Source organism: Brevundimonas sp., from assembly GCF_046299535.1.
Lineage (GTDB): Bacteria > Pseudomonadota > Alphaproteobacteria > Caulobacterales > Caulobacteraceae > Brevundimonas.
Window position 1 is genome coordinate 1 of sequence record NZ_JBKBIB010000016.1, and the last position, 56,363, is coordinate 56,363.

The 56,363-nt window shown below is 67.1% G+C and carries 53 protein-coding genes and 1 tRNA gene (1 of these 54 running past the window's edge); 22 read left to right on the plus strand and 32 right to left on the minus strand.

The window, feature by feature from the left end; translation table 11 throughout:
• Nucleotides 1–432: 432 nt before the first annotated feature.
• Nucleotides 433–1,251 (minus strand): trypsin-like serine peptidase, encoded by an 819-nt coding sequence (locus ACK4FB_RS12870; protein ID WP_409752932.1) that lies wholly within the window; start codon nucleotides 1,249–1,251, stop codon nucleotides 433–435.
• A 97-nt stretch (nucleotides 1,252–1,348) separates the two neighbouring features.
• Here ACK4FB_RS12870 and ACK4FB_RS12875 point away from each other — a divergent pair, with 97 nt between their 5' ends.
• The 4 genes from ACK4FB_RS12875 (at nucleotide 1,349) to ACK4FB_RS12890 (ending at nucleotide 5,865) form a co-directional block, all read left to right on the plus strand.
• On the plus strand, nucleotides 1,349–3,529 hold the full coding sequence (locus ACK4FB_RS12875) for a S9 family peptidase (RefSeq protein ID WP_409752935.1): 2,181 nt from the start codon (nucleotides 1,349–1,351) through the stop codon (nucleotides 3,527–3,529).
• Entirely contained in the window at nucleotides 3,514–4,071 is a 558-nt protein-coding gene (locus tag ACK4FB_RS12880) for an N-acetyltransferase family protein (protein WP_409752938.1), read from the plus strand. Before ACK4FB_RS12875 ends, ACK4FB_RS12880 begins: the two co-directional genes overlap by 16 nt.
• A 42-nt stretch (nucleotides 4,072–4,113) precedes the next feature.
• The gene (locus ACK4FB_RS12885; protein WP_409752941.1) at nucleotides 4,114–4,422 is read left to right on the plus strand and encodes a hypothetical protein; all 309 of its coding nucleotides are present in this window, start codon (nucleotides 4,114–4,116) and stop codon (nucleotides 4,420–4,422) included.
• 69 nt (nucleotides 4,423–4,491) lie between these two features.
• On the plus strand, nucleotides 4,492–5,865 hold the full coding sequence (locus tag ACK4FB_RS12890; RefSeq protein WP_409752944.1) for a hypothetical protein: 1,374 nt from the start codon (nucleotides 4,492–4,494) through the stop codon (nucleotides 5,863–5,865).
• 15 nt (nucleotides 5,866–5,880) lie between these two features.
• On the opposite strand, the gene ACK4FB_RS12895 is transcribed toward ACK4FB_RS12890, so the two are convergent.
• Nucleotides 5,881–7,071, minus strand: coding sequence for an aspartyl/asparaginyl beta-hydroxylase domain-containing protein (locus tag ACK4FB_RS12895; RefSeq protein ID WP_409753126.1), 1,191 nt, complete (start codon nucleotides 7,069–7,071; stop codon nucleotides 5,881–5,883).
• 150 nt (nucleotides 7,072–7,221) lie between these two features.
• Here ACK4FB_RS12895 and ACK4FB_RS12900 point away from each other — a divergent pair, with 150 nt between their 5' ends.
• The gene (locus ACK4FB_RS12900) at nucleotides 7,222–7,773 is read left to right on the plus strand and encodes an RcnB family protein (RefSeq protein ID WP_409752947.1); all 552 of its coding nucleotides are present in this window, start codon (nucleotides 7,222–7,224) and stop codon (nucleotides 7,771–7,773) included.
• 111 nt (nucleotides 7,774–7,884) lie between these two features.
• A complete protein-coding gene (locus tag ACK4FB_RS12905) occupies nucleotides 7,885–8,721 on the plus strand; it encodes a Ku protein (RefSeq protein WP_409752950.1) in 837 nt (278 codons plus the stop codon).
• 4 nt (nucleotides 8,722–8,725) lie between these two features.
• On the opposite strand, the gene ACK4FB_RS12910 is transcribed toward ACK4FB_RS12905, so the two are convergent.
• From ACK4FB_RS12910 to ACK4FB_RS12920, 3 genes are read right to left on the minus strand one after another with little or no spacing between them, the layout of a single operon-like run.
• Nucleotides 8,726–9,889, minus strand: a complete 1,164-nt coding sequence (locus tag ACK4FB_RS12910; protein ID WP_409752953.1) for a cystathionine gamma-synthase — start codon at nucleotides 9,887–9,889, stop codon at nucleotides 8,726–8,728.
• Nucleotides 9,890–9,902: 13 nt separating this feature from the next.
• On the minus strand, nucleotides 9,903–10,340 hold the full coding sequence (locus ACK4FB_RS12915; protein ID WP_409752956.1) for a hypothetical protein: 438 nt from the start codon (nucleotides 10,338–10,340) through the stop codon (nucleotides 9,903–9,905).
• Nucleotide 10,341: 1 nt separating this feature from the next.
• Nucleotides 10,342–11,745 (minus strand): pyridoxal-phosphate dependent enzyme, encoded by a 1,404-nt coding sequence (locus ACK4FB_RS12920; RefSeq protein WP_409752959.1) that lies wholly within the window; start codon nucleotides 11,743–11,745, stop codon nucleotides 10,342–10,344.
• 128 nt (nucleotides 11,746–11,873) lie between these two features.
• Here ACK4FB_RS12920 and ACK4FB_RS12925 point away from each other — a divergent pair, with 128 nt between their 5' ends.
• From ACK4FB_RS12925 to ACK4FB_RS12950, 6 genes are all read left to right on the plus strand, one after another.
• The gene (locus ACK4FB_RS12925) at nucleotides 11,874–12,137 is read left to right on the plus strand and encodes a type II toxin-antitoxin system Phd/YefM family antitoxin (protein ID WP_409752962.1); all 264 of its coding nucleotides are present in this window, start codon (nucleotides 11,874–11,876) and stop codon (nucleotides 12,135–12,137) included.
• Nucleotides 12,134–12,562, plus strand: coding sequence for a type II toxin-antitoxin system VapC family toxin (locus ACK4FB_RS12930; RefSeq protein ID WP_409752965.1), 429 nt, complete (start codon nucleotides 12,134–12,136; stop codon nucleotides 12,560–12,562). Before ACK4FB_RS12925 ends, ACK4FB_RS12930 begins: the two co-directional genes overlap by 4 nt.
• Nucleotides 12,563–12,585: 23 nt before the next feature.
• Nucleotides 12,586–14,901 carry a ribonuclease R gene (gene rnr, locus ACK4FB_RS12935; RefSeq protein WP_409752968.1) on the plus strand — a complete coding sequence of 772 codons (2,316 nt, stop codon included), beginning with the start codon at nucleotides 12,586–12,588 and terminating at the stop codon, nucleotides 14,899–14,901.
• A 154-nt stretch (nucleotides 14,902–15,055) separates the two neighbouring features.
• Nucleotides 15,056–15,763: an NUDIX hydrolase gene (locus tag ACK4FB_RS12940; RefSeq protein WP_409752971.1), complete on the plus strand. Its 708-nt coding sequence runs from the start codon at nucleotides 15,056–15,058 to the stop codon at nucleotides 15,761–15,763.
• Between the two features lie 51 nt (nucleotides 15,764–15,814).
• Nucleotides 15,815–16,240 (plus strand): hypothetical protein, encoded by a 426-nt coding sequence (locus tag ACK4FB_RS12945; RefSeq protein WP_409752974.1) that lies wholly within the window; start codon nucleotides 15,815–15,817, stop codon nucleotides 16,238–16,240.
• A gap of 26 nt (nucleotides 16,241–16,266) precedes the next feature.
• Nucleotides 16,267–16,794: a hypothetical protein gene (locus ACK4FB_RS12950; RefSeq protein ID WP_409752977.1), complete on the plus strand. Its 528-nt coding sequence runs from the start codon at nucleotides 16,267–16,269 to the stop codon at nucleotides 16,792–16,794.
• Between the two features lie 9 nt (nucleotides 16,795–16,803).
• On the opposite strand, the gene recN is transcribed toward ACK4FB_RS12950, so the two are convergent.
• Complete coding sequence (gene recN, locus ACK4FB_RS12955; RefSeq protein WP_409752980.1) at nucleotides 16,804–18,504, minus strand: DNA repair protein RecN; 1,701 nt, start codon at nucleotides 18,502–18,504, stop codon at nucleotides 16,804–16,806.
• Between the two features lie 94 nt (nucleotides 18,505–18,598).
• The gene (locus tag ACK4FB_RS12960) at nucleotides 18,599–19,432 is read right to left on the minus strand and encodes an outer membrane protein assembly factor BamD (protein WP_409752983.1); all 834 of its coding nucleotides are present in this window, start codon (nucleotides 19,430–19,432) and stop codon (nucleotides 18,599–18,601) included.
• Between the two features lie 203 nt (nucleotides 19,433–19,635).
• On the opposite strand from ACK4FB_RS12960, the gene ACK4FB_RS12965 reads away from it, so the two are divergent.
• From ACK4FB_RS12965 to pth, 4 genes are all read left to right on the plus strand, one after another.
• Complete coding sequence (locus tag ACK4FB_RS12965) at nucleotides 19,636–20,571, plus strand: ribose-phosphate pyrophosphokinase (RefSeq protein ID WP_409752986.1); 936 nt, start codon at nucleotides 19,636–19,638, stop codon at nucleotides 20,569–20,571.
• Between the two features lie 94 nt (nucleotides 20,572–20,665).
• The gene (locus tag ACK4FB_RS12970) at nucleotides 20,666–21,736 is read left to right on the plus strand and encodes a hypothetical protein (protein WP_409752989.1); all 1,071 of its coding nucleotides are present in this window, start codon (nucleotides 20,666–20,668) and stop codon (nucleotides 21,734–21,736) included.
• Between the two features lie 151 nt (nucleotides 21,737–21,887).
• Nucleotides 21,888–22,559 (plus strand): 50S ribosomal protein L25/general stress protein Ctc, encoded by a 672-nt coding sequence (locus tag ACK4FB_RS12975; RefSeq protein WP_409752992.1) that lies wholly within the window; start codon nucleotides 21,888–21,890, stop codon nucleotides 22,557–22,559.
• Between the two features lie 83 nt (nucleotides 22,560–22,642).
• On the plus strand, nucleotides 22,643–23,260 hold the full coding sequence (gene pth / locus ACK4FB_RS12980) for an aminoacyl-tRNA hydrolase (protein ID WP_409752995.1): 618 nt from the start codon (nucleotides 22,643–22,645) through the stop codon (nucleotides 23,258–23,260).
• On the opposite strand, the gene ACK4FB_RS12985 is transcribed toward pth, so the two are convergent.
• Nucleotides 23,257–23,967 (minus strand): RlmE family RNA methyltransferase, encoded by a 711-nt coding sequence (locus ACK4FB_RS12985; RefSeq protein WP_409752998.1) that lies wholly within the window; start codon nucleotides 23,965–23,967, stop codon nucleotides 23,257–23,259. The two genes, pth and ACK4FB_RS12985, sit on opposite strands and share 4 nt — an antisense overlap.
• Before the next feature lie 68 nt (nucleotides 23,968–24,035).
• Between ACK4FB_RS12985 and ACK4FB_RS12990 the strand changes: the two genes are divergently transcribed.
• The gene (locus tag ACK4FB_RS12990; protein ID WP_409753001.1) at nucleotides 24,036–24,494 is read left to right on the plus strand and encodes a peptidylprolyl isomerase; all 459 of its coding nucleotides are present in this window, start codon (nucleotides 24,036–24,038) and stop codon (nucleotides 24,492–24,494) included.
• Here the strand turns inward: ACK4FB_RS12990 and ACK4FB_RS12995 are convergent.
• Both ACK4FB_RS12995 and ACK4FB_RS13000 read right to left on the minus strand, forming a co-directional pair.
• Complete coding sequence (locus ACK4FB_RS12995; RefSeq protein WP_409753003.1) at nucleotides 24,491–25,078, minus strand: hypothetical protein; 588 nt, start codon at nucleotides 25,076–25,078, stop codon at nucleotides 24,491–24,493. The genes ACK4FB_RS12990 and ACK4FB_RS12995 overlap by 4 nt on opposite strands.
• 53 nt (nucleotides 25,079–25,131) lie before the next feature.
• Nucleotides 25,132–26,091, minus strand: a complete 960-nt coding sequence (locus tag ACK4FB_RS13000) for a M28 family peptidase (RefSeq protein WP_409753006.1) — start codon at nucleotides 26,089–26,091, stop codon at nucleotides 25,132–25,134.
• Nucleotides 26,092–26,225: 134 nt separating this feature from the next.
• On the opposite strand from ACK4FB_RS13000, the gene ligA reads away from it, so the two are divergent.
• Nucleotides 26,226–28,544 (plus strand): NAD-dependent DNA ligase LigA, encoded by a 2,319-nt coding sequence (gene ligA / locus ACK4FB_RS13005; RefSeq protein WP_409753009.1) that lies wholly within the window; start codon nucleotides 26,226–26,228, stop codon nucleotides 28,542–28,544.
• A gap of 35 nt (nucleotides 28,545–28,579) precedes the next feature.
• Here ligA and ACK4FB_RS13010 read toward each other — a convergent pair.
• From ACK4FB_RS13010 to fabG, 9 genes are all read right to left on the minus strand, one after another.
• Nucleotides 28,580–28,655: transfer RNA gene (locus ACK4FB_RS13010), tRNA-Val, on the minus strand.
• Nucleotides 28,656–28,715: 60 nt separating this feature from the next.
• A complete protein-coding gene (locus tag ACK4FB_RS13015; RefSeq protein ID WP_409753012.1) occupies nucleotides 28,716–28,991 on the minus strand; it encodes an HU family DNA-binding protein in 276 nt (91 codons plus the stop codon).
• 169 nt (nucleotides 28,992–29,160) lie between these two features.
• Nucleotides 29,161–31,557 (minus strand): endopeptidase La, encoded by a 2,397-nt coding sequence (gene lon, locus ACK4FB_RS13020; RefSeq protein ID WP_409753014.1) that lies wholly within the window; start codon nucleotides 31,555–31,557, stop codon nucleotides 29,161–29,163.
• A 164-nt stretch (nucleotides 31,558–31,721) separates the two neighbouring features.
• Nucleotides 31,722–32,363 (minus strand): guanylate kinase, encoded by a 642-nt coding sequence (gmk, locus tag ACK4FB_RS13025; protein WP_409753017.1) that lies wholly within the window; start codon nucleotides 32,361–32,363, stop codon nucleotides 31,722–31,724.
• Nucleotides 32,353–33,234 (minus strand): YicC/YloC family endoribonuclease, encoded by an 882-nt coding sequence (locus tag ACK4FB_RS13030; protein WP_409753020.1) that lies wholly within the window; start codon nucleotides 33,232–33,234, stop codon nucleotides 32,353–32,355. Before ACK4FB_RS13030 ends, gmk begins: the two co-directional genes overlap by 11 nt.
• Nucleotides 33,231–34,301, minus strand: coding sequence for an endolytic transglycosylase MltG (gene mltG / locus ACK4FB_RS13035; RefSeq protein WP_409753023.1), 1,071 nt, complete (start codon nucleotides 34,299–34,301; stop codon nucleotides 33,231–33,233). Before mltG ends, ACK4FB_RS13030 begins: the two co-directional genes overlap by 4 nt.
• Before the next feature lie 55 nt (nucleotides 34,302–34,356).
• Complete coding sequence (gene fabF, locus ACK4FB_RS13040; protein ID WP_409753027.1) at nucleotides 34,357–35,637, minus strand: beta-ketoacyl-ACP synthase II; 1,281 nt, start codon at nucleotides 35,635–35,637, stop codon at nucleotides 34,357–34,359.
• 101 nt (nucleotides 35,638–35,738) lie between these two features.
• A complete protein-coding gene (locus tag ACK4FB_RS13045; RefSeq protein WP_021697838.1) occupies nucleotides 35,739–35,978 on the minus strand; it encodes an acyl carrier protein in 240 nt (79 codons plus the stop codon).
• Between the two features lie 191 nt (nucleotides 35,979–36,169).
• Nucleotides 36,170–36,910 carry a 3-oxoacyl-[acyl-carrier-protein] reductase gene (fabG, locus tag ACK4FB_RS13050; RefSeq protein ID WP_409753030.1) on the minus strand — a complete coding sequence of 247 codons (741 nt, stop codon included), beginning with the start codon at nucleotides 36,908–36,910 and terminating at the stop codon, nucleotides 36,170–36,172.
• Nucleotides 36,911–37,013: 103 nt separating this feature from the next.
• Between fabG and ACK4FB_RS13055 the strand changes: the two genes are divergently transcribed.
• Nucleotides 37,014–38,276, plus strand: a complete 1,263-nt coding sequence (locus ACK4FB_RS13055) for a serine hydrolase domain-containing protein (RefSeq protein ID WP_409753033.1) — start codon at nucleotides 37,014–37,016, stop codon at nucleotides 38,274–38,276.
• Here ACK4FB_RS13055 and fabD read toward each other — a convergent pair whose 3' ends face one another.
• The 3 genes from fabD to ACK4FB_RS13070 all read right to left on the minus strand — a co-directional run bounded on the left by fabD (nucleotide 38,277) and on the right by ACK4FB_RS13070 (nucleotide 43,108).
• On the minus strand, nucleotides 38,277–39,221 hold the full coding sequence (fabD, locus tag ACK4FB_RS13060) for an ACP S-malonyltransferase (protein WP_409753036.1): 945 nt from the start codon (nucleotides 39,219–39,221) through the stop codon (nucleotides 38,277–38,279). It lies immediately after the preceding gene.
• A 129-nt stretch (nucleotides 39,222–39,350) separates the two neighbouring features.
• Complete coding sequence (gene mfd, locus ACK4FB_RS13065) at nucleotides 39,351–42,797, minus strand: transcription-repair coupling factor (protein ID WP_409753039.1); 3,447 nt, start codon at nucleotides 42,795–42,797, stop codon at nucleotides 39,351–39,353.
• Nucleotides 42,797–43,108 (minus strand): succinate dehydrogenase assembly factor 2, encoded by a 312-nt coding sequence (locus tag ACK4FB_RS13070; RefSeq protein WP_409753042.1) that lies wholly within the window; start codon nucleotides 43,106–43,108, stop codon nucleotides 42,797–42,799. The genes mfd and ACK4FB_RS13070 overlap by 1 nt, the downstream gene beginning before the upstream one ends.
• 81 nt (nucleotides 43,109–43,189) lie before the next feature.
• On the opposite strand from ACK4FB_RS13070, the gene recG reads away from it, so the two are divergent.
• Nucleotides 43,190–45,259: an ATP-dependent DNA helicase RecG gene (recG, locus tag ACK4FB_RS13075; protein WP_409753045.1), complete on the plus strand. Its 2,070-nt coding sequence runs from the start codon at nucleotides 43,190–43,192 to the stop codon at nucleotides 45,257–45,259.
• On the opposite strand, the gene ACK4FB_RS13080 is transcribed toward recG, so the two are convergent.
• Complete coding sequence (locus ACK4FB_RS13080; RefSeq protein WP_409753048.1) at nucleotides 45,205–46,332, minus strand: DUF3089 domain-containing protein; 1,128 nt, start codon at nucleotides 46,330–46,332, stop codon at nucleotides 45,205–45,207. The genes recG and ACK4FB_RS13080 overlap by 55 nt on opposite strands.
• 27 nt (nucleotides 46,333–46,359) lie before the next feature.
• Nucleotides 46,360–47,223 (minus strand): 3-deoxy-8-phosphooctulonate synthase, encoded by an 864-nt coding sequence (kdsA, locus tag ACK4FB_RS13085; protein ID WP_409753051.1) that lies wholly within the window; start codon nucleotides 47,221–47,223, stop codon nucleotides 46,360–46,362.
• Nucleotides 47,224–47,473: 250 nt separating this feature from the next.
• Here kdsA and ACK4FB_RS13090 point away from each other — a divergent pair, with 250 nt between their 5' ends.
• On the plus strand, nucleotides 47,474–48,958 hold the full coding sequence (locus ACK4FB_RS13090) for a hypothetical protein (protein WP_409753054.1): 1,485 nt from the start codon (nucleotides 47,474–47,476) through the stop codon (nucleotides 48,956–48,958).
• 30 nt (nucleotides 48,959–48,988) lie between these two features.
• Here the strand turns inward: ACK4FB_RS13090 and ACK4FB_RS13095 are convergent, their stop codons facing one another.
• From ACK4FB_RS13095 to cysE, 7 genes are all read right to left on the minus strand, one after another.
• Nucleotides 48,989–49,984 (minus strand): aldo/keto reductase, encoded by a 996-nt coding sequence (locus ACK4FB_RS13095; protein WP_409753057.1) that lies wholly within the window; start codon nucleotides 49,982–49,984, stop codon nucleotides 48,989–48,991.
• Nucleotides 49,985–50,063: 79 nt separating this feature from the next.
• Complete coding sequence (locus ACK4FB_RS13100; RefSeq protein WP_409753060.1) at nucleotides 50,064–51,059, minus strand: DUF2272 domain-containing protein; 996 nt, start codon at nucleotides 51,057–51,059, stop codon at nucleotides 50,064–50,066.
• A complete protein-coding gene (locus ACK4FB_RS13105; protein WP_409753063.1) occupies nucleotides 51,044–52,849 on the minus strand; it encodes an aminopeptidase P family protein in 1,806 nt (601 codons plus the stop codon). The genes ACK4FB_RS13100 and ACK4FB_RS13105 overlap by 16 nt, the downstream gene beginning before the upstream one ends.
• A 34-nt stretch (nucleotides 52,850–52,883) precedes the next feature.
• A complete protein-coding gene (locus ACK4FB_RS13110) occupies nucleotides 52,884–53,753 on the minus strand; it encodes a 50S ribosomal protein L11 methyltransferase (RefSeq protein WP_409753066.1) in 870 nt (289 codons plus the stop codon).
• Between the two features lie 60 nt (nucleotides 53,754–53,813).
• The gene (locus ACK4FB_RS13115) at nucleotides 53,814–54,365 is read right to left on the minus strand and encodes a hypothetical protein (RefSeq protein WP_409753069.1); all 552 of its coding nucleotides are present in this window, start codon (nucleotides 54,363–54,365) and stop codon (nucleotides 53,814–53,816) included.
• A gap of 78 nt (nucleotides 54,366–54,443) precedes the next feature.
• A complete protein-coding gene (locus ACK4FB_RS13120) occupies nucleotides 54,444–54,656 on the minus strand; it encodes a DUF3126 family protein (RefSeq protein ID WP_021697123.1) in 213 nt (70 codons plus the stop codon).
• A gap of 76 nt (nucleotides 54,657–54,732) precedes the next feature.
• On the minus strand, nucleotides 54,733–55,557 hold the full coding sequence (cysE, locus tag ACK4FB_RS13125) for a serine O-acetyltransferase (RefSeq protein WP_409753072.1): 825 nt from the start codon (nucleotides 55,555–55,557) through the stop codon (nucleotides 54,733–54,735).
• 137 nt (nucleotides 55,558–55,694) lie between these two features.
• Here cysE and ACK4FB_RS13130 point away from each other — a divergent pair, with 137 nt between their 5' ends.
• A complete protein-coding gene (locus ACK4FB_RS13130) occupies nucleotides 55,695–56,288 on the plus strand; it encodes a nitroreductase (protein WP_409753075.1) in 594 nt (197 codons plus the stop codon).
• Here the strand turns inward: ACK4FB_RS13130 and ACK4FB_RS13135 are convergent.
• On the minus strand, nucleotides 56,272–56,363 hold the 3' end of the coding sequence (locus ACK4FB_RS13135) for an NUDIX hydrolase (protein ID WP_409753078.1). 319 nt of this gene lie beyond the right edge of the window; 92 of the gene's 411 nt are visible here — the last part of the coding sequence; the start codon falls outside the window, past its right edge — the gene reads right to left on this strand; it ends in the stop codon at nucleotides 56,272–56,274. The two genes, ACK4FB_RS13130 and ACK4FB_RS13135, sit on opposite strands and share 17 nt — an antisense overlap.

Below are 56,363 nucleotides of genomic sequence, written 5' to 3' on the forward strand. Positions count from 1 at the left end.
GTGTTGGTCCGACCACGAGCACGTCGTGGTCGGACCGGCGGTCCATCCGGTTGTGCACTGCCGGTGAGAAAAAACAGTGCAACTGGAGTGCAACGGCCTCTGAATTTTCAAGGGTTTTCGTTGCAGTTAGACTCCGTCGCCGAAAATCAGTGCAATCCGCCGGCGGAAAAACAGTGCAGTCGACTGTCAGAAACAGTGCAGATGGGGTCTCATCGCTGCTGGTCCCGTGAGCCTCTTCGAGAAAGAGTCTCATCGAGCCTGATTCCATTCTCCCTCCCTGCCCTGCTGAACGCGACTCCAAGGATAAGCTCGGCCTGAGCAAGGCGGTGTAAAAACTGCCCTCGCAACCCGAACCCCTTGCCGAACAGGCGACTGCTGGACGAAAATGCGGGATCAGGCGCCGGTTTCAGCCCACGCGCGGCGCGGTCGGGCTCAGTCGAGCGCCATCTGAACGGCGCTTTCGGCCTCGGCCTCGGCCTCCGCCGCCGCCCGTTCGGCCTGGTTCAGCAGCTCGATGGCCTCGCGGATATAGTTGGCGTGGACCACCACGCCGATACCCAGTCGCTCGCTGTTCATCTCCACCTGCTGGGTCAGAACGCCTGCGATAAAGGGGTGCTCCGGCTGGGGCACGCCGGGCCGCATGCGCGCCGCGCCGGTCAGGAACACCGGCCCGCCGGAGTTGCCGGGAAAGACGGTGAAGTCCACCAGAAAGGTCGGGAACGCCACGACCGGCGACAGTGGATAGGAGGCGATCCGCCCCACCCTCAGGATCGGAAATCCCGCCCGGTTGGCGGACAGGCCGCGCGGGAAGCCCAGCGACATCATCTCGTCGCCCGGAGCGACGTCAAAACGTTCGAAGGTGTAGCCGTCGGCCAGCCAGCCAATCGGGATGGCGGCGCGGGCGAAGGAGTCCGGCGCCTCAATTCTCATGACCGCCACGTCGTGATCGGGATGGCTGACCCACATGGGCTCGCCCTCTTCGTCGCGGATCGTCAACGGCGCGGGGGTGAAACGCCAACTGCCGTCGCTGAGCGGCACGCGCCAGCCAATCCGGACATCCTGACGGGGCATGCGGTTCAGGACGTGCCCGGCGGTGACCAGAACGACCCTGGGCCCGCCGTCCGCGCGCGGCGCATCGATCAGGAAGCCGGTCCCCACGGTTCGCGTGCCGTCGCCCTGGGGCTGGTCCAGCTGGACCGTCGCATTGATCAGCGACACGGTCAGATCCCAGGTCACGGCTTCGGCGAACATGAACTCTCCTCAATGGTGCGCATCAGCATTTGACGGCTCGCCGAAGTCAGGCACAAGGTCTGGGCGCCAATAGGGCTGTCCAGTCACGGAATCTCCGATGAACCGTCGTCAAATGATCGTGTCCGTCGCCGCGTCGGCGACCCTCGCCGCCTCGGGCGGCCCTGTTCTGGCTCGCCAGCAAACCGGAGTTTCGATGCCCCAGCCGCCCGTCGCCCGTCGCGATCCCCACAGCATCACCCAACTGGGCCGCACGCGCACCGATAACTACTTCTGGATGAAGGACGACAACTGGCAGGCGGTGATGCGCGACCCGTCGGTGCTGCGGGCCGACATCCGCGAGCACCTGGACGCCGAGAATGCGTACTCGCGCGCCATGCTCGCCTCCACCCAGGACCTGCAGAACACCCTGTTCGAGGAGATGAAGGGCCGCATCAAGGAGGACGACAGTTCGGTCCCCACCCCGGATGGCGACTGGGAGTACTACACCCGGTATCAGATCGGGGCCCAACATCCGCTGCACGCCCGCCGGCCGCGCGGGCGCGAGGACGGCGAGCAAATCCTGATCGACGTGGACGCCCTGGCCCAGCCCCACGACTATTATGACGTGGGCGGCGCCGGGCACAGCGCGGACCATTCCCTGTACGCCTGGGCCGAGGATGCGCAGGGCTCCGAATACTACGTCATCAGGGTCAAGGACCTGGCCACCGGAGAGGTCCTGCCCGGGTCGGTGGAAAACTCCACGGGCGGATTCACATTCTCGCCCGACGGACAGTGGCTGTTCTGGACCTTCCGCGACGAGAACGGGCGGCCGACGAAGATCTACCGTCGGCCGGCGCGCGGCGGAGAGGACGTGCTGGTCTATGAGGAAGCCGACCCCGGCATGTTCATCGGCGTGTGGGCCACCCGGTCCGGCGCCTATATCGGCATCGCCAGCCAGAATCAGGAAACCAGCGAATACCGCCTGATCCCCGCCTCCGACCCCACGGCCGAGCCGCGCGTGGTCGAGCCCCGCCGCGTGGGCGTGCGCTATGATCTGGAGCACTGGGGCGACCGCTTCGTGGTGCTGACCAATGCGGACGGCGCCATCGACTTCAAGCTGATGTGGGCGCCGGAGGACGACCCCTCCGCCGCCAACTGGACCGAGTGGAAGCCGCACCGACCGGGCACCTTCGTCATGGAGACCTCGGCGTTCGAGAACCATCTGGTGCGCCGTGAGCGGGTCAACGCCAACACTCGTCTGGTCATCACCCGCAAGGACGACCTGAGCGAGCACGAGATCGTCCAGCCGGAAGAAGCCTATGTGCTGGGCATGCTGGGCAGCTACGAGTTCGACACCAACACCCTGCGCTACGTCTACACCTCGCCCACCACCCCGACCCAGACCTTCGACTACGACATGGCCACGCGCGAGAAGGTCCTGCGCAAGACCCAGGAAATCCCCTCGGGCCACAACCCCGAGGACTATGTGGCCCGGCGCCTGTTCGCCACGGCGCCGGACGGCGAGCAGGTGCCCGTCACCATCCTGGCCCGTCGCGACACGCCCATCGACGGGACCGCGCCGCTGATGGTCTATGGCTACGGTTCCTACGGCTACTCCATGGATCCGAACTTCTCGATCCGCAATCTGTCGCTGGTGGATCGCGGCTGGGTCTGGGCCACCGCCCACATCCGGGGCGGCACGGAAAAGGGCTGGGGCTGGTTCCTGGACGGCCGGACGGACAAGAAGATCAACACCTTCACCGATTTCAACGCAGTGACCGATCACCTGCTGGCCAACGGCTATGGCGATCCGGCCAAGGTGGTGGCCTACGGCGGTTCGGCCGGGGGCCTTCTGATGGGCGCCATCATCAATCTGCGCCCCGAGCTCTACACCGGCATCATCGCCGCGGTGCCGTTCGTGGACGTGCTGAACACCATGAGCGACACCACCCTGCCCCTGACCCCGCCGGAATGGCCCGAGTGGGGCAATCCGCTGGAGGACGAGGCGGCCTACGACTACATCGCCAGCTACAGCCCCTATGACAATGTGACCGCGGCCCCGTACCCGGCCGTGCTGGCCACCGGCGGCCTGTCGGATCCGCGCGTGACCTACTGGGAGCCCGCCAAATGGGCGGCCAAGCTGCGCGAGTTCACCACCTCGGGCGACCCGATCCTGCTGAAGATCAACATGGAGGCCGGGCACGGCGGGGCCTCCGGCCGGTTCGATTTCCTCAAGGAGATCGCCTTCGACTACGCCTTCGCCCTGTGGTCGGTGGAGCGCGGGTGGGAACAGGTCTGATCATCCGGGACGCGGCGGCGGGAGACCTGCCCGCCGTCACGGCCCTGTACGGCCACAGCGTCCGCACCGGGACCGGCAGCTTCGAATATGCGCCGCCGGACCACGCCGAGATCACCGGCCGGTTCGGGCGCATCGGTGATCTGGGCCTGCCGTGGCTGACCGCCGAGATGGACGGGGCCTTCGCCGGCTATGCCTACGCCGGGCCGTTCCGCATGCGCGCGGGCTACGGCTGGCTGGTGGAGGATTCGGTCTATGTGGAGCCGGGCATGCAGGGGCGCGGCGTCGGCGCCGCTCTGCTGACCGCCCTGATCGCGCGATGCGAGGCCATGGGCCTGCGCCAGATGGTGGCCGTCATCGGCGACGCGGACAACACCGGCTCCATCCGCCTGCACGAGCGCTGCGGCTTCGTCCACGCCGGCGCCTTTCGTTCGGCGGGCTGGAAGCTGGACGGCTGGCGCGACGTGATCTTCATGCAGCGCGCCCTGGGCCCCGGTGACGGTGAGCCGCCCGCAGGCGACGGCCTGCCCTTCGTCGGCGCCTGATTTGCCGCGAGGCGCGGCGCGGCCTATACCGCGCCCATGCGGATGCTGCGCGCGATGGTTCTGATGCTGGGTGTCCTGGCCGTTCTGGTTCTGGGCGGCCTCGGCGCGCCCGCCATGGCCCGTGACAGCGCGCCGCCGCCCTGTCACGAGGCGGCCATGGACCCGGCGGGTGATCATGATCCGGCCATGGGTTCGCCGGTGATGGCGTGCTGCATCGCCTGCGTGAGCACGCCGATGCCGACGCCGCTGGGCGAGGCCGTCTTCGTCCATGACGCCCTGCCCTCGCCGTCCGCCGCCCTCGAGCGGACGGGACGTGACCTGTCGCCGGAACCGGGCCCGCCGCGCGCCTGAGTTCGCGAGAGAAATAACCGACATTTCCGCGTCCTGAGACGCATATCTGCTATTTTACCGGAGGCTTTCATGCCCGCCCGCTCCCTCGCCGCGCTTTGCGCCGGCGCATCCCTTCTCGTCCTGATCCCGGCTGCACAGGCCCAGAACGCCCACGACCATCACGATCACCATCAGCCCGCCGCGGACCCTCACGAGGGGCACGACATGACCCCGGAACAGGGTCACGGGCCCGCTCACAGCCCCGATCACGCCCCCGGCCACGCCCCCGGCCACGCCATGACCAGCGCCTACGGCCCATGGTCCATGAACCGTGACGCCTCGGGCACATCCTGGCAGCCGGACATGGGCCGTCACGGCGGGGTCCACCATCAGGCCGGCGACTGGATGATCATGACCCACGCCACGCTCAATCTGGTCCACAGCGACCAGTCCGGTCCGCGCGGCGACAACGACACCTTCCTCGCCGGCATGCTGATGACCACCGGCCGCCGCGACTTCGCCGACGGCTCGAAGCTGACCCTGCGCGGCATGATCAGCCCTGATCCCTGGATGGGGGCGGAAGGCTATCCCCTGCTGCTGGCGGCGGGCGAGACGGCGGACGGGGTCACGCCGCTGGTGGACCGCCAGCATCCGCACGACCTGTTCATGGAGCTGTCGGCCTCGTACAGCCGCGCGCTGTCGGACGACTCCAGCGTCTTCGCCTATGTGGGTCTGCCGGGCGAACCGGCGTTCGGCCCGCCCGCCTTCATGCACCGCATGAGCGCCATGGACAGTCCCGAGGCGCCCATCACCCACCACTGGCTGGACTCCACCCACATCGTTTTCGGCGTGGTCACGCTGGGCTATGTCCAGAATGACTGGAAGGTGGAGGTCTCCGGCTTCCGGGGCCGCGAGCCGGACCAGGATCGCTTCGACATTGAGGAACCGGATCTGGACAGCGTCGCCGTGCGCCTGTCGTGGAATCCGTCGCCGGAATGGTCGCTGCAGGCGTCGTGGGCCGACGTGTCCGCGCCGGAACAGCTGCACCCCGACGACGACGAGACCAAATGGTCCGCCAGCGCCATCCACGCCCGGCGCATCGGCGCGAACGGCTGGTGGTCCTCCACCGCCGCCTGGGGCCGCCGCGAGGGTGATCATGACGCCAAGGACGCCTGGCTGCTGGAGACCGCCTTCAGCCCGGACGACCGGTGGACCGTGTTCGCGCGCGCCGAGCGCATCGACAGCGACGAACTGGTCCCCGGCCACGGCGGCCATCACGGCGAGACCTTCACCGTGGCCAAGGCGTCGGTGGGCGTCCTGCGCGACTGGAGGATCGCCCCGCGCGCCCGTCTGGGCCTGGGCGCCCTGTATGCGGTCAACGACGTGCCCGGCGATCTGGCCCCGCTCTATGGCGATGACAGGCCGACGGGCGGCATGGTCTTCATGCGCCTGAAGATCGACTGACGGCTGCGGCGGCGCTCAGGTCCCCCAGGATCGGGCGCCGCCTTCGCCATCGATGGCGGCGAACATGGCGTTGACCAGGCGTCGCTCATCCTCCGTCAGTTCGGGGCGCCAGATGTCGAACAGCAGGATGACGCGGGTCTGGTCGCTGTTGTTCCAGGCTTCGTGCTCGATCGTGTCGTCAAAGGCCCAGGCCTCGCCCTCGACCCACGCGCGGGTTTCGTTGCCGACGCGCAGTCCGCAGCCGGGAGGCACGATCAGGGGCAGGTGACAGATCAGCCGCGTGTTCACCATGCCTGTGTGCGGCGGAATCCGCGCTCCCGGCTTCAGCATCGAGAACAGAATCGAGGGCGTTCGTCCGGGCATCCGGCTCAAGGGGGCATCCTGCAGCGCGTCCAGGGTGCGAGGACAGCGTGCGGCGTTCGCGTCAACCGGCGCTCCGTCTTTCCAGAGATAGAACGAGCTCCAGTCCGCATTACCCAGCATGCCGTGATAGTCGCCGCCGGGACGGTCCTTCTCCCCCTCCACATAGGGGGCGAAGCTCGCGGGATCGGCCATTACGGCCAGAAGCTCTTCCCGGATGGCGTCGGTTGCGGCCTCCAGCCGGTCCATCCACGGGAATTGATCGCGCTCATAGAACTGGATCTGCGGCAGCTCGGCGAAGAGGAAGGTGCGCGGCTCCTGCACGTATACCTGCCGATGGCCGGTGAGAATGTCGATGGAGCGAGCGAAACGGCCCGACGCGCCCTCCAGGCCGCTACGCGCCAGCGCGCCGCGCAGGCGTTCTTCGAAGGCGACCGCGTATTTCTGTTGCTGTGCATGGGCGCGCCGTGCCTCGCGCATCAGGTCTGGCGGCAGGTCCGGGGGCGCCACGGCCAGGGCTTCGCCGTAGAACGCCGAGGCCGCGCGGTCATCGCCCGCCTCGGCGTAGTGGTCCCCCTTCATGATCAGAGCCCGCATATTGCGCGGGTCGACATCCAGCAACCGGTCCAGGGCGGCAAGTTTGGCCGGCTGATCCCCCACGGCCAGGCAGGCCAGGGCCAGACCGTAAAGCCCATTCATGTCGTCGGGAGCCGCCTCCGCCGCGCGCTCCAGCACGGCTCTGGCGCGGGAATGATCACCCCTCCGCAGAGCCGAATACCCTTCCTGGAGAAGGGCGATATGAGACGCGGGCGGTACGAACTGTGTGATGATGTCTCCCCCTTGCAGGGATGTGACGGCGTTATTCCTGAGACGTCAAGACGGCGCCGGAACCCGGGCGAAGGGATGAACCCCGCCTGACCAGGTTCGTTCAGGTCGGGCTCAGGGCGGGGTCTCTAGTGTGGGGTCATCAGGCAATCCCGCCGACGAGGACATCCGATGACCAACAAGGCCCTTACCGCCGCCATCGCCGCCGTCATGGCGGCCACCACCCTGGGCGCGGCCTCCGCCGCGGAAGCCCAGTCCCGCCCCGACCGCGGCGACCGTTATGAACAGCGCCAGGATCGCGGCGATCGCTACGACCGTCGCAACGACCGCCGCCCGGACGCCCGCCAGAACCAGCGCAACGCCCAGCAACAGCGCGCCCTTCAGGAGCGCCAGCGCCAGATCGCGCAGCAACAGCGCCAGATCCAGCAGCAGCAACAACGACTGCAGCAGCAGCAGCGCGCCCAGGCGGCCCGCATGATGGCCCAGCGTCGCTACAACGCCGGCGCCTATCAGCGGCCCTACGGCTATCAGCAGCGCCAGTGGAACGCGGGCTACACCCTGCCCCCGTCCTATCGTCACAGCCGCTATGTGGTCGATCACCGGCAATACGGCCTGCGGGCCCCGCCCCGCGGCTATCAGTACACTCGCGTCGACAATGACGTGGTCCTGACCGCCGTCGCCACCGGCCTGATCACCGCCGTCATCGTGGGTCTGTTCAACTAGGCCCCTTAAGAACGGAAGAGCCCCGTCGCAGCGATGCGGCGGGGCTTTTTCGCGTCCGCTGAACCCCGAGCGCCGCCGCACGTTCAACCGGCCTTGAAGAAGGGCTGAACAATGGTTGCGAGACCCACATGGCAAGGCCGCCTGAAGCTGTCGCTGGTCAGTTGCCCGGTGTCGCTGTTCACGGCGACCACGTCGGCGAATGACGTGCGCTTTCACCTGATCAATCCGGAGACCAACAACCGCATTCGCATGGTGCCGACCGATCCGGACACCGGTCCGGTGGAGCGGTCCGATCTGGTGCGGGGCTATGAGGTCAAGAAGGACGAATACGTCCTGTTCGACGACGCCGACTTCGACAAGGTCAAGCTGGAGAGCACCAAGGCTATCAGCATCGACCGCTTCGTGGACGAGGCCGACATCGACCGACTGTACTGGGACACGCCCCATTACATGGTGCCCGACAAGGACGGCGCCGAGGCGTTCTCGGTCATCCGCGAGGCCATGAAGAAGGCGGGCAAGGTGGCGCTCGGCTGTCTGGTGCTGCGCGGCAAGGAGCGTCAGGTGGCGCTGGAGGTGCGCGACAAGGGCATCATCGCCTACACCCTGCGGTCCCGGGACGAGGTGCGCGACGCGGGCGACTTCTTCGACAACATCCCGACGGTGAAAGCCGACAAGGACATGATCGAGATCGCCCACAAGATCATCGGCCAGAAGGAAGCGGACTTCGATCCGGCCGAGTTCAAGGACGGCTACGACGACGCCCTGCGCGAGATGATCAACGCCAAGACCAAGGGCAAGAAACTGGTGGCCTCGCCCGAGCCGGACGAGACCAATGTCATCGACCTGATGGAGGCGCTGAAGAACAGCCTCAAGGGCTCCGCGACCGCCAGGAAGGCGCCGGCGAAGAAGGCGCCCGTCAAGGCCGCGCCCCGCAAGAAGGCGAGCTGAGGCCTTAAGCCAGCGCCTGATCCAGGTCGGCGATCAGGTCGTCTATGTCCTCGACGCCCACCGACAGACGGATCAGGTTGTCGGTCACCCCGCCGGCCTCGCGCACCTCTTTCGGCACGCTGGCGTGGGTCATGATGGCGGGGTGGTTCACCAGGCTTTCGACGCCGCCCAGGGATTCCGCCAGGGTGAACACTTCCACCCGCTCCAGCACCTGTTTGGTGCGCGCCAGATCGCCGTCGATCAGGACCGTGACCATGCCCCCGAACGCGCTATTCATCTGACGCTTCGCCAGATCGTGCTGGGGGTGGCTTTCGAGCCCCGGATAGATCACCCGCTCGATGCCGGCATGGGTCTCGAGCCAACGGGCCACGGCCAGGGCGTTCTCGTTGTGGGCCTTCATGCGCAGGCCGAGGGTCTTGAGGCCCCGGTTGGCGAGGAAGGCGTCGAACGGGCCCATCACCCCGCCGACCGAGTTCTGCAGAAACTTGATGCGCGTCGCGAGATCCGCATCCTTCGCCACCAGAACGCCGCCGATGATGTCGGAATGGCCGTTCAGATATTTGGTGGCCGAGTGCATGACCACGTCGGCGCCGAGGCCCAGCGGCTGCTGGCTCCACGGCGTGGCGAAGGTGTTGTCCACCACCAGCAGCAGATCGTGCGCCCTGGCGATCTTCGACAAGGCCGCGATGTCGGCCAGCTTCATCAGCGGATTGGTGGGCGTCTCGACCCACAACATCTTCGTCTTGTCCGTGATCGCCGCCTCGACCGCGCTCAGGTCGGACAGGTCCACATAGGCGAAGTCCAGCCCCATGGACCGGCGACGCACCCGCTCGAACAGCCGCCAAGAGCCGCCGTAGAGGTCGTCTCCCGTGACGATGTGCGACCCCGCGTCCAGCAGCTCCAGCGCCGTGGAGGTGGCCGCCATGCCGCTGGCGAAGGCGAAGCCGTGGGTGCCGCCCTCAAGATCGGCGATGCAGGCCTCGAAGGCCTCGCGCGTGGGATTCTTGCCCCGGGCGTACTCATAGCCCTTGTTCACCCCCGGGCTTTCCTGGGCGTAGGTGGACGTCGCGTAGATCGGCGTCATCACCGCGCCCGTGGTCGGGTCGGGGTGTTGGCCCGCATGGATTGCGCGGGTGGAGAAACCCTGGCTGTTCTTGCGATTGTTCACTGGATATCTCTCATCAAAGATCGAAGCCCGGATGACGATCTGTGCGCGGCTCGCGTTCGATCCAGCCGCTATCGATCAATCGGTCCTGCAATCGCTGGTCTTCTAGAGTGAACTCTATCTGAGTGCCGACAGGTGCGCCGAGGCCAGGTAGAAGATTCCGTAAGAGGGCGCGCACTGCATCAAGGTCTTCGGCCTCGATATCAATCCCCGTCAGCTCAATCCTGCGAACGCCGTTCTCGTCTGGCGCCGACTGCAAGCTGCCGCCCCCGCTTATGTAGCCCAGATTTCTGATTTTGAGCTGCTCTTCGATCGGATCTTCGAAGAGATAATGGCGCTCCGTAGGCTGGGCATCGCCGGGCATGCGTACATAGACAAAACTGGTCGCGGGTTCTGTCATATGCTGCTGGCCGTTATCGTCCGTAGCCCCGAACAGTTTTTTGAACCACGACATCTTAGCGGTTCAGGCTCAGGTGATTGATCAGGTCGGTGCGGGTGATCAGGCCGACGAATTTCTCGCCGTCCAGCACGATGGCCACGCGATCCCGGTCGAAGATGGGGATCAGGGCGTCCAGCGGCTCGGCCACCTGCAAGGTGTCCAGATCGCGGATCATCACCTCGCCCACGGTCTTCTTGAAGCGGGCTTCGCGGGTGATCTCGTCGGTGTTCAGCACGTGGATGATGTCGCTCTCGTCCAGGATGCCCACGAGCCGGCCGTCCACGATCACGGGCAGCTGGGACACGTCCGCGCCGCGCATGCGCTTGAAGGCGGTGTCCAGGGTGTCGTCGGCGCCGATGGCCACCACGGCGCCCTCTTCGTACTTGCGGGTGATGACGTCCGACAGGTCGCCATGCAATTCCCGCTCGGTCAGGCCCTGATCGGCGAGCCATGCGTCATTGTAGACCTTGGACAGGTATTTGGCGCCGGTGTCGCAGACGAAGCTGACCACCCGCTTGGGCTCGGTCTGCTCGCGGCAATAGCGCAGGGCCGCGGCCAGCAGGGTGCCGGAGGATGAGCCCGCGAGGATGCCTTCTTTCAGCAGCAGTTCGCGCGCCGCCGCGATCGCCTCGGCATCCGGGATCGAATAGGCCTTGGCGATCTCGCTCATGTCGGTGGTGTCCGGCACGAAATTCTGGCCGATGCCCTCGACCGCGAAGCTGCCCTCGGGGCTTGGCACCCCGTCGTTGACGAGGCCCGCCAGCACGGAGCCGACGGGGTCGGCCAGGATCATCTCGGTTTTCGGCGACACCGAATGCAGGAACTGGCCCACGCCGGTGATGGTGCCGCCCGAGCCGATGCCGGTGACGACCGCGTCCACGTCGTGGCCCATCTGCTCCCAGATCTCCGGGCCGGTGCTGAGGCGGTGCGCCTCGGAGTTGGCCTTGTTGGCGAACTGGTTGACGTAGAAACCGCCGGGCAGCTGCTGGGCCAGACGCTCGGCCATGTCGGTGTAGTACTCAGGGTGGCCGTGCGGCACATCCGAACGCGTCAGGCGAACATCCGCGCCCATGGCCCTGAGATGCTGGATCTTTTCGCGCGACATCTTGTCGGGAATGACCAGCAGGATCTTGTAGCCCTTCTGGGTGCCGACCAAGGTCAGAGCCAGACCCGTATTGCCCGCTGTGGCCTCGACGATGGTGCCGCCGGGCTTGAGGAAGCCCTCCTTCTCCGCCGCCTCGATCATGGCCAGGGCGATGCGGTCCTTGATGGAGCCGCCGGGGTTCTGGCTTTCCAGCTTGAGGAACAGACGGCACTTGCCGGTGTCGATGCGGGTGACCTCCATCATCGGCGTCTTGCCGATGAGACCGAGCACCGAGCCGGCGGGACGGGTGAGGACGGGCGTTTCCGGTAGCGACATGCGCTGATGAACTCCTGAACGGGATTTTGGCCCGGAAGCTGATGGGGCGGCGCCCCGGCGTCAAGCGGGGCGGGTCTGGCGAGCCGGAAAGAAAATGGCTATATTATTGGCCATAATCGGAGCCCGTCATGACCACCTATAGCGTTGCGGAAGCCAAGAACACCCTGCCGCGCCTGCTGGACAAGGCGATGGCGGGCGAGCGCGTTGTCATCACCCGCCATGGCAAGCCCATCGCCGAGATTCGGCCGGTGGACGCGGCGCGCCCGCTTCCGACCCCGGACGAGAAACGCGCCGCCTTTGCGCGGCTGAAGGCCATGCGCAACGCCTTGCCGCCGGCCGCCATGAGCTCCGTCGAGCTTCTGAACGCCGTCTATGAAGAGAAGCCCTGGTGAGACTTTACCTCGACGCCAGCGTTCTGGCGGCGGCTTTGCTGCAGGAACCGGGCAGCGACGCGGTAACCGAGGCGCTGGAGTCGTCAGGGGCGGACCTTCTGGTCAGCGATTTCGCGGCGGCGGAGGTCGCCTCGGCCCTGTCGAGACAGGTCCGGATGGGCGTGGATACGGAGGTTCAGGCCGCGCGTCGACTGGAGCAATTCGACGAGTGGCGCGCTATCACGACCACGGCGGTCACGCTCACGGCGGTCGATATGGAGCAAGCTGACCGGATCGTGCGCCGGTTCGACCTGCAGCTCCGCACACCGGACGCCGTGCACGTTGCCATGTCCGGGCGGCTCGACGCCCGACTCGTTACGCTCCACCTCAGACTGGCCCGGGCGGCGGCGGCCCTGGGTCTGCCGACCGCGCCGCCCTTTGACTGATTTTTCCCGGGACTTCCGAACACATGGCCAAATCCCCTCGCCGGCCCGCCGGCCTTCCCGACAAGGACACCCTGCTGGAGTTCCTGCGCGAAGCGGGCGAGGCCGAAAAAGCCGACATCGCCCGCGCCTTCGGGCTGAAAGGCGTGGAGCGCCGGGCCCTGCGGGAGATGCTGAAGGAACTGGAGGCCGAGGGGCAGCTGGGCAAGCGCGGGCGCAAGGGCTTCGCTGAGGCCGGCGTCATGCCCCCGGTGGGCGTAGCCGATGTGGTGGAGCGCGACGCCGACGGCGATCTGTTCGTGCGCCTGACCAAGGGCGGCGAGGACGCGCCCCTGGCCCTGCTGCTGCCCGGCGACAGCGAGCGGGGTGCCGCGCCCGGGCTGGGCGACCGGATGCTGGCCAAGTTCGAGAAGGAGGGCGATCAGTGGACCGCCCGCATGATCAAGAAGCTGGGACAGAGCGCCCACCGGCTTCTGGGCGTGGTGCGCAAGGGCGGCCGAGAAACCCGCATCGAGCCGGTGGACCGCAAGGCCAAGGACTTTCTGGTGCTGTCGAAGCTGGAGGCCGAGCCCCTGCGCGACGGCGATCTGGTGCTGGCGGCGCTGGAGAAGTCCGAACGCCGCCACGGACCCAAACAGGGCAAGGTGCTGGAGATCGTGGGCCGCGAGGATGATCCCCGCGCCGCCTCCCTGCTGGCCATCCACGCCCACGGGGTTCCCACGGGCTTCCCCGACGCCGTGGACGACGAAGCCCAGGCGGCCGAGGCGCCGACGCTGAAGGGTCGGGAGGACCTGCGTCATATCCCCTTCATCACCATCGACCCCATGGACGCACGCGACCACGACGACGCGGTGTTCGCCGAGAAGGACGAGGATCCCGCCAACGAAGGCGGCTGGATCGTCTGGGTCGCCATCGCCGACGTGGCCGCCTATGTGCGCCCCGGCTCGGCGCTGGACCGCACGGCGCGGGACAAGGGCAACTCCACCTATTTCCCCGACCGGGTCGAGCCCATGCTGCCCGAGCACCTGTCAGCGGGGCTGTGCAGCCTGAAACAGGGCGAGAACCGCGCCTGTCTGGCCGTGCGCATGGTGTTCTCCAAGGACGGCCGGAAGCTGTCGCACCGTTTCGTGCGCGGGCTGATGCGGTCCCACGCCAAACTGGCCTATGAGCAGGCTCAGGACGCCATCGACGGCAAGGCCGAGGGCGAGACCGCCGACCTGACCGGCCCGCTGATGGAGCCGATCCTCTATCCCCTGTGGAACGCCTACGCCGCCATGCTGAAGGGCCGCGAGCGCCGCAGCCCGCTGGCCATCGAAAGCAGCGAACGCCGCATCCTGTTCGACAAGGATGGCGAGGTTGTCGGCATCCAGGCGCGGGTGTCGATCCCGGCCCACCGCCTGATCGAAGAGATGATGGTCCAGGCCAACGTCTGCGCCGCCGAAACGCTGGAGCAGAAGAAGACGCCCCTGATCTACCGGGTCCACGACACGCCCAGTCAGGAGAAGATCTTCAACCTGGCCGATTTCCTGCAGACCATCGGCAAGCCCTGGACCAAGGGCGAGGCGCCGACCACCAAGCGGTTCAACCGCCTGCTGGACGAGACCCGCGACAGCGGCCACGCCGAGATCGTCAATGAGGTGGTGCTGCGCAGCCAGATGCAGGCCATCTACTCGCCCGAGAACATCGGGCACTTCGGGCTGAACCTGGACCGCTACGCCCACTTCACCTCGCCGATCCGGCGCTATGCGGACCTGATCGTGCACCGGGCCCTGATCCGGGCGCTGAAGCTGGGCGACGACGGGCTGACGGACTCCGAGGCCACCGAACTGCAGGCCATCGCCGAGCACATCACCGCCACCGAGCGCCGCTCCATGGCCGCCGAGCGCGAGGCGACCGACCGCTATGTGGCCGCCTTCCTCGAGGAGCACGTTGGCGCCACCTTCGCAGGCCGCATCAGCGGCGTGACCCGGTTCGGCCTGTTCGTGCGGCTGCAGGAAACCGGCGCCGACGGCATCGTGCCCATCTCGCAGCTGGGCGACGAATATTTCGTCCATGACGACCGCGCCCACGCCCTGGTGGGCGACCGATCCGGCAAGCGCTGGCGACTGGGCCGCGAGGTGGAGGTGAAGCTGGTGGAGGCCACCCCCATCACCGGCGGTCTGGTGTTCGAGATGGTCAGCGAGCCCGAGCCCCGCGATCCCAATGCCCAGGCCCCGCGTCTGGGCGTGCGCGGGCGAGGCGGCGGCGGTGACGACCGACCGAAGCGGGGCTCCAAACGCCCCGGCGGGCCCAAGCCGCCGTCGGGTGGGCTAAAGGGCGTCAGGAAAGGCAAGCGGCGTTGATTCCCAATTTCCGCTCATCCCCGCGAACGCGGGGACCCAGTGCTTTGGGTGTTGCAGCGGATCAGGGCGCCCCTTGCTCGATCGTCCTGAAACACCGGCGCCAAGCTGGACAGAACTGGATCCCCGCCTTCGCGGGGATGAGCGGGATGGAAAAGTGAGCCACCCTTTCGACGCCGCCCAGGATCTGAAGGACGCGCCGTACACCGGTACGCGCATGCGGCCAAAGGATGCGGCGACCCTGATCGTGACGCGAACGGCGGGCGGCCGCACCGAGGTGCTGATGGGTCGCCGGGCCGCGGGGCACGTGTTCATGGCGTCCAAATGGGTGTTTCCGGGCGGGCGGATCGATCCGTCGGACTTCCGCATCGAGGCCGCGGGCGATCTGCCCAAGGCCTCACAGGCGCTGCTGGCCCGGGAGTTGCCCGCGCGCCGGGCCCGCGCCCTGGCCCTGACAGCCATCCGCGAAACCTTCGAGGAGACGGGCCTGCGTCTGGCCCGCGCAGCGCCGCCCGCGTCGCTAGCCGGACCGTGGCGCGGCTTTCGCGCCGTCGGCGCCCTGCCCGACCTGTCGGCCCTGACCTATATCGCAAGGGCCATCACCCCGCCGGGCCGCACCCGCCGCTTCGACGCCCGCTTCTTCATGGCCACGGCTGACGCCCTGCTGGACGTGCCCGCTGGCCGACCGACCGAGGAACTGGACGCGGTGGCCTGGATCCCCATGGAGGAGGCGCGCGCCCTGGACCTGCCCGCCATCACCCGCTTTGTCCTCAACGAAGCCGCCGAGCGCCTGACGGCGCCGGATCGCCCCCTGCCCTATGTGCGGCAACTGCACGGGCGGCATCGGGTGGAGTATCTGGATTAGACGAATTGCGCCGGCCTTGAACTGGGCACGGTCATACCGAACAATGAGTAGATGTTGCTTCCGCTCTTGATGATGATTGCTTTGCAGCCGAGTCCGGTCGACGACCTGACGTCAGAGGGCGAGCGTCTCGGCAGATACTCGACCCTGTTCGCCGTCTGCGCGCGCTATTACACTGTGGATCTCACCGTGGGACAAAGCTTGGCGGACGATTTCGAGCGGCGCTCCGCCGACGCAGGCTGGACCGCCGATCAGAGAATGAGCGCCTATGACCGGGGCCGTGAGATCGAGCGCGCCGAGATCGGAATTGTCATGGACGCTGAGAGTGTGACGCCTCGACAGGCCCGTCGTCACTTGCGCCAGATGCTGCCCCGACTGCAAAGCCGCTGTCAGGATCTGGCGAGGGAAGTTCCCGGTGCTATTTCCGACGTGGATGCTGGCGATCAACGATTGGATACCGCGGTTCGTGACATCCGCTGACCGGGTCGGGCTAAACGGAGTCAATCATGCTGCTCACCGCCCTCATGGCCGGCGTCATCTTTCAGGACGCCCAGACCCCTCACCCCGCCACCCCTCAACAGTTCGCCGGGCGACGGTCCAGTTATGTGCAGGGAACCCTGAACGTCGCGGCGGGCGAACGCGCCACCCTCCGCCGCAATGCCGACGGGACCTATGATCTCGTGCAGGTCGACCGGATCGAGATCCAGGACGTCCTGCCTCCGCCGTCGGGATCACGCGAGCATCCCAACGGAGCGGCTCCTGGCACGGTGAGGTTCGGCCTGCACGCCCGACAGGATGTGGGTTCGCTGCTGAAGGTCGAGAACAGCCAGGACCAAGGCCTGAGGTACATCGGCTTCATCGTGCGCTATGTGGGCGGCCAGGCGCGCGGTCCTGACGAGACATCCGTCTGCACGGTGCCGCCGGGCATGGCGAATTTCGAGCGCTGGCCCGAGCCCGTTATCCAGGTCGTTATCGGCGGTCTGCAACGGTCGGACGATACCGTCCCGACCTGTCCGTCTCATGTCGAGGACTGATGGGCCCCCTCACCCGATCAACGCCCGCGCCGCCGCCCTTGCGGCATCCGTGATCTCCGCCCCCGCCAGCATCCGCGCGATCTCCTCCTGCCGCGCCTGATCGGTCAGGGTGTCCACCGAGGTGCGCGTCTCGCCCTCGATCTCGGCCTTGCGGACCTTCCAGTGGGCGTGGCCCTTGGCGGCGACCTGGGGGCTGTGGGTCACGACCAGGACCTGGGCGCCGTCGGCCAGGCGCTTGAGGCGCAGGCCCACGGCCTCGGCCACGGCGCCGCCGACGCCCTGATCCACCTCGTCGAAGATCATCACCGGCTGGACCCCGCCGCCGCGCTCGGCAAGGGCCGCCTTCATGGCCAGGGCGAAGCGCGCCAGCTCGCCCCCCGACGCGATGGCGTCCAGCGGGCCGAAGGCGGTTCCGGCGTTGGTGGCCACCTCGAAGCGCACAGCCTCGGCGCCGTCACGCCCGCGCCGGTCCTCCGGCAGCGGCTCCAGCGTCACCCGGAACTGCGCGCGCTCCAGCTTGAGGGGCGCCAACTCGGCCTGAACCGCCGCGGCCAGCCGGTCGCCCGCCGCGCGCCGGGCCGCCGTCAGCACCGCCGCCGCCTCCTCATAGGCCGCCTTGGCCGCCGCCGACTCCGCCTCGGCCGCCTTCAGGGCCTCGGCGCCGTCCTCGATCAGGCGCAGTTGCTCGCGGAACCGGATCCGCTGCGCGGGCAGGGCGTCTACGGCGACGTTCAGCTTGCGGGCTGCGGCGCGCAGGGCGAACAGGCGCTCCTCGGCCTTGTCCAGCTTGCCGGGCTCGAACTCGAAGGCGTCCGCCGCTGCGTCCACCGCCGCCACGGCCTCCGTGGCCTCAACCAGCGCCCGGTCGATGGCCTCCCCCGCCGCCGCCAGCCGGGTGATCACCGGGTGATCCTCGCCGGCGCCCGACTGCACGGCCCGGGTGCGGGCGTGCTCCACGGCCCGGAAGGCCTGGGCCAGCTTCTGTGACAGGGTGTCTCCGCCCAGCGAGTCCCGCGCCGAAGCCAGGTCGGCCAGCGCCTTTTCCGCCGCGCCCAGAATGGCCCGCTCGCCGGCCAGATCGGCTTCCTCGCCCTCGCGCGGGTCCAGCCGGTCCAGTTCGGCCAGGGATTCGCTCAACTCCTCAAAGCGGGCGCGGGCGGTCTCGGCCTCGGCCCGCAGCGCCGCCAGCGCCGCCTCGGCCGCCTTGAACCGCTCATGGGCCGACGCGACCGCGCCGCGCTCAACCGCCAGGCCGCCATAGGCGTCCAGCATTCCCCGGTGGGTCCTGGGGTCCAGCAGGCCGACGGTCTCATGCTGGCCATGCACCTCCACAAGCAGGGCGCCGATCTCGCGCAGGGCGGTGACCCCCGCCGGCTGATCGTTGATCCAGGCCCGACTACGGCCATCGGCCGTCAGGGCGCGGCGCAGGATCAAATCCTCGCCGGGCGCCGCTTCGAAGCCGCGCTCGCTGAGCATGTCGAGAAAGGAGGGATCATCCGGCGCGCTGAACACCGCCGTGGCCACGGCTTGTTTTGCGCCGCTGCGCACCAGCCCGGCGTCGCCGCGTCCGCCCAGCGCCAACCCCAGCGCGTCCAGAATGATGGATTTGCCCGCCCCGGTCTCGCCGGTCAGCACGGTCAGGCCGTCCCGGATCTCCAGATCCAGGGCCTCGACCAGCACCACGTCGCGAATCGACAGGCTTGAGAGCATGACACTCCGTCCGGCCCCCTCAGGCGGCCATCAGTGGAACGGGACGCGAACGTCCCCTCCCCCGACTAGCAGATTCGCGGGGTCGCGACCGTGATCAACCCGGAATGAGACGACGCAGCCAGCCTTCACGCTCGCCCTCGGGCTCCACGGTGGGGCGGCGGCCGTCGTTGGTCAGCAGCACATAGGCGTCCTGATACCAGCGGCTGCCGGGATAGTTGTGGCCCAGCACCGCGCCGTTGCGGGTGGCTTCCTCGTCCAGGCCCAGGGTCAGATACAGCTCGACCAGCCGGTACAGGGCCTCGGGCGTGTGCGAAGTGCGCTGGAAGTCCTGATTGTCGATGACCGTGCGGTAGCGGTTGATGGCGGCGAGGGGCTGCTGCTGGCGTTGATACCAGCGGCCGATGGCCATTTCCTTGCCCGCCAGCTGGTCGTTGACCATGTCGATCTTGATCAGGGCGTCCGCCGCATAGGGCGTGTCGGGATAGCGACGGGTCACGTCCCGCAGGGCCAGAAGCGCCTGACCGGTGGCGGCCTGGTCCCGGCCCACGTCCACAATCTGCTCGAAATAGCACACGGCCTTCATGTAGAAGGCGTAGGAGGCTGACGGGCTGCCGGGATAGAGCTGGATGAAGCGGTCCGCGCCCGCGATGGCGTCCTGATACCGGCCCTGGCGGTAATAGGCGTACATCTGCATCAGGATCGCGCGGCGCGACCATTCCGAATAGGGGTGCTGACGCTCCACCTCCTGGAAATAGGCCACGGCGTCCAGCCAGCGCCCACGCTCCAGACGCTGGTATCCGGTATTGTAGAGCAGTTCGACCGGGCGCTCCTCATACACCAGTTGCGGGCGCTCGTTGCGCCCGGCGCAGGCGGTCAGGGCCGTTGTCGCAGCCAATACCACAGCCAAGGCGCCGATACGGGTCGACAAACCGGAACGCGATTTCCTGAGAAGCAAAGTCCGACCTCACGTGGCTGCGTCCGCCCCCGGCGGCCGCTTGAAAGACAGTCCGGCGCTTCTACACCAGCGATTTGTTCACGCCAATGCGGCGCGGCGTGGGTTGCTACACGCGCGCCGACTGGTAGAAGGCGCCACGAGTAATCGTGCCGATGACGGCGAAAGGATGACAGCCCATGAAGCTGCTGGCGGGAAACTCCAACCGCACGCTCGCCCAGGCCATCGCCGACCATCTGGATGGGCCCCTCACCCGGGCCCAGGTCAAGCGTTTCGCCGATAACGAGGTTTTCGCCGTCATTGACGAGAATGTTCGTGGCGAGGACGTCTTCATCATCCAGTCGACCAGCTATCCGGCCAACGACAACCTGATGGAGCTGCTGATCATCACCGACGCGCTGGTGCGGGCGTCGGCGCGGCGGATCACGGCGGTGATGCCCTATTTCGGCTACGCCCGTCAGGATCGGAAGACCGGCGGACGCACGCCGATTTCGGCCAAGCTGGTGGCCAATCTGATCACTCGGGCCGGGGCGAATCGCGTCCTGACAATGGACCTTCACGCCGGCCAGATTCAGGGCTTTTTCGACATCCCGACCGATAACCTGCTGGCTACGCCGGTTCTGGCCCAGGATATCCGCACGAATTACGACAAGACGTCAGACCTGATGATCGTCTCGCCGGACGTGGGCGGGGTGGTGAGGGCGCGCTCCCTGGCCAAGCGGCTGGATGCGGATCTGGCCATCGTCGACAAGCGCCGGCCGAAGGCGGGCGAAAGCGAAGTGATGAACATCATCGGCGACGTCGAAGGCCGCCGGTGCATTCTTTTCGACGACATCGTCGATTCGGGCGGCACGCTGGTGAACGCGGCCGAAGCGTTGCTGGAAAAGGGTGCGGTCGAGGTTTCGGCCTATATCAGTCACGGCGTCCTATCCGGCCCCGCGGTCACGCGCGTGGAGGCTTCGTCCCTGAAGGAGCTGGTGATCACCAACTCCATTGAGCAGCCGCTCGAGGTGAACAACTGCAGCCGGATTCGTCAGGTCAGCGTGGCGCCCCTGATCGGCGAGGCCATCCGCCGCATCGCCAACGAAGAGTCCGTTTCAAAGCTGTTCGATTAACGATCGAAAAACCAAATCAGGGGCGGTATAAGGTCTTTGGTATCGGACGCCGGATTTTGGGGGGCGTTTCGCGTCCATTCGTAGGGATCGCTTGATGCAACAGGCTCTTGTTCGTCGTGGGCTCGGCATGGCCGCCGTTTTGTCCGCCCTTGTTCTGGCCGCTTGCGAGACGCCCGAGCCGCCCCCTCCGCCGCCCCCTCCTCCGCCGCCGCCGCCCGCCCTTGCTCTGAACAGCGGAATTTCCGAGGCCGCCGCGATCTATGTGGCCTTCATGCGCGAGGCGCGCACCATCGATCCCGCCATCACCGACGCCGCCACGATCGAATTGATCATGACCCGCGGCGCGGCCTATGAATCCAACCAGTTGTCCCGGGGCATGGTGGCTTATGGCGCCATCCTCGCCCTGCAATCGACGGCCTATGTGGAAGGCGTGCGCGCCTTCGCCGCAGACCCGGATCAACGTCGCCAGGTAATCGAAAGCCTCGTGGCCAACCCGGCCTACGCCGCCCAACTGCCGGGCGCCGCTGACGCGGCCGGGCTGATCGTTTCGACGCTCCGCGCTGATTCGGAAGCGCTGGCCGCCATCGCCCATGTGGTGGCCGAGGACGCCTACACCATCCAGGAACGCAACGACCCCCGCCGTCGCTGGGCCCAGCAGGCCGTGACGGACAGGGATTCGCGTCTGGAGACGATTCGTCGCCTGTCCGAAGCCCAGATGCTGCCGAACGCCGAGGAAGCCGCGCGCCTGTTCGCCGCCGCCCATGACGGAAATGGTCTGGCGGTCAGCGCGGAGGACATGCAACCGCCCTACACCCCGGCGGTTGCGAACGCCCTGGCCATCGCCGCCCTGGCGGCTCTCGGCGCCGGCGGTGAGGATTGGCGTCCCAACACCGAGGCCCTGACGCTGGAGCGCAACAGCCAGTTCTGCCTCAGCATGTCCAAGCTGAACCTGTACCAGTGCATCGCCGCCGCGCGGCCCCACTACGAGCACATGTTCTGCGCCGGACGTCATGTCATGGGCGACCTGGCCGTATGCACCGCCGAGGCGGTCACGCCCGAGGCGCTGGTCCTGCCCACCGCCCTGGCCCAATCCACACCCGTGGCGGCGGACGCCGCTGCGACCTCCACCGAGGCGATCGAGAACGGAGCGACCTCTCCGAACTGATCGCCGGGCGACGGGCCCGTCGCCTTTCCGCGCGGCCATGGTTGCGCTTCGGAAACGAAGCGTGTAATGACCCGCGCTCTTGAATTCGAGGGTTTCGACCCCCGCCGCGCGGGCCGTTTTGCGCGGCGGTTTTGTTATTGAGGCGAGCCTGATGGCTGAGATCATTCTGAACGTGGACGTCCGCAAGGACGTGGGAACCGGCAGCGCCCGCTCTGCGCGCCGCGAAGGCTTCGTGCCCGGCGTCCTGTACGGCGGCGGCGAAAAGCCGGTCGCCATCTCGGTGAACGAGAAGGACTTCCGCAAGTCGCTGTACACCGGCAAGCTGCTGGGCCACTTGGTGACCCTTAAGTACGGCAAGGAAACCCAGCCGGTCATCGCCAAGGATATCCAGTTCGACCCGGTGTCGGACCGTCCGATGCACTTCGACCTGATGCGCGTTGACGCCAAGGGCGATGTGAAGATCTCGATCCCGGTTCACTTCAAGAACCAGGACGCATGCGCGGCGTTCCGTCAGGGCGGCTCGCTGGAGATCGTCCGCCACGAAGTGGAAATCGTCGTCCGCGCCGATCAGATTCCCGAGGAACTGGTCGTCGATCTGGCCGGCCGCCAGCTGGGCGACGCCATCCGCATGTCGGACATCGCCCTTCCCGAAGGCGCCCATGCCACCATCACCGATCGCGACTTCATGATCGCCTCGATCAAGGTGTCCTCCGCCGCCCAGTCGGAAGCCGCCGACGAGGCCGCTGACGCCGCCGCCGAGGAAGAGGCCGCCGCGCCGGAGGCGGAAGCCGAGGCCGAAACGGAAGAGACGTCGGAAGGCTGATCCCGCCTTCGGGATTGGAAGCTTGAGACGGCCCCTTCCGGAACCGGAGGGGGCCGTTTCCTTATCTGGGCTGGATTGACGCCATGCTGATTCTCGCCGGCCTGGGCAATCCAGGCGACAAATATCGCAACAATCGCCACAACATCGGCTTCATGGCCGCGGACGCCATCGCACGCCGCTGGCGGTTCGGACCCGAGCGGGCCAAATTCCAGTCGGTCGTGTCAGAGGGCGTGATCGAGACGCCCCAGGGCGAGGTGCGCGCCCTGCTGATGAAGCCCCAGACCTACATGAACGAAAGCGGCCGCGCCGTGGGCGAGGCGGCGCGCTTCTACAAGGTTCCGCCGGCCGACGTGGTCATATTCCATGACGAGATCGATCTGGCTCCCGGCCGCTTCCGCATGAAGACCGGCGGCGGCGCGGCGGGCCAGAACGGGGTGCGATCGCTGATCAGCCACCTGGGCCCCGACTTCCGCCGCGCGCGACTGGGCATCGGGCATCCGGGCGAGAAGCATCTGGTCATGCCCCACGTGCTGGGGGACTTCCACAAGGCCGAACTGCCGTGGGTCGAGGCCCTGCTGAACGCGGTGGCCGACGCCCTGCCCTTCGCCGCCATGGGCGACGACGAGCGCTATCAGGGCGAGGTCCTGCGCCTGGCCCCCGCGCCCAAGTTCAGCCCCCGGCAGGCGGCCCGCGAGGATTAGCGCTTGTTGAGCGCCACCATGAAAACCTCGGACGAGTCCTTGCGGCTCGCCTCCGGCTTGACGAATTTCACCGTCTCGAACTCGGCCCGCAGCCGGTTCTTCAGATCCCCCAGGTCGGCGCCCTGGAACGCCTTGGTCACGAACGATCCGCCCGGCTTCAGATAGATGATGGCGAAATCGGCCGCCGCCTCGATCAGCAGGACGATCTTCATGTGGTCGGTCTTGCGGTGCCCCACGGTGTTGTGCGCCATGTCCGACAGCACCAGGTCCGGCGGCCCGCCCAGAAGCTCGATCAGCCGCTCGCCCACGCCCGGATCGGTGAAATCCGCTTCGATCAGATCCGCGCCGGTGATGGGCTCGATGGGCAGCAGGTCCACACCTGCTACCGCCGTCGCTCCCCGCTTCAGCGCCACCTGAACCCAGCCGCCGGGCGCCGCGCCCAGGTCGATCACCCGCGACCCATCCCTGATCACATGCAGGCGATCGTCGATCTCGGTCAGCTTGAAGGCCGCACGGCTACGCCAGCCTTCGGCGCGCGCCTTTTCAGAGAACTTGTCCGCCAGCTGGCGCTTGATCCACTCCTGACTGGACAGGGACTTCTTGTCCGCCGTGCGGATCTTCTGGCCCATGCCGCGTCCGGCGGGGGTCCCGCCGGTGGGCAGGCGCACCATGCGGCGGCGTTCGGGCGGTTTTTCATCCTGGCTCATGAACGCTCCATAGCCCTCACGCGCTTGAACGGCTATGACCCCCGCGACTTTAGACACGGAGAGCCCCAATGGCCGACACCCTGACCTTCACCCTCGACACCGGCGCCAGCACGGGCGACGTGGTGATCAAGCTGCGTTCCGACCTGGCCCCCGGCCATGTTGAGCGCATCACCGAGCTGGCCTCCGAGGGCTTCTATGACGGCGTGGTGTTCCACCGCGTCATCCCCGGCTTCATGGCCCAGGGCGGCGATCCCACGGGCACCGGCACCTCCGGCTCTTCCAAGCCCAACCTGAAGGCCGAGTTCAGCAAGGAGCCGCACGTGCGCGGCGTCTGCTCCATGGCGCGCACGGCGAACCCGGACAGCGCCAACAGCCAGTTCTTCATCTGCTTCGACGATGCCACCTTCCTGGACGGCCAGTACACCGTCTGGGGCCAGGTCATCGAGGGCATGGACCATGTGGACGCCCTGCCCAAGGGCGAACCGCCCCGCACCCCGGGCAAGATCGTCAAGGCGACCGTCAGCTAGTCGCCCATCCACCAGCGGAATTGCTGGCCTTCGAACACGCGCTCGCCGACGGTGAGGGTCCCGGTCAACACGGGGCCCTCGCTGGAGCCGAGGTCGCGCCGGGCCAACCCCAGGGCGTCGCCGTCCAATTCGGCATCCAGAGTCACGATCCCCACCTCCGGCGACCGGCCCCGAAAGCGAACGCGCGTGTCCGTGACGTCATAGGCTTCCGGCAACACGCGGGCGGTTTGCGAATAGTATTCCTGCCCCAGTTCGTTCACGCCGGTCGGACTTGTCACATTGTCGAACTCGATCATGATCGGACCATAGAGTTCGCCCTGCTGGCCGCCCTCCCAGGCGTCCATGTCATCCTGCGAGAGGACGCTGATGCTGCGCAGTCGCCAGGTCCCGACCTCAGCCGGCGTCGCGGGCATGTAGTAGCCAGAGACATCCTGACTGAGATCGTGGCGGAACCCGGACAGACGGCCGGCCTGATCCGTCGCCCCGGTCTGCGTCGGCCCAGCATCCACCGGCGGTTGGGCCGCCTGCCGCTCACAGGCCGCAACGGCCAGCGCCGCAGCGCCCACAATGATCCATTTCCGCATGGCGTCCCCCTGACTCAACGCCTGATGATCGTGGCGCCGAACGTTCCTGCCGTCTACCGCGCCAGGCCCTGATCCAGGGCCCGGAAGCCCTGGACGATCAGTTCGGTCGCCGCGATGAAGCGCGATGGCTCGATCCGCTCATAATCGTCGGTCGGCTCGTGATAGTCGGGATGGAAGTCCACGCCGAAATAGACGAACGGGACACCCTCCCGGTGAAACACGGCGTGGTCCGAGCTGTTGACCCAGTTGTCTGCGCCGGTGTCGGCGGGCGTGTCCTTGCCCAGCACAAGCCGGACACTGCCGACAGGCTGGATCGGCTCCAGCAGCGGTCTCAGTTGAGGGTTTTGCCAGGTCCCCGTGGCCCACAGATAGCCGTCGTCCACGCGGGCGGTCATATCCAGGTTGACGTTCAACGCGATGGACTCCAGCGGCACCGGCGGCCGCTGCACAAACTGGTCTGCGCCCAGCAGGCCCCGCTCCTCCCCGTCCAGCGCCACGATCAGCACCGAGTGGCGTGGCGGTGACGCCTTGAGCCGCGCGGCCAGCTCCAGCATGGAGGCCACCCCCGAGGCGTTGTCGTCGGCGCCGTTGTAGAGCCGCCCCTCATAGGTCCCCATATGATCATAGTGAGCCGTCACCACGATGTAGCGGTCCGGCCGCTCCGTACCCCGGATCAGGCCGATGACGTTGACACCGTCATAGTGAACCGCACCGATACGGCTGCGGTTGGGGGCGCTCCATTCCTGCAACCGGCCCGTCAGGGGCGCCTCGACCCCGAGCGCATCCAGCCGCGAGACGATGTATTCCCGCGCCCGCTGGCCGCCGGGCGAGCCCGTGTCGCGGCCCTCCATGTCGTCGTGGGACAGGATGCGCAGGTCCTCCAGCAACTGTCGGGACGCCGCGGGGACGGCGGGCGCCTCGACGGTCGGCGCGGGTACAACCGGCGCCGGGCCCGTTTCACAGGCGGCCAGCATCAGGGCGGCGACGGCGGCCGGAATGACGGTGAAGCGCATCGATAACTCCGTGAGGTTTTCAACCGCTCTAGCGCTTCCCGAATGTGTCGTCAGCTAAACGAACCGTCATCCAAACGATGACGCCGCCCGGCAAGGGCCCTAGATTGCGGCCCAATCAGCGGACGAATCCCCAGATGCCTGACACCCCCGTCGAAAACCTGACCGAAACCGAGGCGGCGGAGGACCTGCAACGTCTGGCCGAGGCCATCGCGCACCACGACCTGCTCTATCACGGGCAGGACGCGCCCGAGATCAGCGACGCGGACTATGACGCGCTGAAAGCCCGCAACGCCGCCATAGAGGCGCGTTTCCCCCATCTGGTCAGTCCTGATTCGCCGTCCCTGCGCGTGGGCGCTGCAGCATCGACCCAGTTCGCGCCGGTGCGCCACGGCGTGCCCATGCTGTCGCTGGACAACGCCTTCGACGAGGGCGAGGTGCGCGACTTCGCCGCCCGGGTGGCCCGGTTTCTGAAGCTGCCCGCCGACGAGGTGGTGGCCTTCACCGCCGAGCCCAAGATCGACGGCCTCTCGGCCAGCCTGCTGTATGTGAACGGCGAACTGATGACCGGGGCCACCCGGGGCGACGGCAAGACCGGCGAGGACGTCACGGCCAACTTGCGCACCATCGCCGAAATCCCGCACCGCCTGTCCGGCGCCGGCTGGCCCGGGCGCATCGAGATTCGGGGCGAGGTCTATGCGCCCACCGAGGCCTTCGACGCGTTCAACGCCGCCGCCGAAGCGGACGGAAAGCGCACCTACGCCAACCCGCGCAATTTCGCCGCCGGTTCCCTGCGACAGAAAGACCCGTCCATCACGGCGCAAAGGCCCCTGCACTTCTTCGCCTATGCATGGGGCGATTTCTCCGCCGACTTCGCCGAGACCCAGTGGGATGCGCTGCAAAAGCTCAAGGCCTGGGGCTTCCACGTCAACGACCGCTCGACGCGCGTCGAGGGCGCCGAGGCGCTGATGGCGCTGTATCGGGGTCTGGAGGCCGACCGCGCCACGCTGGGCTATGACATCGACGGCGTGGTCTACAAGGTCGACCGTCTGGACTGGCAGAAGCGGCTCGGCTTCGTGGCCCGCAGCCCCCGCTGGGCCATCGCGCACAAATTTCCGGCCCAGCAGGCTACCACAGTGCTGCAGGCCATCGACATCCAGGTGGGCCGTACCGGCTCCCTGACCCCAGTGGCCCGCCTGCACCCCGTCACCGTCGGCGGCGTGGTGGTGCGCAACGCCACCCTGCACAACGAGGACGAGATCGCCCGGCTGGATGTGCGCATCGGCGATACGGTGATCCTCCAGCGCGCCGGCGACGTGATCCCGCAAATCCTTGGCGTGGTCCCAAAGAAGCGCCCCAAAGATACGAAACCCTTCGATTTTCCCGACCATTGTCCCGTCTGTGGTTCCGAGGCGGTGCGTGAGGGCGACGAGGTCAAGCGGCGCTGCACAGGCGGGCTGGTGTGCGAGGCGCAGATCATCGAGCGCCTCAAGCATTTTGTCAGCCGCCGCGCCTTTGACATTGAAGGTCTTGGGGAAAAACAGCTGAACGCCTTCCATGGGCGCGGCTGGATCAACGAGCCCGCCGACATCTTCCGCCTCGCCCGCGACACGGAAAAGCTGGACGTTTTGCGCGAGGAAGACGGCTACGGCGAAACCAGCGTGGCCAATCTGGTCGCCGGCATCGACGCCCGCCGCACCATCGCCCTCGACCGCTTCCTGTTCGGCCTGGGCATCCGCGACATCGGTGAACAGACCTCGCTGGTTCTGGCCCGCGCCTATGAGACCTGGGACGCGCTGAAGACCGCCTGTCTGGCCGCCGCCAAGGGCGTGCCCAGCGAAGCCTGGACCCGTCTGTCCGAAACCCACGCCATATCCCCCCGCGTTCTGGCCCTGATGGCGGAGGCGCGGATGCCGGCCGAGGATCCGTGGCCGGACGCCCCGCTGGACCAGAAGATCGCTCTCGCCTTCCCCGGCATGGCGGCGCCCGCCCGGCGCGGGCTGGCCGAACTGGCCAATGACTGGCCGGCCGTCGTCGAATGGGCCCGCGTGGCCCGCGAACAAGGCCCCTCGGAAATACTCAACCAGATCGCAGGCGTCTCCGGCGTCGGCACCGTCGCCGCTCGCGAACTGGCCCGCTTCTTCCACGAACCGCACAACCTCGCCGTCGTGGCGGCGCTGGAAGCCGAACTGACCGAGATCGAGCCGGTCGAACGCCCGACGCAGGACTCTCCGGTCTCGGGCAAGACCGTCGTCTTCACCGGCTCGCTTGAGCGCTTCACGCGCGACGAGGCCAAGGCCCGCGCGGAAAGTCTCGGAGCCAAGGTGTCCGGCTCGGTGTCGAAGAAGACAGACTATCTGGTCGCCGGGCCGGGCGCCGGCTCGAAGCTGAAGGACGCCCAAAAGCATGGGGTCCCGGTGCTGACAGAGGATGAGTGGCTGGCGCTCACCGCGTGAGCAGGCATTACGCCCGGGAGCTTCTGACCCGGGGTTGGTAGGCGGCGACGGGTTCGAACCGCCGACCCTCTCGGTGTAAACGAGATGCTCTTCCAGCTGAGCTAGCCGCCCTCAATTAACAAGGGCGCGGACCGCCTGGCCCGCGCCCTTGTTGAACAACGCGTGAGCGGTCTAGCCGTTCAGGGCGCTCTTCAGGCCTTCGCCGACGCGGAAACGCGCGGTCTTGGAAGCCGGGCGTTGAACGGTCTCGCCCGTGCGCGGGTTGCGCGCCAGACCAGCCTTGCGCTCGGTCGCCACGAAGCTGCCGAAACCGACAAGACGCACGTCGTTGCCAGCCTTCAGCGAGTTGGTCACGCTTTCCGTGAACACGTCCAGGGCCTTCTTGGCCTGATCGCGGGTGATCCCGGCGCCATCGGAGATGGCGGCGATGAGTTCAGCTTTCGTCATTACAATTTTCTCCAGCCCTATATGGGCGCAGCTGCCGTCCGGAAGACGACTCGGCCTAAGCCCTACCCCCCGACTAAAGGCCAGCTTTTCCCTCGCGTCAAAAGAGAAACCGTCCGGAATCCCTTTAAATTGGGGGTTTCTGGCCCTTTTCGCCGGAATTTCTCACCGATCAGTGGCTGATGACCGTCTCGGCCCCCGTGCCGGCGGGCGGCGCCGGCGGCAGGGGTTCGGTCTCCTCGTCCCATTCCACTGGCGTCAGACTGCCCGTCAGCGCCCATTTCAGCGCCTCATCGGCGGTGGAGACCGGGACGATCTCCAGGGCCGCCTTCACATTGTCCGGCACCTCGGCGAGATCCTTTTCGTTCTCTTGCGGGATCAGGACCGTCTTTACACCGGAGCGCAGGGCCGCCAGCAGCTTCTCCTTCAGCCCGCCGATGGCGGTGACCCGGCCGCGCAGGGTGATCTCGCCGGTCATGGCGATATCCTTGCGGATGGGTATGCCGGTCAGGACCGAGACCATGGCCACCGTCATGGCCACGCCCGCCGAGGGACCATCCTTGGGCGTTGCGCCATCGGGCACGTGCACGTGGATATCGGTCTTCTCGAACACCGGCGGCTTGACGCCGAAGGCAAGGGCCCGGGCGCGCACATAGCTGGCGGCGGCCGAAATGGACTCCTTCATCACGTCCTTCAGGTTGCCGGTCACGGTCATGCGGCCGCGGCCAGGCATCTTGATGGCCTCGATGGTCAGGATGTCGCCGCCGAACTCGGTCCAGGCGAGACCGGTGACGATCCCCACCTGATCCTCCTCGTCCGTCTCGCCGTGGCGGTATCTGCGGACGCCGGCGTATTCAGACAGCTTGGCGGCGCCCACGGTGACCGTCAGGGCGCCGGTCTTGGCCATCTCGCGAACGGCCTTGCGCGCCAGCCCTCCCAGGGCGCGCTCAAGCGAGCGCACCCCCGCTTCACGGGTGTAGTACCGGATTGTGTCGCGGATGGTGTCTTCCGGCACGATCCATTCGCCGTCCTTCAGGCCATGATCCTTAGCCAGTTTCGGCAGCAGGTGGCGCTTGGCGATCTCGACCTTCTCGTCCTCGGTGTAGCCGGCGACGCGGATGATCTCCATCCGGTCCATCAGCGGCTGGGGCATGTTCAGGCTGTTGGCCGTAGTCACGAACATGACGTTGGACAGGTCGTAATCGACCTCAAGATAGTGATCGCCGAAGGTCGAGTTCTGCGCCGGGTCCAGCACCTCGAGCAGGGCCGAGGACGGGTCCCCGCGCCAGTCGGCGCCCAGCTTGTCGATCTCGTCCAGAAGCACGAAGGCGTTGGTGGTTTTGGCCTTCTTCATGGACTGGATGATCTTGCCGGGCATGGAGCCGATGTAGGTTCGACGGTGGCCGCGAATCTCGGCCTCGTCCCGCACGCCGCCCAGCGACATACGCACATACTCACGCCCCGTCGCCTTGGCGATGGAGGCGGCCAGTGACGTCTTGCCGACGCCGGGAGGACCCACAAGGCAAAGGATCGGGCCCTTCAGGCTGTTGGTGCGGGCCTGGACGGCCAGATACTCTATGATCCGCTCCTTGACCTTCTCCAGACCGTAGTGGTCTTCCTCGAGAATGGTTTCGGCCTTTTCCAGGTCGATGGGCTTGGTGCGCGCCTTGCCCCACGGGATCGACAGCAGCCAGTCCAGATAGTTGCGCACCACGGTGGATTCCGCGGACATGGGCGACATGTTGCGCAGCTTCTTGACCTCGGCTTCCGCCTTGGCCCGCGCTTCCTTGGTCAGTCTGGTCTTGCGGATTCGCGTCTCGATCTCGAGAATCTCGTCGCGCTGATCGTCGGTCTCGCCCAGTTCGCGCTGGATCGCCTTCATCTGCTCGTTGAGATAATACTCGCGCTGGGTCTTCTCCATCTGGCGCTTCACGCGCGAGCGGATCTTCTTTTCCACCTGCAGGACACTGATCTCGCCCTCCATGAGGCCATAGACCTTCTCAAGCCGGCGGGGGACGCTGATGGTTTCCAGCAGGGCCTGCTTGTCGGAAATCTTGACCGACAGATGGGCGGCCACGGAATCCGCAAGCTTGGAAGGCTCCGTGATCTGGGGAATGGAGCTGAGCGCCTCGGGCGGGATTTTCTTGTTCAGCTTCACGTAGCTGTCGAACTGTTCCACGACAGCGCGGATAAGGGCTTCGGCCTCTTCGGCGTCGCCGTCTTCATCCTCGATCTCGACCGCAGCGGCCTCGTAGAACTCCTCCCGTTCCGTGAAGGAGGTCAGGCGGGCGCGAGACTTGCCCTCGACCAGCACCTTCACAGTGCCGTCAGGCAGCTTCAGCAACTGCAGGACCGTCGCCAGCACGCCGATGGGATAGATGGCCTCCGGCGCCGGATCGTCGTCGACCGAGTTCTTCTGGGTGGCCAGCAAAATCTGCTTTTCGCCCTTCATGATCTCGTCCAGCGCACGGACGGATTTTTCGCGGCCCACGAAAAGGGGCACGACCATGTGCGGGAAGACGACGATGTCGCGGAGCGGCAGGACGGGGAGAATCTTGGACTCGGACATGATGCTCACTGCTTTCAGGGCCCTCGATCATCTCGGACCCACGGCCCGGACATTCGGACCGTCCGCCGATTCCGACGGTGTTCGGATAAGTATGTGGCGTCAAATGCGGCCGGTTCAAGCGTGACGGAAATCCGGCCACAGAACCGTGACGGCCGCTGCGCCTTTCAGACCACTTCGCGCAGCAGGGCGGCCTTGTAGTCGGCGACCCAGAGATTCCTGAAGCGGCGGCTGCGTTCGGCGTGGTAGATGTGGGCCAGTTCGGCGTATGAGCGGTCGAAGTCGTCATTGACGAAGACGTAGTCGAAGACGTCGCAGTGCTCGATTTCGCCCTTGGCGTTCCTGATGCGGCGCTCGATGACTTCGGGCGCGTCCTGCGAACGGGTGATCAGACGGCGACGCAGTTCCTCGAGGCTGGGCGGCAAAATGAAGACGCGGACCGCATCCTCGGGGCATTTCTCGGCGACCTGGGCCGCGCCCTGCCAATCGATGTCGAACAAGACGTCCCTGCCCTCCGCCAGAGCCCGGTCAATGGGGCCGCGCGGTGATCCGTAGCGCTGGCCATGCACGTCGGCCCATTCCAGGAACGCGTCCTGATCCACGAGCCGCTGGAATTCCTCGTGGCTGACGAAATTGTAGTCGCGGCCCTGCACCTCGCCGGGGCGGATGGGACGGGTGGTCATGGAGATGGACAGCTCCAGCCCGCCGTGATCGGCCATCAGCCGGCGGCACAGCGAGGTTTTGCCGGCGCCCGAGGGGCTGGCGACGATGAGCAGGACGCCACGGCGCGGGGTTTGGTTATTCGACATTCTGGACCTGCTCACGCAACTGTTCGATGGCGGCCTTGAGGTCAAGACCCACGGCGGTCAGCCGCGTGGTGGCGGACTTGGAGCACAGGGTATTCGCCTCACGCATGAACTCCTGCATCAGGAAATCCAGCTTGCGGCCAACCGCTCCGCCCTTCGACAGGGACCGGGCCGAATCGATGTGGGCGGTCAGCCGATCCAGCTCCTCGCGCACATCGGCGCGGGCGGCCAGGGCTGCAGCCTCCAGCACAATACGGTCCGCCAGATCCGGCGCGTCTGGCGCCAGCTCGGTCATGCGGCGGGTGAAGCGCTCTCGGATAGCGTCGGTCTGGGCTGCCGCTTCGGACTCCGCCTGGCCGACCAGACCCTTGATGCGCTCGATCAGGCCGGTGACCACCGGGGCCAGGCGTTCGCCCTCGGCTGCGCGCGAGGTCGCCAAAGCGTCCAGCGCCTGATCGATACTGACGGTCATGGCTGCTTCAAGGGCGGCGCGGGTTTCGGCGTCGGCGTCCTCCTGCGGGGCCTCCATGACTCCACGCAGACCCAGCAGGCCGTCGGCCGAGGCCGGGGCGAAGCCGCGGCCGGCAAGACGCTCGGCCATGGCCGCATACTGCTCCAGCACCGCTTCGTTCAGGACCAGGGCCTGATCGCTTTCGGCCCGGCGGGCCTGGACGCCGAGGGTGATCTGGCCACGCTGGAAACGGGCCTGCGCCGCCTCGCGTGATGCGCGCTCAAGCCCGTCGAAGCCCGGCGGACCGCGAAAGCGGAGCTCCAGATTACGGCCGTTGACCGAGCGCGCCTCGACCGCCCAGGTCCAGCCCGCAAGCGCGCCCTCGGCCCGGCCGAAGCCGGTCATGCTGGTCAGGCGAGTCATGAGGCCGTCTCCGGCAGACGAATGGCGGCGCCGGGGGCGTCCTGACCCGCAACCGCATCAGGTGCTTCCTCGGGGGAGACCATTTCGGCGGGCTCTGCGGCGCGCCGGGCCTCGATGGCGCGCCAGCGTGCGACGTTGGCCAGGTGCTCCTCATAGGTGCGGGCGAAGGCGTGGCCGCCCGTGCCGTCCGCGACGAAGAACAGATATTCTGTTTCGGGCGGGTTCAGCACCGCCGCCAGGGCCTCCCGGCCGGGATTGGCGATTGGCGTCGGTGGCAGGCCGTCGATCCGGTAGGTGTTGTAGGGCGTCACCCGATCCAGTTCGGACCGCCGTATGCCTCGGCCCAGCGGACGGCCGCCGTTGACGCCATAGACGATGGTGGGGTCGCTCTCCAGCCGCATGCCGCGGCGCAGGCGGCTGATGAACACGGCCGCCACCTGTGGCCGCTCCTCGGCCAGGCCGGTCTCCTTCTCGACGATGGAGGCAAGGATCACGGCCTCTTCAGGGGTATTGACGGGCAGGTTCGGCGACCTGCCCGCCCACAGTTCGGCCAGCAATTCGTCGTGGGCCTGCTGCATGCGGCGCACGACCTCGGCGCGGGTTTCGCCGCGCGTGACCTCATAGGTTTCTGGCAGCAGGGAGCCTTCGGGGGGAACCGGAATTTCGCCGGTCAGGATTTCGCTGGCGTTCAGGATGTCCCAGGCCTGGATGGAAGAGCGGCCCTCGGGCAGGGTCACGAAATGGCGCACAACCTGGCCGGACACCAGCTTGTCGATGACGCCCGACAGGGACAGGCGCGATTCGATCTCGTACTCGCCCGCGCGCAGGCGCCGATCCGCGCCGGTCAGGCTTGCAGCGGCGCGGAACATTTCGGGCGAGCGGATAACGCCAGCCTCGTGCAGGGTCTCACCTATTTCCGAGACCCCGGCGCCGGACCGCAGGATAACGGTCGTGGTTTCTCCACCCTCAGCACGAGGTCCCGGCCCCCAGTAGACGCTCCAGACCCAAACCAGAGCGGCGATGGCCACCAGGCTGAGGGTGGCCGTGGCGCCGATCAGACCGGCCATCAGTCCTCCGCGCTTCTGTTCCGGCGTTTCCCCCCGCCGACGGAACAGAGCCATCTCAGGACACCGACTTGAGGATCAGACAGGCGTTGGTGCCGCCGAAGCCGAAGCTGTTGGACACGGCCACGTCGATCTTCCGCGCCTTGCCCTTGTCCTTCACCATATCGATGGCCGTCTCGTGCTCCGGATCGTCCAGATTGATTGTAGGCGGTGCGGTCTGGTCGCGGATGGCGAGGGCGCAGAACGCCGCCTCGACCGCCCCGGCGGCCCCCAGAAGGTGGCCGATCATGGATTTGGTGGATGACAGGGACACGTTCTTCGCATGGTCGCCCAGCAGGCGCTCGACGGCTTTCAACTCGATCCAGTCGGCCATGGTCGAGGTGCCGTGGGTATTGACGTAATCAATGTCCGACGGCTGCATGCCGGCGCGCTGCAGCGCCATCTTCATGGCGCGCTGCCCCCCTTCCCCGTCCTCGGACGGGGCGGTGATGTGATAGGCGTCGCCACTCATGCCGTATCCCGCCACCTCGGCGTAGATCTTCGCGCCACGCGCCCTGGCGTGTTCGTATTCCTCAAGCACGAGGACGCCCGCGCCCTCGCCCATGACGAAGCCGTCGTGATCCCGGTCGTAGGGTCGGCTGCCCTTTTCAGGCGCATCGTTGAAGCTGGTGGTGAGAGCCCGGCAAGCCAGGAAACCGGCAATGCCCACCGGCACGATCGCGCTTTCGGCGCCGCCGGCCACCATCACGTCCGCGTCTCCCAGGGCGATCATGCGGGCTGCGTCGCCGATGGCGTGGGCGCCGGTGGCGCAGGCGGTGACGACGGAATGGTTCGGGCCCTTCAGGCCGTGCCGGATCGACACCTGGCCGGACGCCAGGTTGATCAGGGCCGAAGGGATGAAGAACGGACTGACCCGGCGGGGCCCCTGCTCCTTGAGCACGATGGCCGTATCGGCGATGGGGCCGAGCCCGCCGATGCCGGAGCCGATCATGACGCCGGTGGCTTCCTGGTCCTCGGTCGATTCGGGCTTCCAGTTTGCATCAGCCAGGGCCTCGTCTGCGGCCGCGATGGCGAACAGGATGAAATCGTCGACGCGCTTGCGGTCCTTGGCCGACATGATCTGGTCGGGATCGAAGCTGCCGGGAATGTCGGCGCCCCCGCCGCCGCGTCCGTCCACGGAGGGGACTTCGCAGGCGATGGTGCAGCCATAGCCTTCGGTGTCGAAGAGCGTGATCTGGCCGGCGCCGGACTTGCCGTCCAGAACATTTCGCCAGCTGTGCTCGACACCCCAACCGAGGGGGGTGACGAGTCCGATGCCCGTAATCACGACGCGGCGCATGGTCAGCTCCTTAGCCTAAACCTGAAACAGTAACGGCCGCCGGTCGGTCCCGCAAAGGAACAGCCCGGCGGCCGCTTCATTACCGTCGATCGAGGGCGAAATCAGCCCGCGGTCTTCTCGTCGATGAACTTCACGGCGTCGCCGACCGTCTGGATGTGCTCAGCGGCGTCGTCGGGAATCTCGATGTCGAATTCTTCTTCAAAGGCCATCACCAGCTCGACGTTGTCGAGCGAGTCAGCGCCCAGATCGTCGATGAAGCTGGCCTTTTCAGTCACCTTGTCCGGATCGGCGTCCAGGTGGTCGATGACGATCTTGCGGACGCGTTCGAGAGTGTCGGACATGAATCTAATGCCTTCCTAGATACGCCTGTGTGGCGGTCTTTCTGGTCGCGCTCCGTTGTCACGAAGCTGCTGGTTTCGCAAGCCCAATAGCCCACGGAACCGTTCGCCGGAAGCGCGAAGTGATGTTTAGCACGCCTGTAATGCGAGGAAACAGCCCGCCATGACAGGAAAGTGTGCGGCCCTGCCCCGCCTCAGATCATCGCCATGCCGCCGTTCACGTTCAGGGTCTGGCCAGTGACATAGGCGCCTTCATCCGAGGCCAGATAGACCGCCGCCGCCGCGATCTCGTCGCCCGTGCCCAGTCGGCCGGCCGGGATGCGGGTCAGGATGGCGTCGCGCTGCTGGTCGTTCAGGGCGTCGGTCATGGGGCTGGCGATGAAGCCCGGCGCGATGCAGTTCACCGTGATCCCGCGCGAGCCCACTTCCTGGGCCAGAGCCTTGGAAAAGCCGATCATGCCGGCCTTGGACGCCGCATAGTTGGTCTGGCCGGGGTTGCCGGTGACGCCGACCACGGAGGCCATGCCGATGATGCGGCCCGAGCGGCGCTTCATCATGCCCTTCACGGCCGCGCGGGCCAGACGGAAATAGCTTTCCAGATTGACCTTGATGACGGCGTCCCACTCCTCGTCCTTCATGCGCATCAGCAGGCCGTCCTTCGTGATGCCCGCATTGGCCACGAGGATGTCCAGCGGCGCGCCCGCAGCCTCTTCCGCGCGCGCCACCAGGCCGTCGACCGAATCGGGGTCCGACAGGTTGGCGGCGGCGGCGAACGCCCGCTCGCCCAGTTCGCCCGCCAGATCGGCCAGCACCGCTTCGCGGGTGCCGGACAGCACCACGCTGGCGCCCTGCGCATGCAGCGCCCGGGCCACCGCCCCGCCGATGCCGCCCGTCGCGCCCGTCACCAGCGCCGTCTTGCCCGAAAGATTGAACATGAGTGTCTCCTGGGAATCCTGTGGCCGCCGTCCTAGCCCGATGCGCTCGACATCGCCAGTTTTCCGGTGGAATGTCGGCGGTAGCGATAACCGGAGGCTCGCCATGACCATCCATCTGAACCGGCGCCATCTGTTGCTGTCCGGTGCGGGCCTGGCGCTGGCGGGCTGCGCGAACGGGATCACGCCCGCCGAGGCGGCGCGCCGGCTCCCCTCAACGCAAGCGGCCATGGATCGGCATGTGGCGGCGGGCCACGTGCCGGGAATCAGCGTGGGCGTGCGCATGCCCGACGGACAGGACGTGTTCCTGGAGGCCGGATCGCTGGATTTCGACGGCGCGGCGGCGGCGGACGAAGACACCCTGTGGCGCATCTATTCCATGACCAAGCCTGTCACCGGGGCGGCGGCCGCCCTGCTGATCGAGGACGGAATCCTGACCCTGGATACGCCCGTCGCCGAATTCATCCCCGAGTTCGCGAACATGACGGTCGTGATCGACAGGACCAGCGGCCTGGACGCCCGTCCGGCGACGCGCACCATGACGGTCCGCCACCTGCTGACCCACACGGCGGGCTTCACCTATCACTTCTTCGGCGACCAGCCCGTGGCCAACGCCTACAGCCGGGCGGGCATCTTCCCGGTCACCGGTTACAACCTTTCGCCGCGCGACATTGACGCCCCCCAGGTGCGCGATCTGGACGCCATGGCCCGGGCGCTGGCTGACATCCCCCTGATGTACGAGCCGGGCACGGAATACCTCTATTCCATTTCGCTGGACGTGCTGGGGCTGGTCATCCAGCGGGCCTCGGGCATGAGCTTCCCCGACTTCGTGCAGCGCCGTCTGTTCGACCCCATCGGCATGGACGACACCGTCTGGCGCCTGCGCGGCGCCGGCGAACGTCGCCGGTTTGCGGCCCTCTACAACTACGCCGACGGCGGTCGCCAGGTGGTCGATCCGGTCGCGGAGACCGCCTACGCCGAGCCGGTCACCCTGTTCGCGGGCGGCGCCGGGCTGGTGTCCTCCACCCGCGATTATCTGGCCTTCCTGACAACCATACTGGACGACGGGCGCGCGGGCCGGGTCCGTGTCATGGCACCCGAAACCGCACGCCTCATCCGCACCGACATCCTGCCCGAAGGCGTGAACCCCGAAAACGGAGCCTTCCGCTTCGGATTCGGCGGCGGCATCGGCCTGCCTGACGGCGACACGCCCGGCGAGTTCGGCTGGGGCGGCGCGGCGGGCACCCAAGGCTGGCTCGACCCCGTGCGCCGCACCGCCGGGACCATCATGCTGCAGCAGTTCGGCCAGTCCGCCCCGGTGGCGGGCGACATCCGCGCGGCCATCGCGACGGACATCGCGGCAGGCTGATCACAGCGACCGGGCGAACGCTTCCAGCTCTTCCGGCCCGTTCAGGGCGACGCTCTCGGCGTCCGGCGCGATGCGCTTGGCCATGCCGGTCAGGACCTTGCCCGCGCCCACCTCGGCGAACCGGAGCACGCCGCCTTCGGTGGCCATCCATTCCATGGACTCGCGCCAGCGCACGCGGCCGGTGACCTGCTCCACCAGCAGGCGGCGGATCACTTCAGGGTCGGTTTCGGGGCTGGCGGTGACGTTGGCGACGACCGGCACGGAGGGCACGACGATCTTCGCGTCGGTCAGGGCGTCGGCCATGGCTTCGGCGGCCGGCTGCATGAGGGGGCAGTGGAACGGCGCCGAGACGTTCAGCGGAATGGCGCGCGCGCCCAGTTCCTTGGCCTTCTCGATGGCCCGGTCCACGGCGGCCTTCTCGCCGGAGATGACCACGTTACCGTTGTTGTTGTCGTTGGCCACGACGCAGACGCCCAGCGACGAGCCGGCCTTCGCCGCTTCCTCGGCCAGGGCCAGGTCGGACTTGGGCCCGATCAGCGAGGCCATAGCTCCCTTGCCCACGGGCACGGCCTTCTGCATCGACTGGCCGCGGAGCCTCAGCAGGCGCGCGGTGTCCGCCACCGACAGGGCCCCCGCCGCCGCCAGCGCCGAGTATTCGCCCAGCGAATGCCCGGCCACGAAGGCGGCGCGCGAAACGTCCACCCCGAACTCCACTTTCAGCGCCCGGATCACCGCCAGCGACACAGCCATCAGGGCCGGCTGGGCGTTCTCGGTCAGGGTCAGCTGATCCTCGGGGCCCTCGCGCATGATCATGCTGAGCTTCTGACCCAGGGCGTCGTCCACTTCCTGAAGCACCTCGCGGGCGGCGGGAAAGGCGTCGGCCAGCTGGGCGCCCATGCCCACGCTCTGACTGCCCTGACCGGGGAAAAGAAGGGCCAACGTCATGATCGTCTCCTCGTTATTTGGCGGAGGGTTAGGTCATGGTCGACATCCGGGCAAGCGATGACATGCAGAGTCCGGTGAAGTCCACATGGCCGTGAAAAGAACACCGGACAGCCGGCCCGTGCGAAGATCCTAGCCCGCCGCCACCTTCGCCAGCGCCGCCGTCATGCGCTCAGCGGCCTTCAGCCGATCTTCCGCCGTGGGCCAGTCGCCCTTGACCACGATCTTCTGGTCGGGCCGGATTTTCCACGCCGCCGGGTTCTTCTGGATAATGCCCACCAGACCCATGGGATTGGGGAAGGTATCGTTGCGCAGCGTCAGCACGGTGCCCAGCGGCCCCATGTCGATCTTGGCGATGTTGGCCGTGCGGCAGTTGGCCTTGATCTCCACGATGCGCAGCAGTTGCGCCGCCTCGTCCGGCAGTGGACCGAACCGGTCGATCAGTTCGGCGGCCAGGGCTTCGCGGTCTGTGGACTGTTCGGCGTCCGACAGGCGGCGATACAGACTGAGGCGGACATTCAGGTCTGGCACGTAACTCTCTGGAATCAATACGGCGGCCCCCACATTGATCTGGGGCGACCAGCCGCGATCGGGGATCTGTTCGCCCTTTTCGCGCAGCTCGGCGACCGCATCTTCCAGCATCTGCTGATACAGCTCGACCCCAACCTCGCGGATGTGGCCCGACTGTTCGTCGCCCAGCAGATTGCCGCCGCCGCGCTGGTCCAGATCGTGGCTCGCCAGCTGGAAGCCGGCGCCCAGATTGTCCAGTGACTGCAGCACCTGAAGGCGCCGCTCGGCGGACAGGGTCATGGGCTTCTTCGGATCGGTGGTGAGATAGGCGAAGGCGCGGGCCTTGGACCGGCCCACCCGCCCCCGGATCTGATACAGCTGGGCCAGGCCGAACATGTCGGCACGGTGCACGATCAGGGTGTTGGCCGTGGGGATGTCGAGGCCCGATTCCACGATGGTGGTGGAGACCAGCACATCATAGGACCCGTCGTAGAAGGCGCCCATGACCTCCTCCAGCTGGGTCGGCGCCAGCTGGCCGTGACCCACCACGAACTTCACTTCAGGAACGTGCTCGCGCAGGAACTTCTCGATGTCGGGCAGGTCTGACAGGCGCGGCGCGATGTAATAGGCCTGACCGCCGCGATACTTCTCCCGCAGCAGGGCCTCGCGCACCATCACCGGATCCCACGGCGCCACATAGGTGCGCACGGCCAGACGGTCGACGGGCGGGGTGGCGATGATGGACATCTCGCGGATGCCGGTCAGGGCCATCTGTAGGGTGCGCGGAATGGGCGTGGCGGTCAGGGTCAGCAGGTGCACATCGGCGCGCAGGTTCTTGAGCTTCTCCTTGTGCTTGACGCCGAAGTGCTGCTCCTCGTCCACGATCACCAGACCCAGGTTCTTGAACCCGACCTGTTCGGACAGCACCGCGTGGGTGCCCACGATGATCTCCACCGAGCCGTCCTTCAGGCCCGCGCGTGTCTCGTTGGCCTCCTTGCCCGGCACCATGCGCGACAGCTGGCGCACCGTGACCGGCCAGCCTGCGAAGCGGTCGGTGAAGGTCTTGTAGTGCTGGCGCGACAGCAGGGTCGTGGGGCAGACCACGGCCACCTGCATGCCGCTCATGGCCGCCACGAAGGCCGCGCGCAGGGCCACCTCGGTCTTGCCGAAGCCCACGTCGCCGCAGATCAGCCGGTCCATGGGCTGGCCCTTGCCCAGATCCTCCAGCACGTCGCCGATGGCGTTCAGCTGGTCGTCCGTCTCTTCATAGGGGAAGCGGGCGCAGAACTCGTCGAACAGGCCCTGCGGCGGGGTCACCGCGTCAGTGGTGCGCAGGGCGCGCTTGGCGGCCAGGGCGATCAGACCCTCGGCCATGTCGCGCAGGCGTTCCCTGGCCTTGGCCTTGCGACCCTGCCATGCGGCTCCGCCCAACCGGTCCAGCTGGACCCCGTCGGAATCGGTCCCGTAACGGGTCAGCAGGTCGATGTTTTCGACCGGCAGATACAGCTTGCTGTCGCCCGCATAGAGCAGTTCCAGACAGTCGTGCGGGGCGTCCTGAATCTCCAGGGTCTTCAGTCCCTCATAGCGGCCGATGCCGTGGTCCTGGTGCACCACCAGATCGCCGGTGGTCAGGGCCGAGGCCTCGGCCAGGAAGTTGGACGCCCGGCGCTTCCGGCGCGGCCGCGCCAGGCGATCGCCCAGAATGTCGGTCTCGGAAATCACGGCCAGGTCGTCGGTGATGAAGCCGGTGTCCACCGGCAGCACCGCGCGCAGGTACAGCCCCTCGGGCGCCGCCTTCACATCCCGCCAGTCACGCACGGCGACGATGTGGTCCAGCCCGTGGTCGGTCAGCATGGCGGACAGGCGGTCCGACGAGCCCTCGGTCCACGAGGCGAACAGGACGCGCTGGCCTTGCTCTTTCAGGCGCTTGGCGTGGTCGGCCACGGCGGCGAACAGATTGACGCTGTCCTGCGCCCGCTCGGCGGCGAAGTTGCGGCCCAGCCGGCCGCCAGTTTCTTCGCCGTCTCGCTGGAACGGGGTGAACCGCCGGATCGGACGCGGCGCCAGAGCCCCGCGCCAGTCCTCGTCATCCAGATACAGCCGGTCCAGCGGCAAGGCGCGGTAGGCCGACCCGCCCCGCCCCTGAGACGCCTCGCGCCGGGACTCATAGGCGTCGCGCGCCAGCGTCAGCCGCTCGCCACGCGCATCCTCCACATTGTGGTCGAGGAAAACGGCTGAACCCTCTGGCAGATAATCGAAAAAGGTCTCCATCCGCTCATAGAACAGCGGCAGGAAATGCTCCGCGCCCTGACGCCGCGCGCCGGCGCTGACGGCGGCGTAGAGGGGATCGTCGCCCGCCGCGCCGAACAGGTTCAGATAGCCTTGGCGGAACCGCGACACCGCCTCGGCGTCCATCAGCACCTCGGACACCGGCGACAGCTCAACGGCCTTCAGTTGCTGGGTCGAGCGCTGGGTCCCCGGATCGAAGGAGCGGATCGACTCAAGCTCCTGCCCGAACATGTCCAGTCGGACGGGCTCTTCAAAACCGGGCGGGAACACGTCGATGACGCCGCCGCGGATGGCGTACTCGCCCCGCTCCGACACGGTGGAGGCGCGCACGTAGCCGTTGACGGCGAAATAGGTTGCCAGCGCCGCCGTATCCAGTTCGCGGCCCACCCGGGTCTCGAAGGCGGCGGCCGTGGTGGCTTCGCGCGGCGGGGTGCGCTGGGTCACCGCCCCGACCGTGGCGACGATCAGCAGCGATGTTCTGTCTTCAGGGGGCCGCCGGGCCAGCCGGGTCAGGGCGGCCATCCGCTGGGCCGAAACCGCCGGCGTCGGGCTCATCCGGTCGTAGGGCAGGCAGTCCCAGGCCGGATACTCAAGCACGTCAACGTCATGGGCGAAAAAGCGGAACGCCTGCACAAAGGCGCCCGCCCGCGCATAATCCCGCGCCACGAACAGGGCCGCGCCGCCGGTCCCGGCCAGATGCTCGGCCAGCAGGCGGGCGTCCAGCCCCTCGGGCGTGCCCGACAGCTCGCGGTCGTCGATGGCGATGATCGAACCGTCCATCAACCGATGCCCTTCCGGACCGCCACGGCCACATGCTCGGCCATGAAGGCGCGAATGTCCGTCAGGATCGGCGTGTCGAACTCGGCCGGGGGTGGTTCACGCCCGATGATCCAGCCGTAGAGCGGCTGATCCTCATTGGCCACCAAGGCCTCCAGAACATCCAGCTGCGCATCAGAATAGTCGACGGCGATCCGGTCCACGAAGGGGCCCAGCACCATGTCCGCCTCACGGAAACCCCGCCGCCAGGCGCGGAAGCTCAGGCGTTTCAGGCGCTCTTCACGCGCTTGCGGACGTGCGATTTCCTCGGCCACGGTCATTCCGTTCCGTCAAAACATACAAGGGCGTTCACATAGCGTTCCCACAGGCGCTTCGCCACCGGCTATGTTCCTCAAATGCGGCCCGAGATTCTCTTTCCCCTGTTCGCCGAGGTCACGACCCTGAAGGGCGTGGGCGCCAAGGTCGCCCCCCAGATCACCCGGGTGGCCGGCCCGCTGGTGCGCGACCTTCTGTTCCTGGCTCCGACCGGCCTCGTGCATCGTCGCGCCACCACGGCGGATCAGGCCCTTGAGGGCGAGGCGGCGATCCTGGACGTGGTCATCGACCGCCACATCCGCCCCCACAAGATCGGCGCGCCGTGGAAAGTGCGGGCCTCGGACCCTACCGGCTTCGTGCACCTGATCTGGTTCCGGGGCGGCCCGCATCTGGAACGGCTGCTCCCGCCGGGCGAACGGCGCGTCATCAGCGGCAAGGTGGAGATATTCAACAACGAGATCCAGATTCTCCACCCGGATGTTGTGAAGGCCGAGGCCGCCGGCGACATCCCCCTCGCCGAAACGATCTATCCCTCCACCGAGGGGCTGGCGCGCCGGATCGTGCGCCGTCTGGCGCTGGAGGCGCTGAAGACCGCGCCGGATCCGCCCGAGTGGCAGGACCCCGCCTGGATCGAACGCAGACGCTGGCCCGCCTGGCGCGCGGCGCTGGAGGCCCTGCACAATCCCCAGACCGAGGCGGACCTGTCACCGGACGCCCCGCCGCGCCTTCGGCTGGCCTATGACGAACTGCTCGCCCACCAGTTGGCTCTGGCCCGGCGACGCCAGTCGCGACAGACGGTGAGCGCCCCGGTCATCACGCCCGGTCCGGCGTCCGAACAGGTGCTGGCCGCCCTGCCCTTCGAACTGACCGGCGCCCAGAAACAGGCCGTTGTGGAAATCCGCGCCGATCTGGCCTCCGGCGAACAGATGGGACGGCTGCTACAGGGCGATGTGGGTTCGGGCAAGACGGCGGTGGCGGCCATCGCCGTGGCTGACGCGGCCGCCAGCGGTCGGCAAACCGCCCTGATGGCGCCCACGGAAATCCTGGCTCGCCAGCACTACCAGCGCCTCGCCCCCATGCTGGAGAGCGCCGGCGTGCACGCCGTTCTGCTGACCGGACGGGACACGGCGGCGGAGAGACGGCCCAAGCTGACCGCTCTGGCCTCGGGCGAAGCCCAGGTGGCCATCGGCACCCATGCCCTTTTCCAGGACGCGGTGGCTTTCCACGACCTGGCCCTGGCCGTCATCGACGAACAGCACCGCTTCGGGGTCAACGAACGCCAGCGGCTGCAGGCCAAGGGCAAGGGCAAGGGAGGCGTGCACCTGCTGACCATGTCAGCCACCCCCATCCCGCGTACGCTGGAGCTGACCCAGTACGGCGATCTGGACGTGTCCCGCCTGCGCGAGAAGCCGCCCGGTCGCACGCCCGTGACCACGGCGGTCCTGCCGCTGGCGCGCATCGACGAGGTGGCGAACCGGCTCAAGGCGGCGGTGGCCGAGGGCGCGCAGGCCTACTGGATCTGCCCGCTGGTGGGCGAGTCCGAGGCCGTCGATCTGGCGGCGGCCGAGGCGCGGGCTGTGGAGTTGCGGGCCCATCTGGGCCTGAACGTGGGCCTCGCCCACGGCCAGATGAACGGCGCCGACCGCGAGAGCGTCATGACCGCCTTCTCCGAGGGCCATGTGCCGGTGCTGGTGGCCACGACCGTGGTCGAAGTTGGCGTCGACGTGCCCAACGCCACCATCATGGTCATCGAGCACGCCGACCGCTTCGGCCTGGCCCAACTGCATCAATTGCGCGGACGCGTGGGACGCGGCTCGAAACAGAGCGCCTGCATCCTGCTGTACGGCGATCTGGGCGAGGTGGCGCGCGAGCGGCTGGACGTCCTGCGCCGCTCGGAGGACGGCTTCGAGATCGCGGAGGAGGATTTCCGACTGCGCGGCGGCGGCGATCCGCTGGGCCTGAAACAGAGCGGCTTTCCAGCCTACCGCTTCGCCGATCCCGTGCGCCACCGCGAACTGATCCTGGCGGCGTCCGACGACGCCCGCCTGATCCTGACCCGCGACCCCGACCTGGCTTCGGAGCGAGGGAAGGCTGTTCAGGTGCTGGAGGCGTTGTTTGACTGGCGTGCCGACCGCCCATCGGCGGACTGACGCCAGGCGTGAAGGCGACGTTCCACATCGGCTTCAAGATCCGCGTAGAATAGATTGTACGAAGGGGCTTTTCTGCGATCCGCCCAGGATCCCGTCGGTCTGAACACGTCGGAAGCCGACCGGGAATAACGCAGAACACCATCCTGACACTGCGCCGACACCTGGCGTGTCAGGAACGCGGGACGAACGCCCCACTCCAGGTCCGTAGCGTTCGCACCGCCCAGATGTTCGCGCATCTCCGCTCGGCGATCCGTACGTGCGCCAAGGACAGGATTGACGCAGAGGTAGGGCCTGCTCCCCAACAGTTCGAGCCCGCCCCTGTCTGACCATCCCATCGCGCGACGATGCAGCCGTCGCAGTGCGTCCTCATCCATCTCGCGAATCTGGACCCATCCGAAGACACAGCCCGTTTCCGCCCGATCGCGGCAGGCAGGCAGGGGTGCGTCCGGTTCGTATTCATCCGCTGGCACAGCCGAGTCCATCAGATAGGCCGCCACCAGACGTGCCCGCAGGACCTCATTGGGTCCCACCTGCTCGCGCAGCAGCCGGGCGGCTAATTCGCCCCCCTGCTCGACACCGGCGATAATGATGGGGCCATCCGGGTTGCGAGCCAGCCAGGCGTCAAAGGCGGCCGAGATGTCCTGATAGGCGAACGCCCGGGCCTCGCGGGCATCCTCCCGGATCGTCAGTCGGGTGTAGAGGCTGGCCTGACGATACCGGGGAACGCTGAGGGCTCCCGATCGTGCGAACAGCGCCGCGTGATTGGGAAGGACCGAACGATTCAGCCATATCTCCGCCTCACGCTGGTCGACGGGAGCGTTCCAGTGATCCCCGCCGTCATAGGTCGTGGAGTGAATGAAAAAGACAGCTGCGCCATCCTCGCGGCCCGCGTCCCTCAGCGCCCAAGCTGATGCTTCGGCATAGTCAGCCGCCGGCGGCGGCTCGTAGGTCTGGAAGGGCATCTCTGGGTCGAGACCGGAGCGAAGAATGTCGCCGCGCCACACCAGAATGGCGATGACGACCAGCGCCACCAGACCGATCAGGGTCGAACCGATGATGCGGCGGATGAGCAAGCCGGACGCCTTTTCGCCCAAGACGACCTACGCCGCCTTCCTGGCCGCCTGGCTTCTGGCCAGGTCGTCGAAGGCGATCAGGTCGGCGGCCAGGGCCTCGAACTGGTCCAGGGGCACCATATTGGGACCGTCCGACGGCGCATTGTCGGGATCCTGGTGCGTCTCCATGAATACGGCGTCCACACCCACGGCCACAGCCGCCCGGGCCAGGACAGGCACGAATTCGCGTTGGCCGCCCGACGACGTACCCTGCCCGCCCGGCTGCTGCACGCTGTGGGTAGCATCGAACACCACCGGACAGCCGATGTCGCGCAGGATCGGCAGGGCCCGCATGTCGGACACCAGAGTGTTGTAGCCAAAGCTGGCGCCGCGCTCGCAGGCCATGACGTTCGGGTTTCCGGCGCCCGTCACCTTGGCGATGACGTTCTTCATGTCCCAGGGAGCCAGGAACTGGCCTTTCTTGATGTTGATGGCCTTGCCGGTCCGGGCAGCGGCGATCAGCAGGTCGGTCTGGCGCGACAGGAAAGCCGGAATTTGCAGCACGTCCACCACCTCCCCGGCGATGCGGCAGTGCTCCTCGGTGTGCACATCGGTTAGTACCGGTAGGCCGAGCGTCTCGCGGATTTCGGCGAAGATGGGCAGCGACCCTTCCAGCCCGAATCCCCGCGCCGCGTTGGCCGAGGTGCGATTGGCCTTGTCGAAGCTGGTCTTGTAGATGATCCCCACATCCAGCCGCTCGCCGATCTCCTTGAGCGCCGACGCCATCTCGAGGGCGTGTTGACGACTTTCCAGTTGGCATGGCCCGGCGATGAAGACGATGCGCGCGCCGCCCCCGATGCGCACCGGACGCGACAAGCCTTCTGAGAGTTCGATCACGGCGTTGGGCTTCATGGTGTTCCTCAAAACTGGTCAGGGCGCGTGTCGTCCATGCGCAGATCGTGAATGCGCTCCACGTGGCGCCCCGCACTCCATATTGCAACAGATGCGCGCTTCCGGCCAATGGGAACCGCGACAAGATCCCGACGGATCCATCGTCCGGTTGTTGAAGGCCGGTCGCCTTTGTAAGAGGTCACAAGTACGCGGGCGCCCGGAATCGCCACAGACCGCCAGCTCAAGCCCGGGCCCCAGGAGCACAACCCGAATGCCTCTAGACGAACTCCCCTCGCGCTCAGCCCGCAGCACAGAGATGTCGCCCCGAGCGATCGCGGCCCTTCGCAAGTCCATTGCGGTCATACGACGGGAGATGGATGCGGGCGAGCGAACCTGGACCGCAGGATCCCTTGCCGGCGATACCGGGGCAGCTCATGTGCTGGATCCGTATTGCAATGAGGAAATGAGGGCGAAAGCAATCGCCTTTTTTGGCGCCAGCGCGGGCAGCGCCATCCAGATTGAACGGAACATCCGGGCCGGCCAGCTTCGTGTATTTGATCCGATCAATGGAAAAATTCTGGCTTCAACGAAATCTCTTATATTCAGAAAGTATCAGCTATTCTTTTTCTCATTCAAAGATGAACCGATAATACTGGGCTGCCTCGGATCAAAGCCGATGACTTTGATGTATCCTTCAAGAAGGGTCATGATCGACATCGTCAAAAACAAGGAAGACCCTTATAATTTTGTCAACGCCGCCGTCAGGCTGGTGCGATCCTGTGGGCTCGATTTCTACAGGCATCTTTCCGTCAATCGGCCTTCTAAAACGGCATGCGTGGTCGGCGACGAGCGTCCCACGCACTATCTGCTCGAGAGCCTGGGCGCCTTGCAGAAGCTGGAGGAGACCGATCGGCTGGCGCGATTCTGGAAAACTCTGGATTATCTCATCGTGCCGACCGACTACGCCTTCATCCCGGCGGACGAATTGTTCAACGTGCCCTCGTCTGTTCAGGTCGCCTACGTCCCGCTTGCCGACGTCAACCGTCTGGCGATCGACCGCAATCTGTTTGTGCAGCGCTTTATGCGCTCGGGTCACAACATGTCCGAGAGCCTCAGGAAGCGCGTGGTCGACTATGCCGACCGGACGTCTCGAGCCCTCGAATGGCCCGACACAAGGAAAGCGCTTCGCCATGCGGATCACATCACCGTCTGGTTTTCAGTCGAAATCGAGAAAGGCCGCATCCAGAATCAGGCCGAGGTCTTTCATGAGTTGCTGAGCGTCCTGACCGCCCGTTTCGACGACCGCTTCCGACTGATCGTCGATGGCTGGTCGCCCATGCCGCTTTCGGCGGCCCCCAAGGACAAATTCATCGCCGGAAAGGTCCGCGAATTCATGCGCGAGCAGATGGCGTTAGCGCCCCAGCCGGTTGAGGTGATTGAAGCCTTTACCCTTCCCTACCGCGACAAGTTGAAATTGTGCGGCGAGGCGGATTTCTTTGTGTCCATGCAGGGGGCGGCCGCGCTTGTGCCGAGCGGGCTTCGGCACAAACCCGGCGTCACCTATCACAACACCTGGGGCCTCTCGTCCGAACTGGAAGTGTGGACAGAGAATCTTCGCCGGGTGACCCCCCGCAAGGAAGTCAGGCTGGACGCCAGGAGCGGCGGCAGGGATCCTTTCGAAGTGGACATCTCCCTGTTCCGAACGACTGTCGAAGCCCTCATTGATGAGGAAAAAATCGGGCGTCCTTCGGTCTGACGCATCTCAGGCCGCTGAGCGCATTGATCCCTAGCCGTTCAGCGCCGACATGGCGGCTTCGGGGTAACGCTGGCCCTGGGCCGCGCCAGCCGGAAAGACCGCCTCGATACGGGACAGGTCGTCAGGAGTCAGGCTCACATCGAGAGCGCCGACGTTCTCCTCCAGGCGGTCCACGCGCTTGGTGCCGGGGATGGGGACAAGATCTTCACCCTGCGCCAGCACCCATGCCAGAGCCAGTTGGGCCGGCGTGGCGCCCTTGCGAGAGGCGATGGCCTTCACCTCGTCCACCAGTCGCAGGTTGCGAGCGAAATTCTCACCCTGGAAGCGGGGGTTGGATTTGCGGGAGTCCCCATCTTCGAAGTCGTCCGGCGAGCGCAGCGCCCCGGTCAGGAAGCCGCGGCCCAGCGGACTGTAGGGCACGAAGCCCACGCCCAGTTCGCGGCACGTGGGCAGAATCTCGTCCTCCACGTCGCGGGTCCACAGGGAGTACTCGGTCTGCAGCGCGGTGATGGGGTGCACCGCATGGGCGCGGCGCAGGGTCGCCGCGGACGCCTCGGACAAGCCGAGGAAGCGGACCTTTCCCTCGTCCACGAAGCGGGCCATTTCGCCGACGGTTTCCTCAATGGGCGTCGCCGGGTCGACACGGTGCAGATAGTAGAGATCGATGGTCTCGACGCCGAGGCGCTGCAGGCTGCCCTCCACCGCCCGGCGCGCATTGGCGGGCGAACCATCCAGCGGGATGCCGCCGCCGGCCACATAGTCGGTGCGGATACCGAACTTGGTGGCGATGAAAGCGCGGTCGCGCTTCCCGGCCAGCGCCTTGCCCACCAAGTCCTCGTTGGTGTGGGGGCCGTAGATTTCGGCGGTGTCGAACAGGGTGATGCCCAGATCCAGCGCCCGGTGGATGGTGGCGACGGACTCCGCCTCGCTGTCCGCGCGGCCGCCGTAGAAGGCGCTCATGCCCATGCAGCCCAGACCGATGGCTGAAACCTCGGGACCGTTCCGGCCCAGTTTGCGCGTCTTCACGGGGCGCTCTCCTGCTGATGTGGGGAGGCGGTGATGGTCGCCGCCGGCCGCTTTCAGTTGGGCGCCGCCTGCGCGTGGTTCAAGGCGCGTTCATGGCCCGAATGGTCGGGGTGGCGTCCAGGGCGTTCGGCTCGATCGCGGGCGCGCGCAGCTTCAGATGGGCGAACATTGTACGAGCGCCGTCCAGGTCGTCCTCGGTCAGCGGGCGCAGATGATCGCCGTCCCGCACGCCCGGCAGGATGGTCAGGGTGACGCTGTTCATCACGTTGCCGCCGATCAGGTGGAACAGGCCCGCCTCCATGTCTATCCGCACCACGATGTCGCAGTGAAGCGGGGCGTATTCGCCCGTGTCGCGGCGGCGATCGGCGAGAGTACGATAGCTGGCCGAACCGCGCGCGTTGCACAGCAGGTCGCCGGGCTGGATTTCCGCCTCGCCCGCGTCGTGGGCCACGAAGGCGGCGTCGGGGGCCTGGCCGTCGCGGGCGCGGATGGCCTGGTCGATATAGACCCTGTGCGAGATGTCGCGCGCGAACTGGCTCATGTCGCCCAGCCCGCCCTCGCACATGACCCAGCTTATGAAGGCAGCGGACCAGGGCTGCACCCAGTCGATGGGGCGGTCGGTGCGGCGCCATTCGCGGTTCTGGTCGCCGATGACCTCGGCGCCGTCGGGGGTGGCGGACCAGTAGCCGGCCACCGTGGCGGTGACGCGATCGCGGTCCTCCCAGTCGCCGAAGCGCAGCATGTGGCGCGCCTGTCTCGGCGCCGGGCGGCGGGGGTTGAGGGCGTCGGGCACGATCCCGTCGGGCAGGCGGCCCGCCTCCACCGGGCGCGCGTCAACCGTCTGGAAGCCGAAGAAGGCCCATTCCTGAACGGCCACATCAACCATGCGCCGCCGCGCCCAGTCGGTAGGGCCGACGCGGCAGCCAGGCTGTATGACGCGCATGGCGCCCCGCTCGCCCGAGACACGCTCGGACGGCGGGATCACATCGAAAACGTCGCGGGACAGGCGGGCTGTCTGCGCCTGAACCGGCGCGGCCAGCCCGAGCGCGACAAGCGCGGCTACAGCGGCGCGCACGCGGCCTCCAGCCAGGCGCGGACGTCGCCGTCCACATGCGGGCCGATCTTCTCGAGCACCTGGGCGTGATAGGCGTCCATGTAAGCGCGCTCGTCCGGCGTCAGCAGGCCGACCTCGATCAGGTTCCTGTCAATGGGGGCGAAAGTCAGGGCTTCGAAGCCGTGCATGGGTCGCTCGCCGCCCTCGATGGGCGTGGCGGGCGTGACCACCTGCAGGTTTTCAATGCGGATGCCCCAGTGGCCGGGCTTGTAGTAGCCGGGCTCGTTGGAGAGGATCATGCCCTCCAGAAGCGGCTGGGTGTTCACCGCCTTGGCGATGCGCTGGGGCCCCTCGTGCACACCCAGATAGCTGCCCACGCCGTGGCCGGTGCCGTGGTCATAGTCCAGACCCGTCATCCACAGAGGCAGGCGCGCCAGGGCGTCCAGCTGATGGCCCGTGGTTCCTGCCGGGAAGCGCACGACCGTCATGGCGATGTGGCCCTTCAGAACGCGGGTGAAGCGGTCCTTCTGCTCAGCCGTGGGCGCGCCGATGGCCATGGTGCGGGTGATGTCGGTGGTGCCGTCCAGATACTGGCCGCCGCCATCCACCAGCAGAAGACTGCCCGTCTCGATGCGGCGGATTGTGCTGGTGACAGGCTTGTAGTGCGGCAGGGCGCCGTTGGGGCCCGCGCCGGCGATGGTGTCGAAGCTGAGGTCCTTCAGGGCGCCGGTGGCCTCGCGAAAGCCTTCCAGCTTTTCGACAATGGCGCGTTCGTCGGGCAGGGTCTGCTGCGCCTCGGTGGCGACCCAGTGGAGGAAGTTGGCGATGGCGGCGCCGTCGCGGATGTGGGCCTGACGAGAGCCCTCGATCTCCACCGGGTTCTTTGTGGCGCGCGGCAGGGCGCAGGGATCGGCGGCGCGGACCACGGTCGCGCCCGCGGCTTCCAGATGATCGAAATACCAGGCCGAGGACTGGGCCGGATCGATCAGCACGCGCTGGCCCGCCAGAGCGGCGATGGCGCCAGGCAGGTCGTCGGGTTTCTCGAGGGAAACCTGATTGCCCAGCCACGACGGCAGATCCTCGGTGATCTTGGCGGGGTCCAGGAACAGGCGCGCGGTTCCGTCGGCCTTGAGGATCGCCTGGGCCAGCGGCAGGGGCGTGCGGATCACGTCGCCGCCGCGGATGTTGAACAGCCAGGCGATGGAGGACGGCGCGGTCAGGACGGCGGCGTCGGCGCCCGCGTCGTCCAGTCCCTGCCCCACCCGCGCGCGCTTCGAGGCGCTGGTCTCGCCGGCATACTCATCCGGATGCGGGACCACGGGCGCTTGCGGCTGGGCCGGGCGCTCGGCCCAGGCGGCGTCGACGGGATTGATCTGGACCGGCTTCAGCTCGGCGCCGGCCTTGTTTGCGGCGCGTCTGAGACCCGCCAGGGCGTCGGGGCTATGCAGGCGCGGGTCATAGCCGATGACGGCGCCCTTCGGCGACTTGGCCAGATAGGTCGGGACGTCGTCGGGATAAGACAGAATGTCGAACTGATCCGCATCCACCTGGGCGCGCACCTGAACGGTATAGCGCCCGTCCGCAAAGACGGCGGCGCGGTCGGTCATGATCACACCCGCTCCCGCCGAGCCGGTGAACCCGGACACCCACGCCAGCCGGTCATTGGCGGTGGGCAGATATTCATTCTGGTGCTCGTCCTCGTGAGGCACGAGGAAGCCGTCGAGCCTCTGGGCTTTCAGTTGTTCGCGGACCAGCGGAAGGTGTTTCGCGCCGAAGGACGGGTCGGTGGTTTCGTCGAAGGTCTGTCTCATGGGCGCATGACTTACGCCCATCATTCCGTCGCTTCTACCCCACCCGGCGCAGCACGAGCGCGCTCCAGGCGTCGCGGTGGATGCGGCGCTCCAGCCGGAAGCCGCGCGACAGGTAGGCGGCGGAGACGCGTCGCTCCTGGGTGCGCAGCAGGCCTGACAGGATGGCCACGCCGCCCAGTTTCAGCGACGTCTTGATGTCCTGTGACAAGGCAACCAGCGGCGGGGCGAGGATGTTGGCGAATACCAGATCATAGGGACCATGGCCCCGCACCGTCTGGTCGTTCAGGCCCGAGGCGTGGACGAAGCGGGCGGGGGCGGCGTTAAGCCTGGCGTTCTCGTTGGCGATGCGCACGGACGGCTTGTCGATGTCGGTGCCCAGCGCGACGGTGCTGCCGGTCTTCGCCGCTGCGATGGCCAGCACCCCGGTACCGGCGCCCACGTCCAGCACCCGCTCGAACCGCTCGCGTTTGAGCAGTTCGTCGAAGGCGACGAGACAGCCGACCGTGGTGCCGTGGTGGCCGGTGCCGAATGCGGCGCCCGCGTCGATCATCAGATTGACGGTGTTGACCGGCACCCGGCCCTTGTCGTGGGCGCCGTAGACGAAGAAGCGCCCCGCCCGCACCGGCGGCAGGCCTGAAAGCGACATGGCCAGCCAGTCGGCGTCGGCCAGCTTCTCGATCGCCACCCGCAGCTCGCCCTGCGCGCGCAGACGCGCGGCGATTCCGTCCGCTTCATCCGTCGATGTGGGAAAGGCGTCGATGCGCCATATGCCCTTGTCCTCGTCCTCTTCGAGGATCGAGTAGGTCGCGCCCTCCAGCAACGGATCGGCGTCGATGGCGGCGGCGGCGGCCTCGGCGGCTTTTCGCGCGCCACGCGCAATTATTTGAACGGCGGACTCGGACATTTCTCAAACATCGGTATGGTGTGGAATCGCAAGACAGGAGCGCGCCCCTGCGTGCTCGTATCACCGAGGGGTCGGGGAATACATGGCCAAGAGTCCAACCACGTCGAAAACCACCGCCGCGAAAAAGCCCGCGACGGCCAAGTCAACGACGACGAAATCCACCGCGGCGAAACCCGCTGCAAAGGCTGCGGCGCCCAAGGCCGCCGCCAAGCCGAAGACCACGGCCGCCAGGGCGCCTGTGAAGACCACGGCGCCCAAGGCGTCCGTCGCGCCGAAGGCCGCCGCCAAGGCGCCGGCCAGCAAGCCCGCCGCGAAGGTGACGACGGCCGCCAAGGCGCCGGCGACAGCAGCGAAGAAACCCGCCGCCCGCACCGCCGCCGCCAAGCCCAAGACCTCCGCCGCGACCCGTTCGACGGCGACCCGGTCCACAGCGCCGCGTCGCACGACCACGGCCACGCGTCCCACACCGGCGCCCGCGCCGAAGGCTGCTCCGACGCCCGCGACCGCGGCCGCTCCGGCCGCCCCGGCGCCCGCCGCTTCGGCTTCGTCGTCGCGCAGCGCTCCGGCGAAGAAGGGCTTCCTCGCCCGGTTCGGCGACATGATCTTCGGCAAGAAGTAGGTCGCGCCTGAAACGACAAAGCCCCGGACGGTCGAACCGTCCGGGGCTTTTTCATGCCTGGAGCGTCTCGATCACGCCGGGGGCAGATCCTCGGCCAGGATAGCCATCTCGAACATGAACGAGCCGTCGTCGTCCTCATCCTTGAAGACCACGCCGATGAACTCGTCATCCACATAGACCTCGGCGGAGTCGTTCTGCTTGGGGCGGGCCTTCAGGTTGATGCCGCCGGTGTTGAAGGTGCGCTTCAGATGGGTCTCGATGCGCTTGATGTCGGTGTCGTTCACGATGGACGGCCTCTATGATTTGAAGGCGCGGACCCTATTGGAGGCCGCACCGCATTTCAAACGCACGGAACAGAAATCAGATCACGAAATCATAGGCGATGTCGGCCAGGGTGTGGTCCATGGTGCGCGCGGGCTGTTCGCCGGTCGGGCAGTTGACCAGACGCGCCGGGACCCCGGCGGCGGTGCAGTGGGCGGGCACCGGCTTCAGCACCACCGAGCCCGAAGCGATCTTCGCGTAGTCGCCGATAGTGATGTTGCCCAGCACCTTGGCGCCGGCCCCCAGCAAGACCCCCCGCCCGATCTTGGGATGACGGTCGCCGCGCTCTGCGCCCGTGCCGCCCAGGGTCACGGCGTGCAGCATGGAGACCTCGTCGCCCACCACCGCCGTCTCGCCAATGACAATGCCGGTGCCATGATCGAAGAACAGACCGGCCCCCAGTTGCGCAGCGGGATGAATATCCACCTGAAATAGCTCGGACATCCGGCTCTGGAAGTGGAAGGCCAGTGTTTCGCGCCTTTGGGTCCACAGCCAGTGGGAAACGCGGTGCGCCTGAATGGCCTGGAATCCCTTGAAGTAGAGGAACGGCTGCAACAGCGACTTGATGGCGGGATCACGCTCCTCCACCGCCTGCAGGTCGGCGCCGGCCGACGCGACAATGGCCGGGTCGGCGGCGAAGGACTGGGCGCACACTTCGCGGACGCTCATGGGGCCCAGTTCGGCGTCGCCCAGCTTGCGGGCGATCTGATAGCTGAGAGCGCCGGCCAGATCGTCATGGGACAGAATCGTGGCGCTCATCAGGGACGACAGGCGTGGTTCGTCGCGCGCCGCCTGCTCAGCCGCCTCGCGCAATTGCCGCCACCGTGACGGGGGGTCGCTGACCAGTTCCAGTGGCTGCGCCATGAGCATTCCTTTCGCGCGGGCCTGACCGAATGGAACTTAGGCCTGCGACGCAGTCTGCAAAAGCCCGAAGCGGGAAATTGAGACCGGCTCGCAGAAAGACTCTGGCGCGATGGGACCGGCGAGCCTAGCTATTGAGGATGAGCCCTTACGCCCCTGTCGGCGCGCCCCTGCCCGCCCCCGAACCGTCCGAAGCCTATCTGAAGCGCCTGTCGAACCGGCGCTCGACCCCCGCCCAGACCATCGGCGCGCCGGGCCCGGGCGACGACCAGATCGCGCGAATTCTGTCGGTGGCGGCGCGCACGCCGGACCACGGCAAGCTGGCTCCCTGGCGCTTCGTAATTCTGGGCGCGTCGGCCAAGGCGCGGATCGCGGCTGAACTGGAACCGATGGCGCCGGATCCCAAAGGCGTCGCTGTACTCGCCAAGCTGCGGGCCTCGCCGGTCTGCGTGATGGTGGTGTCGACACCGGTGCAGGGCCACAAGATTGCGGTTTGGGAGCAGGAGTTGTCCACGGGCGCGGTCTGCATGAACCTGCTGCACGCTGCGGACGCCCTTGGATTCGGCGCCAACTGGATAACCGACTGGTATGCCTACGAGCCCGCAGCGACCGCCCTGTTCGGCGTTCAGGCGGGCGAACGCATCGCCGGCTTCATCCACCTGGGCACGCCCGCCGCGCCTGCGCTGGAACGAGACCGGCCCGATCTGTCGGTCCTGATCAGCCGCCTGGACTGAAGGTTTCCCGGGCGGCGGCGTGGATGACACGCCGTGTTTCCTCCCACCCCACCAACTCATCCACCTCGGAAAGCG

Coding starts and splice junctions, on each gene's coding strand:
- lon (WP_409753014.1), bottom strand. CDS start 31,557: ATGTCCGAGTCCAAGATTCTCCCCGTCCTGCCGCTCCGCGACATCGTC.
- ACK4FB_RS13000 (WP_409753006.1), bottom strand. CDS start 26,091: ATGCGCTTCACCGTCATTCCGGCCGCCGTCGCCGCCCTGATGCTGGCC.
- pth (WP_409752995.1), top strand. CDS start 22,643: ATGCTGATTCTCGCCGGCCTGGGCAATCCAGGCGACAAATATCGCAAC.
- mfd (WP_409753039.1), bottom strand. CDS start 42,797: ATGGACGGTTCGATCATCGCCATCGACGACCGCGAGCTGTCGGGCACG.
- fabF (WP_409753027.1), bottom strand. CDS start 35,637: ATGCGCCGCGTCGTGATTACGGGCATCGGACTCGTCACCCCCCTCGGT.
- ACK4FB_RS13055 (WP_409753033.1), top strand. CDS start 37,014: ATGACCATCCATCTGAACCGGCGCCATCTGTTGCTGTCCGGTGCGGGC.
- ACK4FB_RS13030 (WP_409753020.1), bottom strand. CDS start 33,234: ATGACTCGCCTGACCAGCATGACCGGCTTCGGCCGGGCCGAGGGCGCG.
- ACK4FB_RS13110 (WP_409753066.1), bottom strand. CDS start 53,753: ATGTCCGAGTCCGCCGTTCAAATAATTGCGCGTGGCGCGCGAAAAGCC.
- ACK4FB_RS12975 (WP_409752992.1), top strand. CDS start 21,888: ATGGCTGAGATCATTCTGAACGTGGACGTCCGCAAGGACGTGGGAACC.
- ACK4FB_RS12995 (WP_409753003.1), bottom strand. CDS start 25,078: ATGCGGAAATGGATCATTGTGGGCGCTGCGGCGCTGGCCGTTGCGGCC.
- ACK4FB_RS12870 (WP_409752932.1), bottom strand. CDS start 1,251: ATGTTCGCCGAAGCCGTGACCTGGGATCTGACCGTGTCGCTGATCAAT.
- rnr (WP_409752968.1), top strand. CDS start 12,586: ATGGCCAAATCCCCTCGCCGGCCCGCCGGCCTTCCCGACAAGGACACC.
- ACK4FB_RS12915 (WP_409752956.1), bottom strand. CDS start 10,340: ATGTCGTGGTTCAAAAAACTGTTCGGGGCTACGGACGATAACGGCCAG.
- ACK4FB_RS13015 (WP_409753012.1), bottom strand. CDS start 28,991: ATGACGAAAGCTGAACTCATCGCCGCCATCTCCGATGGCGCCGGGATC.
- mltG (WP_409753023.1), bottom strand. CDS start 34,301: ATGGCCGGTCTGATCGGCGCCACGGCCACCCTCAGCCTGGTGGCCATC.
- fabD (WP_409753036.1), bottom strand. CDS start 39,221: ATGACGTTGGCCCTTCTTTTCCCCGGTCAGGGCAGTCAGAGCGTGGGC.
- ACK4FB_RS12875 (WP_409752935.1), top strand. CDS start 1,349: ATGAACCGTCGTCAAATGATCGTGTCCGTCGCCGCGTCGGCGACCCTC.
- ACK4FB_RS13130 (WP_409753075.1), top strand. CDS start 55,695: ATGAGCCCTTACGCCCCTGTCGGCGCGCCCCTGCCCGCCCCCGAACCG.
- ACK4FB_RS12925 (WP_409752962.1), top strand. CDS start 11,874: ATGACCACCTATAGCGTTGCGGAAGCCAAGAACACCCTGCCGCGCCTG.
- ACK4FB_RS12920 (WP_409752959.1), bottom strand. CDS start 11,745: ATGTCGCTACCGGAAACGCCCGTCCTCACCCGTCCCGCCGGCTCGGTG.
- ACK4FB_RS13045 (WP_021697838.1), bottom strand. CDS start 35,978: ATGTCCGACACTCTCGAACGCGTCCGCAAGATCGTCATCGACCACCTG.
- ACK4FB_RS13090 (WP_409753054.1), top strand. CDS start 47,474: ATGCCTCTAGACGAACTCCCCTCGCGCTCAGCCCGCAGCACAGAGATG.
- fabG (WP_409753030.1), bottom strand. CDS start 36,910: ATGTTCAATCTTTCGGGCAAGACGGCGCTGGTGACGGGCGCGACGGGC.
- ligA (WP_409753009.1), top strand. CDS start 26,226: ATGCCTGACACCCCCGTCGAAAACCTGACCGAAACCGAGGCGGCGGAG.
- kdsA (WP_409753051.1), bottom strand. CDS start 47,223: ATGAAGCCCAACGCCGTGATCGAACTCTCAGAAGGCTTGTCGCGTCCG.
- ACK4FB_RS12985 (WP_409752998.1), bottom strand. CDS start 23,967: ATGAGCCAGGATGAAAAACCGCCCGAACGCCGCCGCATGGTGCGCCTG.
- cysE (WP_409753072.1), bottom strand. CDS start 55,557: ATGGCGCAGCCACTGGAACTGGTCAGCGACCCCCCGTCACGGTGGCGG.
- ACK4FB_RS13105 (WP_409753063.1), bottom strand. CDS start 52,849: ATGAGACAGACCTTCGACGAAACCACCGACCCGTCCTTCGGCGCGAAA.
- ACK4FB_RS12890 (WP_409752944.1), top strand. CDS start 4,492: ATGCCCGCCCGCTCCCTCGCCGCGCTTTGCGCCGGCGCATCCCTTCTC.
- ACK4FB_RS12990 (WP_409753001.1), top strand. CDS start 24,036: ATGGCCGACACCCTGACCTTCACCCTCGACACCGGCGCCAGCACGGGC.
- ACK4FB_RS12970 (WP_409752989.1), top strand. CDS start 20,666: ATGCAACAGGCTCTTGTTCGTCGTGGGCTCGGCATGGCCGCCGTTTTG.
- recG (WP_409753045.1), top strand. CDS start 43,190: ATGCGGCCCGAGATTCTCTTTCCCCTGTTCGCCGAGGTCACGACCCTG.
- ACK4FB_RS12945 (WP_409752974.1), top strand. CDS start 15,815: ATGTTGCTTCCGCTCTTGATGATGATTGCTTTGCAGCCGAGTCCGGTC.
- ACK4FB_RS12965 (WP_409752986.1), top strand. CDS start 19,636: ATGAAGCTGCTGGCGGGAAACTCCAACCGCACGCTCGCCCAGGCCATC.
- ACK4FB_RS12900 (WP_409752947.1), top strand. CDS start 7,222: ATGACCAACAAGGCCCTTACCGCCGCCATCGCCGCCGTCATGGCGGCC.
- recN (WP_409752980.1), bottom strand. CDS start 18,504: ATGCTCTCAAGCCTGTCGATTCGCGACGTGGTGCTGGTCGAGGCCCTG.
- ACK4FB_RS12905 (WP_409752950.1), top strand. CDS start 7,885: ATGGTTGCGAGACCCACATGGCAAGGCCGCCTGAAGCTGTCGCTGGTC.
- gmk (WP_409753017.1), bottom strand. CDS start 32,363: ATGTCGAATAACCAAACCCCGCGCCGTGGCGTCCTGCTCATCGTCGCC.
- ACK4FB_RS12950 (WP_409752977.1), top strand. CDS start 16,267: ATGCTGCTCACCGCCCTCATGGCCGGCGTCATCTTTCAGGACGCCCAG.
- ACK4FB_RS12885 (WP_409752941.1), top strand. CDS start 4,114: ATGCTGCGCGCGATGGTTCTGATGCTGGGTGTCCTGGCCGTTCTGGTT.